This window comes from Halobacillus sp. ABR2_026 (assembly GCF_056158545.1).
Genome location: NZ_JBSWTM010000001.1, coordinates 806864 through 864534 on the forward strand (window position 1 = coordinate 806864; position 57671 = coordinate 864534).

General features: G+C 43.4%; 61 protein-coding genes and 1 pseudogene (2 of these 62 running past the window's edge). 37 read left to right on the top strand and 25 right to left on the bottom strand.

Features of this window, described 5'->3' with window-relative positions:
* The 3 genes from ACXADE_RS04060 to ACXADE_RS04070 all read left to right on the top strand — a co-directional run.
* Positions 1–967: the 3' portion of a quinone oxidoreductase family protein gene (locus ACXADE_RS04060; protein ID WP_474979233.1), read on the top strand. 8 nt of this gene lie to the left of the window's left edge; only the last 967 of its 975 coding nucleotides appear in the window; its start codon lies off the left edge, out of view; its stop codon occupies positions 965–967.
* 102 nt (positions 968–1069) lie between these two features.
* Positions 1070–1627 (top strand): GNAT family N-acetyltransferase, encoded by a 558-nt coding sequence (locus ACXADE_RS04065; RefSeq protein ID WP_474979234.1) that lies wholly within the window; start codon positions 1070–1072, stop codon positions 1625–1627.
* Positions 1624–2439, top strand: coding sequence for a protein phosphatase 2C domain-containing protein (locus ACXADE_RS04070; RefSeq protein ID WP_474979235.1), 816 nt, complete (start codon positions 1624–1626; stop codon positions 2437–2439). The genes ACXADE_RS04065 and ACXADE_RS04070 overlap by 4 nt, the downstream gene beginning before the upstream one ends.
* Before the next feature lie 34 nt (positions 2440–2473).
* Here the strand turns inward: ACXADE_RS04070 and ACXADE_RS04075 are convergent, their stop codons facing one another.
* The 5 genes from ACXADE_RS04075 to pxpB form a co-directional block, all read right to left on the bottom strand.
* Positions 2474–3136 (bottom strand): O-methyltransferase, encoded by a 663-nt coding sequence (locus ACXADE_RS04075; RefSeq protein ID WP_474979236.1) that lies wholly within the window; start codon positions 3134–3136, stop codon positions 2474–2476.
* Between the two features lie 199 nt (positions 3137–3335).
* Positions 3336–4526: an NRAMP family divalent metal transporter gene (locus ACXADE_RS04080; RefSeq protein ID WP_474979237.1), complete on the bottom strand. Its 1191-nt coding sequence runs from the start codon at positions 4524–4526 to the stop codon at positions 3336–3338.
* A gap of 49 nt (positions 4527–4575) precedes the next feature.
* Positions 4576–5349 carry a LamB/YcsF family protein gene (locus tag ACXADE_RS04085; protein WP_474979238.1) on the bottom strand — a complete coding sequence of 258 codons (774 nt, stop codon included), beginning with the start codon at positions 5347–5349 and terminating at the stop codon, positions 4576–4578.
* A gap of 12 nt (positions 5350–5361) precedes the next feature.
* Positions 5362–6363, bottom strand: coding sequence for a 5-oxoprolinase subunit C family protein (locus ACXADE_RS04090; RefSeq protein ID WP_474979239.1), 1002 nt, complete (start codon positions 6361–6363; stop codon positions 5362–5364).
* Positions 6360–7073 (bottom strand): 5-oxoprolinase subunit PxpB, encoded by a 714-nt coding sequence (gene pxpB, locus ACXADE_RS04095; protein WP_474979240.1) that lies wholly within the window; start codon positions 7071–7073, stop codon positions 6360–6362. Before pxpB ends, ACXADE_RS04090 begins: the two co-directional genes overlap by 4 nt.
* A gap of 217 nt (positions 7074–7290) precedes the next feature.
* On the opposite strand from pxpB, the gene ACXADE_RS04100 reads away from it, so the two are divergent.
* The 3 genes from ACXADE_RS04100 to ACXADE_RS04110 all read left to right on the top strand — a co-directional run bounded on the left by ACXADE_RS04100 (position 7291) and on the right by ACXADE_RS04110 (position 8357).
* The gene (locus ACXADE_RS04100; protein ID WP_474979241.1) at positions 7291–7752 is read left to right on the top strand and encodes a DUF2188 domain-containing protein; all 462 of its coding nucleotides are present in this window, start codon (positions 7291–7293) and stop codon (positions 7750–7752) included.
* Between the two features lie 69 nt (positions 7753–7821).
* A complete protein-coding gene (locus ACXADE_RS04105) occupies positions 7822–8034 on the top strand; it encodes a DUF2188 domain-containing protein (protein ID WP_474979242.1) in 213 nt (70 codons plus the stop codon).
* Between the two features lie 128 nt (positions 8035–8162).
* Positions 8163–8357 (top strand): YwbE family protein, encoded by a 195-nt coding sequence (locus ACXADE_RS04110; RefSeq protein WP_474979243.1) that lies wholly within the window; start codon positions 8163–8165, stop codon positions 8355–8357.
* 60 nt (positions 8358–8417) lie between these two features.
* Here the strand turns inward: ACXADE_RS04110 and ACXADE_RS04115 are convergent, their stop codons facing one another.
* From ACXADE_RS04115 to ACXADE_RS04135, 5 genes are all read right to left on the bottom strand, one after another.
* Positions 8418–8828: a hypothetical protein gene (locus ACXADE_RS04115; RefSeq protein ID WP_474979244.1), complete on the bottom strand. Its 411-nt coding sequence runs from the start codon at positions 8826–8828 to the stop codon at positions 8418–8420.
* A gap of 423 nt (positions 8829–9251) precedes the next feature.
* Positions 9252–10244: an acrylyl-CoA reductase family protein gene (locus ACXADE_RS04120; RefSeq protein ID WP_474979245.1), complete on the bottom strand. Its 993-nt coding sequence runs from the start codon at positions 10242–10244 to the stop codon at positions 9252–9254.
* 21 nt (positions 10245–10265) lie between these two features.
* Positions 10266–10457 (bottom strand): hypothetical protein, encoded by a 192-nt coding sequence (locus ACXADE_RS04125; RefSeq protein WP_474979246.1) that lies wholly within the window; start codon positions 10455–10457, stop codon positions 10266–10268.
* Between the two features lie 109 nt (positions 10458–10566).
* Entirely contained in the window at positions 10567–11208 is a 642-nt protein-coding gene (locus tag ACXADE_RS04130; protein WP_474979247.1) for a hypothetical protein, read from the bottom strand.
* A gap of 650 nt (positions 11209–11858) precedes the next feature.
* Entirely contained in the window at positions 11859–12101 is a 243-nt protein-coding gene (locus ACXADE_RS04135) for a hypothetical protein (protein WP_474979248.1), read from the bottom strand.
* Between the two features lie 236 nt (positions 12102–12337).
* Between ACXADE_RS04135 and ACXADE_RS04140 the strand changes: the two genes are divergently transcribed.
* Positions 12338–12814 carry a M15 family metallopeptidase gene (locus ACXADE_RS04140; RefSeq protein ID WP_474979249.1) on the top strand — a complete coding sequence of 159 codons (477 nt, stop codon included), beginning with the start codon at positions 12338–12340 and terminating at the stop codon, positions 12812–12814.
* Between the two features lie 29 nt (positions 12815–12843).
* Here the strand turns inward: ACXADE_RS04140 and ACXADE_RS04145 are convergent, their stop codons facing one another.
* The 4 genes from ACXADE_RS04145 to mreBH all read right to left on the bottom strand — a co-directional run bounded on the left by ACXADE_RS04145 (position 12844) and on the right by mreBH (position 15769).
* The gene (locus ACXADE_RS04145; RefSeq protein ID WP_474979250.1) at positions 12844–13764 is read right to left on the bottom strand and encodes a ketopantoate reductase family protein; all 921 of its coding nucleotides are present in this window, start codon (positions 13762–13764) and stop codon (positions 12844–12846) included.
* A 27-nt stretch (positions 13765–13791) separates the two neighbouring features.
* Positions 13792–14157, bottom strand: a complete 366-nt coding sequence (locus ACXADE_RS04150) for a DUF1428 family protein (RefSeq protein WP_474979251.1) — start codon at positions 14155–14157, stop codon at positions 13792–13794.
* A gap of 25 nt (positions 14158–14182) precedes the next feature.
* Complete coding sequence (locus ACXADE_RS04155; protein ID WP_474979252.1) at positions 14183–14488, bottom strand: hypothetical protein; 306 nt, start codon at positions 14486–14488, stop codon at positions 14183–14185.
* A gap of 273 nt (positions 14489–14761) precedes the next feature.
* A complete protein-coding gene (mreBH, locus tag ACXADE_RS04160) occupies positions 14762–15769 on the bottom strand; it encodes a rod-share determining protein MreBH (RefSeq protein ID WP_474979253.1) in 1008 nt (335 codons plus the stop codon).
* 163 nt (positions 15770–15932) lie between these two features.
* Here mreBH and ACXADE_RS04165 point away from each other — a divergent pair, with 163 nt between their 5' ends.
* The 4 genes from ACXADE_RS04165 to ACXADE_RS04180 all read left to right on the top strand — a co-directional run bounded on the left by ACXADE_RS04165 (position 15933) and on the right by ACXADE_RS04180 (position 18489).
* Entirely contained in the window at positions 15933–16676 is a 744-nt protein-coding gene (locus ACXADE_RS04165) for a YkgJ family cysteine cluster protein (RefSeq protein WP_474979254.1), read from the top strand.
* Positions 16666–17316, top strand: coding sequence for an MOSC domain-containing protein (locus ACXADE_RS04170; protein ID WP_474979255.1), 651 nt, complete (start codon positions 16666–16668; stop codon positions 17314–17316). Before ACXADE_RS04165 ends, ACXADE_RS04170 begins: the two co-directional genes overlap by 11 nt.
* Positions 17317–17368: 52 nt before the next feature.
* Positions 17369–17740, top strand: coding sequence for a DnaJ family domain-containing protein (locus tag ACXADE_RS04175; RefSeq protein ID WP_474979256.1), 372 nt, complete (start codon positions 17369–17371; stop codon positions 17738–17740).
* Positions 17741–17823: 83 nt separating this feature from the next.
* Complete coding sequence (locus tag ACXADE_RS04180) at positions 17824–18489, top strand: SOS response-associated peptidase (RefSeq protein ID WP_474979257.1); 666 nt, start codon at positions 17824–17826, stop codon at positions 18487–18489.
* Between the two features lie 989 nt (positions 18490–19478).
* Here the strand turns inward: ACXADE_RS04180 and ACXADE_RS04185 are convergent.
* Positions 19479–20870: an alanine/glycine:cation symporter family protein gene (locus tag ACXADE_RS04185; RefSeq protein ID WP_474979258.1), complete on the bottom strand. Its 1392-nt coding sequence runs from the start codon at positions 20868–20870 to the stop codon at positions 19479–19481.
* 219 nt (positions 20871–21089) lie between these two features.
* Here ACXADE_RS04185 and ACXADE_RS04190 point away from each other — a divergent pair, with 219 nt between their 5' ends.
* From ACXADE_RS04190 to ACXADE_RS04205, 4 genes and pseudogenes are all read left to right on the top strand, one after another.
* Positions 21090–21557, top strand: a complete 468-nt coding sequence (locus tag ACXADE_RS04190; protein WP_474979259.1) for a low molecular weight protein-tyrosine-phosphatase — start codon at positions 21090–21092, stop codon at positions 21555–21557.
* A gap of 11 nt (positions 21558–21568) precedes the next feature.
* Positions 21569–21898: a YtxH domain-containing protein gene (locus tag ACXADE_RS04195; protein ID WP_474979260.1), complete on the top strand. Its 330-nt coding sequence runs from the start codon at positions 21569–21571 to the stop codon at positions 21896–21898.
* Positions 21899–21920: 22 nt separating this feature from the next.
* Positions 21921–22751 (top strand): YihY/virulence factor BrkB family protein, encoded by an 831-nt coding sequence (locus tag ACXADE_RS04200; RefSeq protein WP_474979261.1) that lies wholly within the window; start codon positions 21921–21923, stop codon positions 22749–22751.
* 101 nt (positions 22752–22852) lie between these two features.
* Positions 22853–24016 (top strand): annotated as a pseudogene (locus ACXADE_RS04205) (IS3 family transposase).
* A 106-nt stretch (positions 24017–24122) separates the two neighbouring features.
* Here the strand turns inward: ACXADE_RS04205 and ACXADE_RS04210 are convergent.
* Positions 24123–26033, bottom strand: a complete 1911-nt coding sequence (locus ACXADE_RS04210) for a heavy metal translocating P-type ATPase (RefSeq protein ID WP_474979262.1) — start codon at positions 26031–26033, stop codon at positions 24123–24125.
* Between the two features lie 234 nt (positions 26034–26267).
* Here ACXADE_RS04210 and ACXADE_RS04215 point away from each other — a divergent pair, with 234 nt between their 5' ends.
* Together ACXADE_RS04215 and ACXADE_RS04220 are read left to right on the top strand one after the other, a co-directional pair.
* A complete protein-coding gene (locus ACXADE_RS04215; RefSeq protein ID WP_474979263.1) occupies positions 26268–27149 on the top strand; it encodes a transporter substrate-binding domain-containing protein in 882 nt (293 codons plus the stop codon).
* An 11-nt stretch (positions 27150–27160) separates the two neighbouring features.
* Positions 27161–27853: an amino acid ABC transporter permease gene (locus tag ACXADE_RS04220; protein WP_474979264.1), complete on the top strand. Its 693-nt coding sequence runs from the start codon at positions 27161–27163 to the stop codon at positions 27851–27853.
* Positions 27854–28778: 925 nt separating this feature from the next.
* Here ACXADE_RS04220 and ACXADE_RS04225 read toward each other — a convergent pair.
* Positions 28779–29948 carry an MFS transporter gene (locus ACXADE_RS04225; RefSeq protein ID WP_474979265.1) on the bottom strand — a complete coding sequence of 390 codons (1170 nt, stop codon included), beginning with the start codon at positions 29946–29948 and terminating at the stop codon, positions 28779–28781.
* Positions 29949–30101: 153 nt separating this feature from the next.
* Between ACXADE_RS04225 and ACXADE_RS04230 the strand changes: the two genes are divergently transcribed.
* The 3 genes from ACXADE_RS04230 to ACXADE_RS04240 all read left to right on the top strand — a co-directional run bounded on the left by ACXADE_RS04230 (position 30102) and on the right by ACXADE_RS04240 (position 32125).
* Positions 30102–30494 (top strand): OsmC family protein, encoded by a 393-nt coding sequence (locus tag ACXADE_RS04230; RefSeq protein ID WP_474979266.1) that lies wholly within the window; start codon positions 30102–30104, stop codon positions 30492–30494.
* Positions 30495–30658: 164 nt separating this feature from the next.
* The gene (locus ACXADE_RS04235) at positions 30659–31270 is read left to right on the top strand and encodes a YczE/YyaS/YitT family protein (protein WP_474979267.1); all 612 of its coding nucleotides are present in this window, start codon (positions 30659–30661) and stop codon (positions 31268–31270) included.
* 60 nt (positions 31271–31330) lie between these two features.
* Positions 31331–32125: a YfkD family protein gene (locus ACXADE_RS04240; RefSeq protein ID WP_474979268.1), complete on the top strand. Its 795-nt coding sequence runs from the start codon at positions 31331–31333 to the stop codon at positions 32123–32125.
* Here ACXADE_RS04240 and ACXADE_RS04245 read toward each other — a convergent pair.
* Complete coding sequence (locus ACXADE_RS04245) at positions 32095–32973, bottom strand: mechanosensitive ion channel family protein (protein ID WP_474979269.1); 879 nt, start codon at positions 32971–32973, stop codon at positions 32095–32097. The two genes, ACXADE_RS04240 and ACXADE_RS04245, sit on opposite strands and share 31 nt — an antisense overlap.
* Positions 32974–33113: 140 nt before the next feature.
* Between ACXADE_RS04245 and ACXADE_RS04250 the strand changes: the two genes are divergently transcribed.
* The 7 genes from ACXADE_RS04250 to ACXADE_RS04280 all read left to right on the top strand — a co-directional run bounded on the left by ACXADE_RS04250 (position 33114) and on the right by ACXADE_RS04280 (position 40599).
* The gene (locus ACXADE_RS04250) at positions 33114–33263 is read left to right on the top strand and encodes an SE1561 family protein (protein ID WP_474979270.1); all 150 of its coding nucleotides are present in this window, start codon (positions 33114–33116) and stop codon (positions 33261–33263) included.
* Positions 33264–33374: 111 nt separating this feature from the next.
* A complete protein-coding gene (locus tag ACXADE_RS04255) occupies positions 33375–34682 on the top strand; it encodes a Na+/H+ antiporter family protein (protein ID WP_474979271.1) in 1308 nt (435 codons plus the stop codon).
* Between the two features lie 84 nt (positions 34683–34766).
* Positions 34767–35546: a delta-lactam-biosynthetic de-N-acetylase gene (gene pdaA, locus ACXADE_RS04260; RefSeq protein WP_474979272.1), complete on the top strand. Its 780-nt coding sequence runs from the start codon at positions 34767–34769 to the stop codon at positions 35544–35546.
* Positions 35547–35753: 207 nt separating this feature from the next.
* On the top strand, positions 35754–36623 hold the full coding sequence (locus ACXADE_RS04265; protein ID WP_474979273.1) for a DNA-3-methyladenine glycosylase family protein: 870 nt from the start codon (positions 35754–35756) through the stop codon (positions 36621–36623).
* Between the two features lie 163 nt (positions 36624–36786).
* Positions 36787–38652, top strand: a complete 1866-nt coding sequence (locus ACXADE_RS04270; protein WP_474979274.1) for an ATP-binding protein — start codon at positions 36787–36789, stop codon at positions 38650–38652.
* 378 nt (positions 38653–39030) lie between these two features.
* Positions 39031–39879: a YitT family protein gene (locus ACXADE_RS04275; protein WP_474979275.1), complete on the top strand. Its 849-nt coding sequence runs from the start codon at positions 39031–39033 to the stop codon at positions 39877–39879.
* Positions 39880–39918: 39 nt separating this feature from the next.
* Positions 39919–40599, top strand: a complete 681-nt coding sequence (locus ACXADE_RS04280) for a GntR family transcriptional regulator (RefSeq protein ID WP_474979276.1) — start codon at positions 39919–39921, stop codon at positions 40597–40599.
* Positions 40600–40623: 24 nt separating this feature from the next.
* Here ACXADE_RS04280 and ACXADE_RS04285 read toward each other — a convergent pair whose 3' ends face one another.
* Positions 40624–40830: a hypothetical protein gene (locus ACXADE_RS04285; RefSeq protein WP_474979277.1), complete on the bottom strand. Its 207-nt coding sequence runs from the start codon at positions 40828–40830 to the stop codon at positions 40624–40626.
* Positions 40831–41031: 201 nt separating this feature from the next.
* Here ACXADE_RS04285 and mbcS point away from each other — a divergent pair, with 201 nt between their 5' ends.
* The 3 genes from mbcS (at position 41032) to ACXADE_RS04300 (ending at position 43838) form a co-directional block, all read left to right on the top strand.
* Entirely contained in the window at positions 41032–42606 is a 1575-nt protein-coding gene (mbcS, locus tag ACXADE_RS04290; protein WP_474979278.1) for an acyl-CoA synthetase MbcS, read from the top strand.
* An 80-nt stretch (positions 42607–42686) separates the two neighbouring features.
* On the top strand, positions 42687–43118 hold the full coding sequence (locus ACXADE_RS04295) for a GNAT family N-acetyltransferase (protein ID WP_474979279.1): 432 nt from the start codon (positions 42687–42689) through the stop codon (positions 43116–43118).
* A gap of 57 nt (positions 43119–43175) precedes the next feature.
* On the top strand, positions 43176–43838 hold the full coding sequence (locus ACXADE_RS04300; RefSeq protein WP_474979280.1) for a reverse transcriptase-like protein: 663 nt from the start codon (positions 43176–43178) through the stop codon (positions 43836–43838).
* Positions 43839–43957: 119 nt separating this feature from the next.
* Here the strand turns inward: ACXADE_RS04300 and ACXADE_RS04305 are convergent, their stop codons facing one another.
* Both ACXADE_RS04305 and purU read right to left on the bottom strand, forming a co-directional pair.
* Positions 43958–44452: a L,D-transpeptidase family protein gene (locus ACXADE_RS04305; protein ID WP_474979281.1), complete on the bottom strand. Its 495-nt coding sequence runs from the start codon at positions 44450–44452 to the stop codon at positions 43958–43960.
* Between the two features lie 105 nt (positions 44453–44557).
* Positions 44558–45454: a formyltetrahydrofolate deformylase gene (gene purU / locus ACXADE_RS04310; RefSeq protein ID WP_474979282.1), complete on the bottom strand. Its 897-nt coding sequence runs from the start codon at positions 45452–45454 to the stop codon at positions 44558–44560.
* A 141-nt stretch (positions 45455–45595) separates the two neighbouring features.
* Between purU and ACXADE_RS04315 the strand changes: the two genes are divergently transcribed.
* The 3 genes from ACXADE_RS04315 to ACXADE_RS04325 all read left to right on the top strand — a co-directional run bounded on the left by ACXADE_RS04315 (position 45596) and on the right by ACXADE_RS04325 (position 48199).
* A complete protein-coding gene (locus ACXADE_RS04315) occupies positions 45596–47023 on the top strand; it encodes an aldehyde dehydrogenase family protein (protein ID WP_474979283.1) in 1428 nt (475 codons plus the stop codon).
* Positions 47024–47336: 313 nt separating this feature from the next.
* A complete protein-coding gene (locus tag ACXADE_RS04320) occupies positions 47337–47759 on the top strand; it encodes a hypothetical protein (RefSeq protein ID WP_474979284.1) in 423 nt (140 codons plus the stop codon).
* A 185-nt stretch (positions 47760–47944) separates the two neighbouring features.
* Positions 47945–48199: a hypothetical protein gene (locus ACXADE_RS04325; RefSeq protein WP_474979285.1), complete on the top strand. Its 255-nt coding sequence runs from the start codon at positions 47945–47947 to the stop codon at positions 48197–48199.
* 3 nt (positions 48200–48202) lie between these two features.
* On the opposite strand, the gene ACXADE_RS04330 is transcribed toward ACXADE_RS04325, so the two are convergent.
* The gene (locus ACXADE_RS04330; protein WP_474979286.1) at positions 48203–48475 is read right to left on the bottom strand and encodes a hypothetical protein; all 273 of its coding nucleotides are present in this window, start codon (positions 48473–48475) and stop codon (positions 48203–48205) included.
* Between the two features lie 250 nt (positions 48476–48725).
* Between ACXADE_RS04330 and ACXADE_RS04335 the strand changes: the two genes are divergently transcribed.
* Entirely contained in the window at positions 48726–50351 is a 1626-nt protein-coding gene (locus ACXADE_RS04335; RefSeq protein WP_474979287.1) for a BCCT family transporter, read from the top strand.
* A gap of 51 nt (positions 50352–50402) precedes the next feature.
* Here ACXADE_RS04335 and ACXADE_RS04340 read toward each other — a convergent pair whose 3' ends face one another.
* Both ACXADE_RS04340 and ACXADE_RS04345 read right to left on the bottom strand, forming a co-directional pair.
* Positions 50403–51101, bottom strand: a complete 699-nt coding sequence (locus ACXADE_RS04340) for a DUF5694 domain-containing protein (protein ID WP_474979288.1) — start codon at positions 51099–51101, stop codon at positions 50403–50405.
* 23 nt (positions 51102–51124) lie between these two features.
* The gene (locus ACXADE_RS04345; protein WP_474979289.1) at positions 51125–52078 is read right to left on the bottom strand and encodes a TIGR03571 family LLM class oxidoreductase; all 954 of its coding nucleotides are present in this window, start codon (positions 52076–52078) and stop codon (positions 51125–51127) included.
* Positions 52079–52653: 575 nt separating this feature from the next.
* Here ACXADE_RS04345 and ACXADE_RS04350 point away from each other — a divergent pair.
* The gene (locus tag ACXADE_RS04350) at positions 52654–54411 is read left to right on the top strand and encodes a M3 family oligoendopeptidase (RefSeq protein ID WP_474979290.1); all 1758 of its coding nucleotides are present in this window, start codon (positions 52654–52656) and stop codon (positions 54409–54411) included.
* 89 nt (positions 54412–54500) lie between these two features.
* Positions 54501–54800 carry a 4a-hydroxytetrahydrobiopterin dehydratase gene (locus tag ACXADE_RS04355; protein WP_474979291.1) on the top strand — a complete coding sequence of 100 codons (300 nt, stop codon included), beginning with the start codon at positions 54501–54503 and terminating at the stop codon, positions 54798–54800.
* 72 nt (positions 54801–54872) lie between these two features.
* Here ACXADE_RS04355 and ACXADE_RS04360 read toward each other — a convergent pair whose 3' ends face one another.
* Entirely contained in the window at positions 54873–55811 is a 939-nt protein-coding gene (locus ACXADE_RS04360) for an RluA family pseudouridine synthase (RefSeq protein WP_474979292.1), read from the bottom strand.
* 312 nt (positions 55812–56123) lie between these two features.
* On the opposite strand from ACXADE_RS04360, the gene typA reads away from it, so the two are divergent.
* Positions 56124–57671, top strand: partial view of a translational GTPase TypA gene (gene typA, locus ACXADE_RS04365; RefSeq protein ID WP_474979293.1) — the 5' portion only. 294 nt of this gene lie beyond the right edge of the window; the window shows 1548 of its 1842 coding nt (coding positions 1–1548); the start codon lies at positions 56124–56126; the stop codon falls past the right edge of the window.

A 57671-nucleotide genomic window follows, 5' to 3' on the forward strand; every position in this document is an offset into this window, starting at 1 on the left:
CATTCAATTCGAAGACTACGGAGGTCCCGAGGTGCTGCACCAGGTGGAGATCGATGTCCCGACGCTTGAGGAGGGTGAGGTCCTGGTTAAGGTTCAAGCCATCGGTGTAAACTATGCGGATACCGCAAGACGAGAAGGAGCGTATGTCGTTCCTACCCCACTTCCATTTGTTCCAGGTGCCGAAGTAGCAGGAGTCATAGAGGAAACAGGGCCAGGAGCCAGTCGTTTCCATAAAGGCGACCGTGTAGTTACCCTTATTGGTTCAGGCGGCTATGCGGAATATGTGAAAACAAAAGAGAAGACCTTGATTCCCATACCAAATGAAATGACTGATGAGACGGCCGTCGCTCTGCCTTTGCAAGGGCTTACCGCTTATCATATTCTATTGACAATGGGGCGCATGCGGGTAGGGGAAACGGTACTTGTTCACGCTGCAGCAGGTGGCGTAGGGTCTCTTGCTGTCCAACTTGCCAGGAAATTTGGTGCTGGACGAGTGATTGCCACGGCCAGCACGGATGAAAAGTTGACTTACGCTTTGGGTCTAGGTGCAGATCACGCGGTTAATTATACGAATACAGAGTGGTGGGACGAAGTGCTCTCCCTTACTGGTGGTAACGGGGTGGATATCGCTCTTGAAATGGTCGGCGGAAGCATTTTTCAGGAGACAGTGAAATGTATGAGTCCCTTCGGTAGAATCGTGGTATATGGTGCAGCGAGCGGAGAACCTGCGCATCTGTATCCCGCTGGTCTCATGAATAGGAATTTATCTGTCATCGGTTTCTTCCTGCCTCAAGTGATGAAAAAAAAGAAACTCTTTCAAGAGAGTTTAAATCAATTGTTGGAAATGGCAGTGACAGGTGAACTGAAGATGACCATCGGAGGCGTATTTCCATTGAGTGAAGCTTCCCATGTCCATGAGAGCCTACAGGGGAGAAAAACCAAAGGGAAACTCATTCTAAAGCCATAAATGATGAAAAGACGACAGACATGTACTGTCGTCTTTTTTATGCAGGAAGAAGCGTGGATTGTGTCGAATACATGGACCACAGAAGGAAAAGGGGGAAGAAATATGTTTGCGTACAAAGTTGATGAAGAACTATCATTAAAAATGATTGATCATCGTGATGCACAAGAATTGTTTGAATTATCGGATCATTCCAGAGAACATATCCGGACTTGGCTGCCGTGGATCGATGTTACGAACGAAGTCGAAGATACTAGAAATTACATAAAAATGAGTCTGCAGCGATATGCAGAGAACAACGGTCTGACGATTCTCATCCTCTTTAATGGAAGGATTGCAGGGGTGGTGGACTTTCATGAAATCGATGAAAAAAACAAAGTGACAAGCATTGGGTACTGGATGGGGGTAGAGCATAAAGGGAAAGGGCTTCTTACCCGTGCCTGTCGCGTCCTATTTCAATACGCCTTCGATACCCTTGGAATGAACCGCATCGAAATACGCGCAGCTTCAAAAAATATTAAAAGCCGGGGAGTTCCCGAGCGTCTTGGGTTTAAGCAGGAAGGCACGATTCGTCAGGCAGCTCTTCTTTATGGGGAGTATACAGATCATGTCGTCTATGGGATGTTAAAAGAAGACTGGAAGGATATAGGAGGCAGCCTGTGAAAAATATTATGGTTACTCATCTCCAAGAGAAAAGTCCGGTGAAAAAAGAATGTGAAGATGCATTTGTTCTAAATGATGCAGCCTGTATATATGGGGTGTTGGATGGAGCAACACCTCTCGTCTGTTTTCAAGATGAAGATGGACATAATGGAGCTTATCTGGCTGCGCAAATCTTCAAAGAGCGTTTGGAACGCATGGAAAAGGAAGAAAATCTGGTTGAAGTAGTGAGCGAAGCGAACGTTTTACTGAAAGAAAAGATGGACGACTATTCTATACGGACAGACCTTGGTGAGGAACGATGGTCCACATGTTTGGCAGCTGTGGAGATCACAGAGAACTGGATTTATTTCGTTCAACTTGGAGACTGTATGATTCTTTCTGGAGATGCAGAGGGGAACTGTATGGTGGTTACGAAAGATTCGGTAAAAGGAATTAGCTTAAGGGCTGAACGGAAACGGGGAGAAGATCGGAAAAGGGGAAGGGATCTTCCTCCTGAGAGATACTTTGATATACGTCTGAACAGACTTCGCTACAACAGGCGTTTAGCGAATATGGAAGAAGGCTACACCGTTGCAAACGGGATGCCGGAAGTAATGGATCATCTTGACTACGGGGCGTTCAAGCGAGAGGGAGGACAGAAGTTACTGATTCTCTCGGATGGTCTTTTTCATCCGGACCTTACCCTTGAAGAGACCTATTATCAAATTGAGGAGGTGGGTCTTGCCCCTTATATCGAAGAGTTGACAAATCACCTCCAGCATCAAGGGGGGCACATCGATGATAGGACTGCGATATGGATTGAACTAGAATAGAGGATTCCTGAAAAAGGAACCCTCTATTTTTTGTTCATTTTACGAGAGCCAACACGAAACCATCGTAGCCTTTACTTCCGACCGTTTGAAAAGCAGTGGCATCGAGATTGGGATGAGTGTTCAACAAATCAAACATTTCTCTGATTCCCTGAACGCTCTTATCATCACTTTCCTTATCCAATACTTTTCCATCTCTGACGACATTATCAACAAGAATCGCTGTACCTGGCTGGGAGAGTTTCAATACTTCCTCGATATAGCGGCTATTGTTGTTTTTATCAGCATCAACAAAAATAAAGTCAAAAGGTTCCCGTTCAGAGAGCGTGGGCAGCGTATCCAAAGCAGGTCCTACGATCACTTCCACTCGATTTTCGAATCCTGTTTCTTTAAGATTACGACTGGCTACTTCCGCGTGTTTCGGGTTGAATTCGAGGGTGGTGACTTTCCCATGACCTGGCAGTGCTTTTGCCATCCAGATTGTACTGTAGCCTCCTAGTGTGCCGATTTCCAGAACATTTGCTGCGGCTTTCATTTTTATAAAGAAGTGAAGCAATTTCCCTTGTAATGGAGAAACATCAATTGCGGGTAGACCTGCTTGTTCGTTTTCTTTATGCACCTGCTTCATGAGGGAGTCTTCGGGTAATAACCGGTCGATGAAATATTGATCTACGTGTTTCCATGTATCGTGCTCATTCAAAATGATCACTCCTTATTTATCGTTAGGTTCAGTGTAAGACTCATTCAGGAAAAAAACGAGAGAAAAGGGTTTGTCTTGTAACGATGGGTGTGGCGTAGGTCCAATTCATATCCTGGACAACTTCTCACAAGTCCTATGAATATGAAGCATGATTCGATTCAAAGAAAAAGAGCTCAGTAGAACTGAGCTCTCAGAGGGGTTAACTGAACAGTTGCGGAATGCCTTGAATGAGCGACATCGCCCCCATGAAGGACATGGCAATTACGATAAGAACACCGAATATAGTCAGCCAAAGAGGGTGTTTATAATCTCCGACGATTCGCTGCTTGTATGCAGCCACAAGCATAACGCCAAGAGCTATCGGAAGGATCAATCCATTCAATGAACCGACAAGGATCAAGACTTTGACGGGTTTACCTACGGAAACAAAAACAGTCGTGGAAAGGACGATGAACCCGACGATGAACCACTTATGATATTTGTTGATCGTTTTACTGAATGTTCGAATGAAAGATACGGATGTATAGGCAGCCCCTACGACAGACGTTACGGCTGCAGCCCACATGATGACACCAAATATCTTATATCCGATGTTTCCAGCGGCTGCCTGGAATACGGAGGCTGGCGGGTTTTCAGGGTTCAACGTGAAGCCGGAAGCGACGACGCCTAAAGATGCCAGGAATAGGAAAATACGCATAATCGAGGCGATTCCTATGGCGGAAACTGAGCTTTTCGTTACCTGAGGAAGAGCTTTCTTCCCTTTTACCCCTGCATCTAAGAGGCGGTGTCCACCCGCAAAGGTGATATAACCGCCAACGGTTCCACCGACAAGTGTGATAATGGCAAGAAAATCAATCGTGTCCGGGACAAATGTCTTGGAAATGGCCTCTCCGACAGGGGGTTGGGCAGAAAACATGACGAAGATCGTCAAGGCAATCATAACGAACCCTGCAATTTGTGCAAACCGGTCCATGACTTTACCAGCCTCACGCACGAGGAAGACAGCAACAGCGACAATACCGCTGAATAAAGCTCCCATTTCCGGGGAAATGCCGAAAAGGACATTCGTGCCAAGTCCTGCTCCGGCAATGTTTCCAATGTTAAACGCTAATCCACCAGCGACGATGAGGACAGATAAAAAGACTCCAAGTCCTGGGAGTAAGCTGTTGGCGATGTCTTGAGCAGGCTTTTCTGAAACGGCTATGATTCGCCATATGTTCAGCTGAGCTCCAATATCAATGATGATCGATATAAGGATGACAAAGCCAAAACTTGCAGCAAGTTGTTCCGTAAAATGAGTCGTTTGTGTCAGGAAGCCAGGGCCGATAGCAGATGTTGCCATAAGGAACGCGGCTCCTAACAGGAGACTTCTCGTAGATTGTTCTTTCATAGGGGGATCTCCTTTGCATTAAATAGTAGGTTGGTATACGCAGCTTCCATTACTTCGTGAGAAATTGACCAATGGATTGAAGTTTGATTTCTGAATCTTTCAGAGCTTCTGTAATATAGCGTGCGAATTCTATGGCACTTGCTCCATCTCCATGGATACAAATGGTTTGAGCCTCGATGTCAATATCAGAGTGATCGACTGTCCGAACTTTGTTCTCTTTGATCATACGGATGACTTGATCGACGGCCTGCGTATGGTCCGTAATAAGAGCATTCGCTTCTCGACGTGAAGTGAGGGTTCCATCCGGCTGATAGGTACGATCAGAAAACACTTCACTTGCTGTCTTGAGACCTTTTTCTCGGCCTGCTTTTACTAGTTCGCTACCTGCGAGCCCGAAAAGGACGAGTTCAGGATCTACATCGTAGACGGCCCGGGCAATCGCTGCTGATAACTGTGGATCTTTTGCTGCCATGTTAAAGAGGGCGCCGTGAGGCTTAACATGCTGCAAGTTTCCGCCTTCTGTATCCACAAAACCTTTAAGAGCACCGATTTGGTAAACGACCATATCATATGCTTCCTCTTCAGAAATATCCATCGGTCTCCTGCCGAACCCTGATAGGTCCGGCAGACCGGGATGAGCACCGATCCCAACGTTATGCTCCAAAGCCATAGCCACGGTCTTTCTCATGATCGTTGGATCGCCTGCATGATAACCGCACGCGATATTCGCTGATGTTACATATTTTAATATCTCTTCATCACGGCCAATAGTATATCGGCCGAAACTTTCACCCATGTCACAATTCAAATCCACAATATGCATATATTCTCCTCCTTAATGAAGCTTGGATATTATTCCTCTCTCTAACTGCTTCAAATTTCTTTCTTCTTCCAGAAGCAGCTGTTGGGCTTTTTCATGTGTAATGAGGGAGAACCTCATAGAATCTCCGGGACGCATCTGTGCAATTTTTGGCAGATCGACGGAAGCTACTTGGGCGATTTTCGGGTAGCCGCCCGTCGTTTGATGGTCAGCCAAAAGTACGATTGGATTGCCATCTGGAGGTACTTGAACTGTACCGAACATGACGGCTTCTGAGATGATATCTTTTTTCACTTTAAGGCTTAACGATGAGCCATTTAAACGGTAGCCCATACGGTCGGATTTAGAATCGATTTGAAACCCGTCTTTAAAAAAGAGTTCTTTGCTTTCCTCTGTGAAAAGATCGATTTCTCTGCCTGGTATCACTCGAATTGGGTGTTCGTCAGTGATGTACTCTGTGAATTCAGGGGCGACAAACCAAGGGAAGGCTGTAAAAGGCTGAGCCTTCTTCAATGGTGGCAGCTGTTCGTTCAAACGTTCGGAACGTAAACTCATGTTCCCTCGCTCTAGGCGGTCACCTTTTTCCATTGTCCGCCCTTCAAAACCCCCGATGTTGGCCCTGAGATAAGTGGAAGAACTGCCCATCACTTGTTTCACTTTAAAGCCCCCTGATATGGAAAGGTAGCTTCTGAATCCTTGTTTTGGCTGACCGAAGCGGAGCTCACTTCCTTTTTTTATGTATACAGGTTTCCACATTGAAACGCTTTCACCATCGATAATTGGAGTAAGGTTACCTCCACATAAGGCGATGAGTGCATCTTCTTCAAATTCCAGCACCGGCCCCATAAGTGTAATTTCCAACGTAGCCTCGTTTTCTGAATTACCTACGAGAAGATTTGCAATTCGGTGAGCTTTCAAATCCATAGCTCCGCTCACGATGACCCCGTCTTTTTGGTAACCATACCGGCCTGTATCCTGAAGAGTCGTCATCAATCCTGATTTCAATACGGAAATCATTTGCCCTCCTCCTTTAATCTTTCATATTCCGTTTCATTAATGCGTGTAAAACGAATCCGGTCTCCAGCTTGAAGGAGGGAAGGATGCTCTCTCCGAGGATTAAACAGGGCAGAAGGAGTTCTTCCAATCAATTGCCAACCACCGGGTGTTTCAATAGGGTATACGCCTGTCTGTTCACCGGCAATCCCTACGGAACCTGCTGGTATGGAAAGCCTCGGCTCATCACGCCGTGGAGCAGCTATTTTTTTATCCATGCCACCAATATAAGGAAATCCTGGAGCGAAACCAATCATATAAACCAGGTAGTTTCCATTGAGATGGGCCTCAATCACTTCTTCTTCACTCAAGTGATTATGGGAAGCTACAAATGCAAGATCAGGTCCTAAATCTCCCCCATAACAGACCGGGAGCTCAATAGTCCTTGTTTCTGATTCATAAGAGGAGGATTGAGAAAGAAGATTCTGCACCTCATCCCGGGCCCAATCAAACGGGAGCGTGGTTTGGTCATTTAGTTGCTTTGCTATGTAAAAAGGGTCGTAGAGAATAGTCAGTGTAGAAAATGCCGGGATGTATTCAATCATCCACGCGGGTTGTATTTCATCCAGCCTGGCAGCTGTTTGACGTACTAGTTGATTTGTCTTTTCATCAATAGATTCTCCGAAATCTATGATTAGGGACTGATCACCTAGAGGATGAATGCTCGTGTTCAAGTGAAAACCTCCTATGTAGTTTATTGTAGTAGGGATGGAAGGGCGGTGATCTTGTGGTCAGAAATTATCAAACCATGTCACTTTTTCTAACTTGTTAATGTGAATATCGTATCTTATTTTTCCTCGATTTTCAATTCGACGAAGGTCCCCCATTGGTTTAATGGTTTTCAAAGCAAGGGAATAATAAACGTATAATAAAATAAGGAGAGTGTTCGAAATGCCATGGGATACAGAGGATTACCCAAGTTCCTTTAAGAATATGGAAACCCCGGTCCGAAAAAAAGCGATTGACATTGCGAATGCGATGATTGATGAGGGCTATAAAGAGGAGCAGGCTATTCCGATCGCTACCGAGCAGGCGAAAGAATGGTATGAAAATGCAGATGAAAAAGAAATCAATCGTGTGAAACAGATGAGTGATCAAAACTTGAAAACAAGAGACGATGAAGATCAGAAAGGGGAGAGCCGGCCGGAATTGTTGGAAAAGGGCGAGCATGTAGTCGTCCATGAAGATGGCTGGGCTGTAAAAGCAGAAGATGCAAAACAACCGTCAGACGTATTCGAAAACAAGCAGGAAGCCGTAGAGAGGGCCAAAGAAATTGCCACTAACAAGGGGACTCCAGTAGTCATTCATAGAAAAGATGGAAGTATCCAACAAAAAATGTCAATGGATGGTTAATCTTAGGTTTACTCCTTTTCTGAACGGGATATATAGCTTATATACTAAATATTCAAGGAGGAATTCAAAGTGGCTGATAGTAGAAATCAAGCGGAACATGTAGTTTCTCATGAAGAGGGTTGGGCCGTACAGGCAGAAGGAGCAGACCAGCCGACCAAAGTTTATGAAAATAAACAGGAGGCTATCGATCGCGCGAAAGAAATTGCACAGAACAAAGGGACATCCGCAGTGATTCATACAAAAGAAGGTAAGATCCAAAATCAATATGATTACAGTAGCTAATACTTAAAAAGCACTCTGCAAAGGGTGCTTTTTTACGTTCGTTTTCAGGTCATCTGATAGGGAGTTTGTTCAAGGGAACGGTTTGTGTGATAGAATACGTAATAGACTGAATGTGGAGGTTCCAACTGATGAATGGACAAAAACGAAATGATATAAAAGTCGGCGCGGAAGTCGATATTGTTCTGAAGAAAGATCAGCGGACGGGTGCCCTGACCACCGGGAAAGTGAAAGATATTCTCACCAAATCACCGAATCATCCGCACGGAATAAAGGTACGCCTGGAGGATGGTCAGGTTGGCCGTGTGAAACATATTCATACCTGAAAACCAACGTAATCCTAACGAAAGCCCATGCAGAGCATGGGCTTTTTTGGTGGCAGATGTCTATTCTTTCAAGTTCCTAGCTTTGATTTTTTGTTGGAAATCTCTATAAGGCATTTCAATAGTGAAAAAGGGACCGTCTTCATCTTCAGTGACGGCAAGGATTCTATAATCCGTTCCAAAAATTTGCTGCATGGCATAATCTCCATTAGCAAAGGATTGACCATCGATGGAAAAACCCGATCTTCGGAAAGTTTCCAAATCCTCTTCTGAAAACGCTTTCTTTTCCTGTAATTGGATGATTGGGCGGATTAATGCTTCTCCATCTGGTTCATCAAGAATCTCATAGCTGATTTCAACCTTTACACTTTCCCGTACGTCTTCAAGCATATCAAATACAGCATCTTTAAATTCGGCTAAATCCAAAAGGAAACGGACATCTTCCGGTTCAAAACGGTTTAAGTAATGGGGCATGAAGCAGGTCTCCTTCCGGTCTTCTAACGATTATATTACCATGTTTAAAGTTTATGGACCTATGTAAATTGGAAAAGCGAGGAAGACTGTTGTCTCCCTCGCTTTATAGTCTTTCGGAAAATATCAAGTTTTACCAACTTGTGATTTCCACAAGTATGATGGTTTTTCCATGTTATTGCCGCGGTTAAAAATTCCACATGGTAGTTTTTGGCAACTTAAACGACGCAATCCCTACCTCTATTGCATCCTTACAGCTCCGAAGCTGATCCAGTGTGATTAAGTTGTATCAAAACGTAGCAGAATGCCAGTCTCATACTAATCACTCTTTTCTTTTCCGAGTTACCTTCTTAAGAAGGCACTATTAGAGTAGTATAACCCCTAATTCATCACATGTCAATAGTGTGCGTTTTGAAAGACTACCAATTACATAAGTTTGACGATAGAACGACCACGTGTATGACCTTTGAGGATTTGTTCAAGGGTCTCATTCACTTCAGTCAATGAATGGACCACTTTGATACGGTCAAAGGTTTCTTTAATTTTTAAATCATTAGCCATTCGATGCCAGACTTTTTTCCGCTGATCCATTGGGCATTGGACAGAATCAATACCAATAAGACTGATACCCCTTAATATGAAAGGATAAACCTCAGTAGGGATTTTGGTTCCACCTGTTAATCCACTGACGGCAGCGGCGCCGCCATATTGCAGTTGACTTAGCAGGGAAGCGAGAGGTTCGCCTCCAACAGGATCGATCGCAGCCGCCCACTTTTGGCTCCTCAATGGTCGCAGAGTGCCATCGAAGACATCCTCACGCGTGAGGACTTTTGAAGCGCCGATATCCTTTAAATAGGAGGAATGATCAGGGCTGCCCGTACTAGCTTCGACAATGTATCCTCGTTTGGCGAGCATAGCTACTGCCATGCTGCCGACTCCACCGGAAGCCCCAGTCACAAGCACAGGACCTTTGTCCGGAGTGAGGCCATTCACTTCTAAACGGTGGAGGGACAGTGCTGCAGTAAAGCCGGCAGTACCGTAAATCATCGCTTCTTCCGTAGTCAGCCCTTCAGGTAGATGAACGATCCATTCCGCCGGTATACTTGCATATTCGCTAAATCCGCCATGATGATTCACACCAATGTCATAACTTGTAGCTAAAACAGCATCGCCTTTTTTGAATCTTGCATCGGAGGATCGAACCACTTCACCAGATAAATCAATTCCTGGAATGAGGGGGTAATTTTCTACAAGGGGATTATCCGGCTGGGCGACCATCCCATCTTTGTAGTTGATGCTGGAATAGTGAACGTTTATTAAAACATCACTGGAAGGAAGGTCCGCAAAAGAAACATCTTGAACCGAACCGTTTACTTCTTTTTCTGTCTGGTCAATTTTATAAGCTTTAAACGTTGCCAATCTTACACCTCACTAACGTAATCAAGGACGAAGATCTTCGTCATAATCTTCTTCTGTTACAGAATCCTGCTTTGATTTTCTTCCTTTTTCCTGTTCCCGTTCTTCTTTTTTTACTTCTTCATCGGGAATTCCGTCCATCAAGTTTTCTTTTTTAAGTTTTTCTTTGAAGCTTTGGTCTTTCTCAGATAATTTATTCCGCTTCTGGTCGCTCATTATTCCACCTCCAGAAAATGGTTGTTTCGGGTATGATACCTTTTTAGAAGTGTCATTAAACGTTTGACCTTAGGATGAAATTTAAAAAAGCCGCCCGAGGACGGCGGCTTCATTTCTCAATGAATTTATTTTTAATTGATTGAATGACCGGAGTTTGGAGGAAATAATCAATGGTGGTGCTTATAATCAGGCCATGAATGATCACACCCAAAATTGTGAAAATGACGATAATAATATGACCGGCCATCGTTTCTGGTTCAAATCCTGATCGCCCGAAGAAAGTCAGGGATAGGATGGCGCTGACCCATGCGTCTCCGTAACTTTCCAATTCCTTTTCTACTAAGGTCAAGGGGATGATTAAAAGGAAGATCAGGAGGAAGGTGGCCCCGGATACGGTTAAAAGATGCTGCCTTTTCAGGAAGCGAATGAATGGCATGGTGTAATATTTTGTGATGGACTTTAATCTTAAAAGGTGCAGAATCCTTGCAAATCTTGCAAATTGAAACACGGCATCGAGTGGGATGGCAGCAATGACTATGAATGGGTGTCTTTTTATAAACCCCCATTTGCTGTCGGCTCTATATAAACGATAAAGAAAGTCGAGGAAGAAGATGGACCATGTTGTCCAAACGATCAGACTATTATATCCAGTTTGCTGCCAAATGGTTGCGACAGATAGAGCAGCTAAGCCGATCATTATTAATTCATAGAAAGTTTTACTGGATTTTCTAGAGCGTAGTCCCATCGTCATGCCTCTCTTCCTGATTATGTCGAATCCTCTTTTATTATATCATTCTATATCAAAGAGGACATACGCTATAATCAGCATTCTGCTTGAGGTAACGAATCTGCTAAAGTTTGTTGTGGATATGTATTACTTCTGCTATATAACTTCATCATAACCCAGGTGGCAAAGTCTCATAGACTCAGGAACTTTCGGATTCTGTACCACTTCTTTGATATTAGAATTTTCTTAGGTTTAACAAATCCATCCCTGAATTGATAAAGGTCTCCGTTCTCTTCCTGCACTCCCAGAACTTCAGATTTTACTTGTTGTTTGACATATTTTCGGAATGGGAAGGGTTTGTATTTTATCGGATGGTAAAAGTTCCTGGTGTAGAGAAGGGGGTACTCGTAAAGTGGTCCCTTCATATACCAGGGTGAGCCGGTTCGAAAGTCGTCTGGCGTCACAAGGGCACTTGTTTTTTTGAAAAGGACGACACTGGATCTGTTAAGGACTTCTGCGACAAACTGGGAGCAGAAGTAACTGGATTTCATGTGGATGGGCTGGTTCGCAGGCACCCCTAATAATCCTAAGTAATTGTAGAAGTAAGTTCTATAGTTTTTTGCGAAGGCTTTTAAGAAGGCGTTCTATTTTCTGATATTCTCTCCTGGTCACTTTTAATTCATATACCGCGCAGGTAGCAAACGGGTACCAGCTGAATGGTACCTTCGATCAAGTCTTCCTGTACGAAACCACCCCAAAAAAGGATTGGTCGGGCGACGCCTTCCAAAACTGTACAATCGCTTCATATTTTTATCAAGGGATAGAGAGGCATGGTTATAAGGGGCGGTGGTGACTGCTTTTATAGCTTGATTCGTAATTGTACCTGTATTGGATAGCAGCAAATAGACGGATTTCATAGAACTCCCCCAAATGGATGTTTCTGTAAATATACTATATGAAACTATGAAAAGAAACGGTTGATATTTCTCGCTCTCGTCGAATGTGGTATTCTCAAATTAATCAAATAACGAATGAAAGGGAGTAACAAGTGCGCAATCGATCAAATTTTAAGGGTTTTCTCTTTTTTGGAGGCGTAGTTGCTCTGTTGATTTTCTATGTAATACCACAAGTAGAAAAGGAGCTTCCCCAAGGGGTGTTCTACAAAGAAGATGTTCCTTTACCTACAAACCTTCACCCTACGGTGGAAGAACGAAAAGAAAAGTTGGTAGAATCAGTGGAAGAGGCCGGAATCAACATCGTCATCACAGAAGGGCATCGTTCCGTGGAAAGGCAGGACAAGCTTTATGAACAAGGCCGTTCTGTTGAAGGTGAAATAGTTACGCACGCCAAAGGTGGAGAGTCTTACCATAATTATGGATTAGCTATAGATTTCGCTCTTGAACTTGAAGATGGCCGCATTATCTGGGATACCGGATATGACGGTAACGGCAACGGAAAAGCTGATTGGATAGAGATTGTCGACCAGGCGAAAGCGCTCGGGTTCGAATGGGGAGGCGACTGGGATAACTTCAAGGACTATCCTCATTTGCAGATGGATTTTGGCTTATCAATAAGAGAACTGAAAAGAGGGGAACGTCCGCAAGTCGATGAATATGCCGATGAAGATTGAAAAAGGTGCTCCGCCTGGGAGCACCTTTTTTATTGATTATATTCTTCGTAAGGTTTGATCATCGCATGAATGGTTTCAATATAAGGCATGCTGAGTCCGACTTCATTACCTAAGCGCAAGGCTCCTCCATGCAGATGTTCAACTTCTAATGGAAGCCCCTTGCGTCGATCTTGATGCATAGAGGAAGTCATCTCTGGATCGAAGCCACGTAAGCGTTCAAAGGCTTGGTTTACTTGTTCCTCACTCAAAGCAATATGGCGTGCGTTCGCCAAAGCTTTCATCTCCTGGAGAATGCGCTCGGCTATACGGAAGGTTTGAGGGTAACTCCTAACTTCACCAATTGGCTGATTGACAGCGGTCGTGATTCCTGAAAAAGCGGTAATGAACATATATTTCTTCCACATGTCCTCGAGAATGTTTGGACTTAATGTCCCGCTTATGTTCGCTTGATTACAGGCGAGTGCCAGTTCCTCACAAATGGATTGCTGGGATGTATGAAGAGGTCCGAATACAAGGTCATGAAAGGGGCTCGTGTGAACAACATGCCCATTTTCATCGAGGGTTGCGATGATGTAAGACAATCCGCCAATCACTGCCTCTTCTCCTAATTCTTTCTGAAGGATGCTGATGTGCTCCATTCCATTAAGCACAGGATAGACTTTGGCCCCTTTATTCACTAAAGCTTTCAACCAATCCAAGGTACCGTGCAGGTGATAGCCTTTCACGGCGAGAAAAACAAGGTCCGGGTTTTCTATTTCATCCGGGCTCTTTGCGATTACCGGATCTGAAATTTCGTAATCTCCCATTTTACTATGTAACTTCAAGCCCTTCTTCTCCAGCTGTTCTGCTCTTCCCTCACGGACGAGGTTAATGACTTCATGGCCGGCCTCCTGCCATCGTGCTCCAAAATATGCTCCCAGTGCTCCTGCACCTAAGACTACAATTTTCATATTTTAACACCTCCGAAGAATTTACTTTCAGCTTTTGGCTACATTTTCAGTTGTAAAGCTTGAGGTTATCACTTTGGTCGTTTCTACAAGATCTTTAATATGGTTGTTCAAATATTGGATGATATCATCGAACCCCGCAGTTTTCATGATTTCATAATAGTGGTCTTCACTGTTAAAGATCGATTGACCAAGCATCAGCTCTTCATCCTCTTCAATGTCAATGACGTTTAAAAAGCCCATAGATCCCTGACTGCCTGTTAACTTATTGGAAAAATAGATGTTGTGATCGAGAGCACCGTGAGATTTCAGTAAGTCGCCTGATTTCCTGGTCATATCTATGAATTCTTCCAACTTGTCTTTATTGACTCGAAAAAGACAGATGATCGTAAACATTCGCATTCCCCCTGCATAAATCTTCTTAAAATCTTTGGTCTACTTTTGATGAACGTCCCGCATCGATGAGGAGAACGATAGCTGTGACGGTGTGCATGATCCACCCGACAATGGGAATGGCACCGATGGCACTCGTGATCATACCAAGTACACTCCCAGCGTAGGATTGATCCCCTTTTGCTGAGACGATGAGAGTGATCAAATGGAAAACGAACATGAACAATAGCGGCATCCAGCCATTACTGAATATGAACGCTCCCCCTGCGATTGGGATGGCGAGGAATGCTTCACATCCACCTGTTAACCATTTGAGTATTGTGGATAGTTTCATTAAAATCTGCTCCTTATCAAGTAATCTGCCCGCGTGCGAGAGCGGTAGGTCAGGCTTATCCTCACATTCCACACTATAGGTGGTTTTGAAACATTTTAACAGAATCAAAAATCGTTCTCTACTCTTATGCGTTAATTCGACATGAGGGACTCCATTTCCTTTCTTCCTCAAGGAAATGGAGTCAGTCTTCATCTCATAATGCCTGATAAACAAAACAACCCCCGGGAGACCGGAGGTTGTGAATGGTTACGTGTATGCTGCATCCAGCTTTTATTATTTACTAGCTTTCTGTAACTTCTGGATCATTTTAAGGCTGCGCCCCGTTCCGATGGCTACGGATTCTAATGGGCTCGGTGCCATGTGAACAGGTACAGAGATTTCCTCGGACAGCCATTCCTGCATGCCGTTCAAGAGGGATCCGCCTCCAGTCAGGATGACTCCATGATCGACAATATCCCCGCTCAATTCCGGTGGGCATTCTTCGAGAGTTGCGCGGATGGTTTCAAGCAATTGTTCAAGGGACTCTTTCAAAGCTCCTTGAATCTCCGTAGATTTCAATTCAATCGTTTTAGGGAGACCTGTGACCATATCGCGTCCTCTTACTTCCATCGTTTCTTCGGGATGGTCGATGAGTGCATAGCCTATTTCCATTTTAATCTGCTCGGCTGTACGCTCCCCGATCAAGACGTTATAAGCTTTCCTGACGTGTTGAATGATTTCTTCATCCATTACGTCTCCTCCTGTACGGATGGACTTACAGGAAACTACACCTCCAAAAGAAATAATGGCGACTTCACTCGTTCCACCACCAATATCTACAACAACATTTGCTATGGGTTCGTCAACTGGGAGATCGGCACCAATTGCTGCTGCAATCGGTTCTTCGATCAAGTGCACATTTTTGGCACCGTAACTTTTTACAGCATTATGAATCGCTCGTCGTTCAACAGATGTGGAGCCGGAAGGAGTACAAATGACAACCGTTGGTTTGCGCATCGATATGCCTGATTTTTTCGCTACCTTTTTCAACAATTCTTTTAACATTTGCGCGGTCATATCATAGTCAGCGATGACACCATCTCTTAATGGGCGGACAGGGATGATATTTCTTGGGGTCTTTCCGACCATTTCTTTTGCTTCTTTTCCTACGGCGACTACGTTCTTAGTCTCTGTATTGTAGGCCACTACAGATGGTTCGTTAAGTAAAATACCTTTTGATTTTGAATAGATCAATATATTTGCAGTACCAAGATCGATACCGATTTCTGCATTTGATAACATTTAGACGTACCTCCAAAGATGACAATTATTCTATTTATAGATCTTCTCTTATCATAGGTTTTTTCTGGGGGTTGAACAACAGGAAATTCGTGGTCATACAGAGTGGTGTCAGTAGTCATTTCCCATGTATAATGGGACTAAGGATTGAAAGAGGAGTTTTATAATGAGTTATTTGAAACATGAAGAAATTATCAAAAGATGTGAAAAAATAAACCAATCGTACGAAATTGACCCATCTTTTTTTGATGAGATTGTAGACGATTTATTGGATAGTGAACAAACAACTGAGTCAGTCATCTTGAATGGTTTTCAACGGCTGCTGTCAGAAGTGGATCATGAAATTAGCCGGATGGAGGAATTCACCTCTATGAAGCCGAATTGTTTTATGGGGTGTGCCTTTTGTTGTTATTTTCCCATTGTCATTACGAAAATGGAAGCAAAAATGTTCTTTCGGTCTATTGAACATTTCCCGGAAGAACGGAAGAAAGCCATTTACTCTCATTGGGAGAGCTATTACGAAAAGAATCAGGAAAAACTGAACGCCGCCGTGGCTATGGATTATGAAGCACCAGAGACGAAGCTTGAATATAAGAAAATGAATCTCCCATGCCCGATGCTGGATCCGGAGACCCAGTTGTGTATGGCTTATGAAGTACGGCCAATCCCGTGCCGAACGTATTTGAATTACAGCGATCCACAAGTGTGTGCAGACAATCATATGCCGAAAGAACCATTTAGTTATGAATTTCTTTATCAGTTTTACTTCGGAGGGATTAATGAGCTGATCCAAGCTCTGTATGAAAATGGGGAAGAGGTATTTGTCGATTATCCCATGGATGCTTGGAGCTATGACTATCTTCCTGCATGGATCGATCAATGGCGAAAGGGGACTTTACTTGAAATATAAACTTCTATCTTTGAATGTCGGTAAGCCTGAAACCTATGAAACCGTTAGAGGCGAATTGAAAAGCGCTTTCCGGAAAACCCCCGTGCACAATGGCCTCCATTTGAACGCCTTGAATTTTGAAGGAGACGAACAAGCGGATAAAAAGAACCACGGCGGAAGTGATAAAGCAGTTTGTCTCTATCCTGCCCAGCACTACAGGCACTGGGAAGCTCATTATGGACAGGAATTTTCTTTTCCTTCCTTTGGGGAGAACCTTACCGTAGAAGGTGTAGATGAACGTAAGGTGAGAATCGGGGATATCTTTCAGCTTGGAGACGCTCAACTTCAAGTATCTGAGCCAAGGAAACCCTGTTATATCATTGCCAGGACACATGGAATTGAAGATTTTCCTGCTCGAGTCATGGAAAAAGGGTTTTCAGGCTTTTATTTAAGAGTCTTACGCGAGGGAAAAATAACACCAGGCGATTATATGACCCTGATTGAAGCTCATCCCGGCGAGGTTACGGTCGATGATGTAAATAACGTCCTTTATCACGAGCGGAAACAGGTGGATAAAATCGAGAGAATCCTCACCATCGAACCGTTAGCTTCAGGATTAAGAAAGTCTTTACAGGCTCAGTTGGATAAATGGAAGTCATGAACATGTATCAGGTAAAGCTTTCCTAATTGAATAAGAATCGGAGGATTGAGAGATGGACTATGGACATTTGATTGAAGAAAAGATCAAACAATCGATGGAAAAAGGAGATTTCGATAACCTGCCAGGGAGAGGAAAGCCGCTGCCTAAGGATGAATTCGCCCACCTCCCGCCAGAGGTGAGGAATAGCTATCGCATCTTAAAAAATGTCAATATGCTTCCGGAAGAGATGGTCTTAAAAAAAGAAATCGTGGAACTTGAAGAACTGCTCGCTGAAATTACGGATCCACAGTTATCCTCCCACTATAAAAAAGAATGGAAAGAGAAAAAGCTTCGGTTTGACATGATGATGGAAAAAAGGAAACTCAAAGAGTCAGGAGTTTTCAAACAATATCGAAGAAAAATTGACCGGCGCTTCGGATTTTAATCCGTGTCGGTCTTTTGTCTAATTTCATAGGGGACACGGCAAACTAAAAGAAACGGCCCTGTAATCAAAAAGGAGGTAAGGGAATGTGCGGAAGATACACACTTTTGGCAGAGGAAGCAGAAATACTTAAGGAGTATGGAATTGAAAAACCCATCGATGGATATGAACCAAGATATAACATTGCCCCGGGGCAGAGAGTTCTTGCTGTCATTCATGATGGAAAACAAAAACGAGCCGGCTTCATGAAATGGGGGTTGGTACCGTCGTGGTCCAAAGATCCGAAAGTCGGTTACAAAATGATAAATGCCCGAAGCGAAACCGCTCATGAGAAGCCCAGCTATAAAAAACTAATGAGCCAGAAGCGCTGTCTGATTATTGCAGATAGCTTTTACGAGTGGCAAAAGAATGAATCAGGCAAACAACCAATAAGAATACAGCCTGAGGATCGATCTCTTTTTGCATTTGCCGGGCTATGGGATCAGTGGGAAGGGGAGGAAGAATCCCTGTTTACTTGCACGATTCTAACGCAGGAAGCGAACGAGTATATGTTACCCATTCATCACCGGATGCCCGTCATTCTGCCTGAAGAGAAGGAGGACGACTGGATTGAGCCTGTCAAATGGTCCTCATCTGATGCTAAGGGCTTCATCGAGCAGTTGACCATGGATGACCTTTGCTCTTATGAAGTCAGTGAATATGTCAATTCAGCTAAAAATGAAGGGCCGGATTGTATCACGCCGATTGCTTGAGGACTCAGGTGTCAACATGGAAAAACCTCTTAGAATCGCTGGGCATTGCAGAGGTAATCGCGTATGAACTTTTTCCACGGGGATTGTGGGAAAAGATTCATAATGAAAAGGCTCTGTTAAAGTTCAGTGTTGATATTGGCAGCAACGGATGGAAGTGACCATAAATGATAGGATGGTAAAAGGGGATTTATTCCAAGTGTCGAAACCATTAGATGATCTCCTTTCACGATCCAACCATTGAATCTTGTTGGAGTATAATTTCGAAACGGAGTCTTTAGCTAAATGGCAGGATTCTTGAAGACTTGATTTCGAGATGTTTTTTGAGTGGATGGGGCTGCGTGGAATAGCTCGCTTTCCGCGGGAGCGCGGTGAGCCTCTTCGGACTACGTCCTGCGGGGTCTCACCAAGCACTCTCTTCCCGCAGGAGTCTCGCCATTCCCCTCCGCCCCTTTGTCATGGCAGATTCTCTAAATCACTACTGGAACAATCAGCTTGAATGACTGAGGAAAGTAGATCATATAACCTCACCACAGCAGGCATTCAGAATTTATAAGCTTGATACAGAGCACTTTATGCCTGCCTTAAAATGGGGAAGAGGGAACAATTTCTCTAGGTATAGGGGTCGTTTCTCTTTACTATGAAAGGGGTGGTTGGGAAGCTGCGAGACTCCCGCGGGAATGGATTGGCTGGCGAGACCCCACAGGACGAAGTCCGAGGAGGCTTGCCGCCATCCCCGCAGGAAAGCGAGTGGCTTCCCAGCCGCCCCTAACGCTCAACCAGGCAATGAACCCCCAGAACATCTCGAAGCTGAGTCTTCAAGAAAAGGGATCTTTAGTTGAATAAGCCAAATATAAAAAAATGAGCTTCCATAAAATTGGAAGTTCATTTTTTTTAGTAATAGCAATACTAAACTTTAAAAAAGCCAATGAAAAAAAGAGGGGGCAGTCCATGATGGACTACTCCCTCTTTTTGGTCCGCTATTGATGAAATCACCCAGCTTGTCGTTGTTCCCGCTCTTGTTGTTTTTCTTTTTTGGCGACTTTCAGGAACTTGTTCGTTTCGGAAGCTACGACTCCTGATAAGAGTAAGAGACCGATCAAGTTCGGGAAGGCCATTAAACCATTCATGACATCAGCAAAGACCCAAACGGTGCTAAGCTGTGAGACAGCTCCAACTAGAACGAAGGCTACGAATACAATCTTGTAGATCCCGATGAATCGTTGGTTCGTTAAGTATCCGAAACACTTTTCCCCGTAATAGGACCAACCGACGATTGTAGAAAAGGCGAAAAAGACAAGCCCGATGGTTACTATATAGGCGCCTGCATCCCCAAGGAAGATTTGGAATGAAGTAGAAGTCAAATCTGCTCCATCCAGTCCACCCTGGTACTGTCCTGCCATTACGATTGTTAGCCCGGTCATAGTACAAACAATGATGGTATCAATGAAAACCTGTGTCATAGAAACGAGAGCCTGACGACCGGCGTAATCCGTTCGTGCGGCTGCCGCAGCTATTGGGGCAGATCCGAGCCCTGCTTCGTTGGAGAATACTCCACGTGCTACTCCATAACGAATGACGGTACCGAGCAACCCACCTCCAAGGGCGCTTGCCGTAAAGGCGTCGTTAAAAATCGTTCCAAAGGCTGGAATGATCAGGTTGTAATTGAGGATAAGAATGATTAATGCCCCAATGACGTAGAAAACAGCCATGATCGGAACAAAAAAGGCTGTCACTTTACCGATGCTCTTAATGCCGCCAAGTAAAACAAGCCCGGCAAGAAGCGTCAGTAGAATGCCGGTCACCCAGGGCGAAACATTGAATGTCCCTTCCATAACATCCGATACGGAATTGGACTGTACCATGTTACCAATCCCGAATGCAGCGACAGCGCCGAAGATGGCGAATAAGAATCCAAGGGGCTTTCCTAGCCATTTCATGCTTAGCCCTCTTGATAAGTAATACATCGGTCCCCCGGACATTTCTCCATTTTTTCCTTCGATTCGGTATTTTACAGCAAGAACGGCTTCTGCGTATTTAGTAGCCATTCCGAACACTGCCGTCACCCACATCCAGAAAACAGCCCCAGGACCACCTAAAACAACTGCTGTAGCAACCCCGGCGATATTTCCGGTACCGATTGTGGCTGCCAGAGCAGTCGTCAGGGCCTGGTAATGTGAGATATCCCCTTTTTCTTTCTCCTTCTTCGCTTTGCTTGGCTTGAAAGCAAGTTTGAGCGCGTAAGGGAGCGTTTTAAATTGAAGAAAGCCTAGACGAAGGGTTAAATAAACCCCGGTTCCCACTAAAAGAATCAAGAGGACGGGTCCCCAGACGATTCCACTTAGCTCACTTAAAAAACTGTGTAGTGCACTACCCTCTCCCATTATCTTCCCCCTATCGATATATGTAGTATTTGTTCATATGTTAAATATTCCGAAAATTTAAAACAAATGTCAAGGTGCTTTTCATACAAAAATGAAAAAAGCGGTTGAATTCGACAGGGAATGGGAAGATAATTGTGTGACTTGTCCTTTTTTGGCAGGATTTTCACGGCTTTCATAGAAAATAAAAAAAGAGAAATACTATATTGGAGGAACGAAGTTATGATTCGTGTATTGTTTGTCTGTCTGGGAAACATATGCCGTTCTCCTATGGCAGAAGCTGTTTTTAAAGATTTATTGATAAAAGAAGGGCTGGATAAACAGATTTCCGCAGATTCTGCAGGAATCGGCCATTGGCATATCGGAGCAGATCCCCACGAAGGCACGAGAGGAATTTTAGATGAGAAAAATATATCCTATCAGGGAATGAGAGCCAGGCAGGTGAAAGAATCCGACTGGGATGACTTTCATTATTTGATTGCCATGGATGATAAAAACATCCAGGACTTGAAGGGTATTCGGGAGAAAAATGATGTTACAGTTGCCAAATTGCTGGATTATGTACCCGATTTGAACGAAAACGAAGTACCCGATCCCTATTTCACAGGAAATTTTGAATATGTATACGACCTCGTGCACGAAGGCTGTACGAAACTCTTAGAGCAAATAAAAAACGATCATGATTTATGAGGAGGATGTTTATGGGACAGAGTAAACTTTGGAAAGGTGTACTAATCGGAGCTGTAGCGGGAGGAGTAGCCGCGCTATTGGACAAAGAAACCCGACAATATGTGGGAGATCGCTCACGAGCTACGAGTTCGAAGTGTCAAGGCTATATAAAACATCCTTCAGAGGCTATTCACTCCATCAGGATGAACTATGAAGCATTCTCTTCCCAAGTGAATAAGAGAGTGGAAGAACTTCTGGAATTATTAGAGAAGGCGGAGAGTATGCTGAATAAGGTAGGGGAAATCAATCAAGAAGTGAAAGAGCAGCTGAGAGCTGTCGACGATTCAAAAGAAGCTTCTTGATTCCAAGAGGTGAGGGAGTATCGTGAAGATCATCAAGAACTTTGGCAAAGAGTTGGTTACTCGCTTCGGCGAAGATGATGTCGGAGGGATGGCTGCTCAACTGTCATATTTTTTTCTGCTATCTTTGTTTCCTTTTATGATATTCCTGCTTACATTGCTTGGGTATTTACATATTGACGAGGAACGAGTGCTTGCTTTCGTCAGTACCTATGCCCCCCCTGAAACATTTGACTTGATTACGGAGAATGTGTCGTCTTTGTTAAGCAGTGAAAATGGAAGTCTACTATCAATAGGTTTGTTAGGAACTTTGTGGGCGGCTTCCAACGGTGTAAATGCCATTATGAGGGCGTTCAATCGTGCCCATAGTGTAAGTGAAAACCGTTCCTTTTTCGTGTCCAGGATGATAGCCATTGTTCTTACCGTTGCTATGGTTTTCGTCATAGGAATTGCCTTTTTGCTTCCTGTTCTTGGTCATACGATCGGTGTCCAGCTCTTTTCAGTCTTTGGACTTTCCGAGAACTTCTTGACGTTGTGGAATGGGATGAGATGGGTCATTTCATCCATCATTTTTTATATTGTATTGTCCTTTTTATATGTGACGGCTCCAAATAAGCGATTGAAGTATCGAGATACTGTACCTGGAGCATTGTTCGCTACTTTTGGCTGGCAGCTTGTTTCGCTCTTGTTTTCCTTCTATGTCAGCAGCCTTGGAAATTTCTCGGCAACCTACGGCAGTTTAGGGACGGTCATCGTTCTTATGATCTGGTTGTACCTCTCTGGGATTGTCATCATCCTTGGAGGCGAAATCAACGCCATGAGCCATCATCGCCGGACAGAAGAAACTTGGGGATGAGGAAAAAAGCCAGGGTCTCATTTAGAGTGACCTAATAAAATGAGACTTAATAAAACACCTTCAAAGTTGTAATACTACTTACACTTGGAGGTGTTTTTCTTATGGGTAAAAAAATTCATTATCCAAAAGAAGTTAAGAAGAAAGTTGTTCAATTAAAGTTAGAGGGAAACCATTCAAACCAGGAGTTGATGGATATGTTTGGAATTAAGAATAAGTCTCAAATTAAAACTTGGATGAAATGGTTTAGAAACGGGGAGAACCACCGTTTCGCTCAACCTATAGGAAAACAATATTCGAATGGGTTAGGTCCGAAAGATGAGAATGAAGTTACGTTGTTGAAGAAGAAAGTTGCTTATTATGAAATGAGAGAGGAATTGTTGGGAAAATATCAGGAAATCGAAAGGAAGTGGTTCCAGAAGTATTCATCCAAGTCGTAGAAGCTTTTAAGCATAAGTACAAGATCAAAGCTATTTGCGAGTGTTTCGGTGTAGCTAAAGCCACCTATTATCGTTGGCGGGGAAAGGAATGGGGACCAACGGTGTTAGAGAAAAAGATCATTGAGACTTGTGAAGGTTTAAAGTTTCGAATAGGTCACCGTATGGTCCGAGATCTTTTACGTAAAGAACATCAAATAAAGGTGAATCGAAACACGGTTCAAAGAATTATGCAGAAATATCATGTTCAATGTCGTGTGAAACCGAAGAGACAGTCTTATATTGCCGGGGAAAGCAAGATTGTTGTACCCAATTATTTAGAACGAAATTTTGATGCTACTAAACCTAATGAAAAGTGGGTGACAGATATTACCTACCTTCCTTCCTTATGGAGAGAAGATGTTATATTTATCAACGATTATGGACTTGTACAATAATGAAATTCTCGCTTATTCCATTAGTGACAATCAAGAGAAATCATTAGTATTGGATACGTTGAAGAAAGCTTGCGAAGGACGTGGTGTGTATGAAGTGATCCTTCATAGTGATCAAGGGTCACAGTACACGTCTTATGAATTTCAGGAAGAGACTAAAAAAAGAGGCATTATCACAAGCATGTCCCGGCGGGGAAACTGCTTTGATAATGCCGTCATCGAATCCTTCCACTCCATATTAAAATCGGAAGAATTCAACCCTCTAGATCGAGGGAAGTTAGATAACCATACAGTACGTGAAAAAGTAGAAACGTACATGTATTACTACAATTATTGTCGACCATTTAAAAAACTAAACTGCCAAACTCCAATTGAATTCAGAGTAATGGCAGCCTAGGTGTTTTATTGAGTCTTATTTAACTGTGTCACTCCAATTTGAGACCCTGGCTTTTATACATCGTCCCCTTCAAGTGTTACCTAATCGAAATCCATGTTTAAGTCGTTCATTTCAATAAACGAAGCCCGTTCAGTATGACCAGAATTGTGCTTCCTTCATGACCGATAACGCCAAGAGGAAGGTCTAACACTTGTAGGAAATTACTAATGATTAGCAGCATGATGATGGTCACCGAAAACATTACGTTTTGTTTGATGATTTTGTTCATCTTTCCAGATATTTTAACGGCTTCTCCAAGCTTGGGAAGGTCGTTCTTCATGAGTACGACATCCGCTGTTTCCAACGCTACGTCTGTACCTTCTCCCATGGCCACACCTACATCAGATTCAGCAAGGGCGGGGGCATCATTGATTCCATCCCCGACCATGCCTACGTGAGAGAAGTGTTCTTTTAAGGTCCGGATTTCTTCCAGCTTTTGATTGGGCAAGCATTCAGCAATGAAATTGTCCATCCCCACTTCTTCAGCAATCGCTTCAGCTGTCCGGGGATTGTCACCTGTCAACATAATGGTGTACACACCTTGGGCTTTCAAGTTTGAAATGGCCTGTTTCGCTTCTTCCCTGACTGTATCCTTCAAAGCGAACAGAGCAACTATCTGCTCATCTTTTGCAGCGAAAATTACAGTTTTTCCTTGGGAGGATAGGCGTTCAACTGCATGGTCTTTATAAGAGATAGCCGCCTCATTTCCCACAAAGTCAGCTTTACCGATTTTCCAGTTCTCATGATTATAGATACCACTTACGCCTCTCCCGCTGTGATCTTTTACGTTTTCAACGGGGAGAACTGTTGTATTGCGTTCTACTGCGTAACGTACAATGGCTTGAGCAAGAGGGTGGTTGGACTCACTTTCGATGGAGGAGACAGCAGACAGGATAGATATTTCCATGTCTTCTTCCAAAGGGATGAAATCCGTGACTTCGGGTTCTCCTTTCGTGAGCGTTCCGGTCTTATCAAAGGCGACCGCTTTCAAGTGAGATAAATGTTCCAGATGGACGCCTCCTTTGAAAAGGATGCCGCTTCTTGCCCCTTTAGATATAGCGGATAAAGTTGCCGGCATGATAGAAGCGACTAGCGCACAAGGCGAAGCGACGACTAGCAGGATCATTGCTCGGTAAATGGTTTCCATCCAGGACCAGCCCAATACGAAATGAGGAAGGAATAACATAAGTCCGACAACTGCCAAGACGATTTTTACATAGGTACTTTCAAACCTCTCGATAAACAATTGCGAAGGGGATTTTTCGCTTTGTGCATTTTGGACCATCGTGATGATCTTTTGAAAAAGGGTCTCACTCGATGGTTTAGTGACGGATACGACAAGACTTCCATCAATATTCATCGTCCCCGCAAAAACTTCTCCAGCTTCACGTTTCGTTACAGGAAGGGATTCTCCGGTAATCGCACTTTCGTTGATCGTCGAAGTTCCTTTAACAATGGATCCATCGGCAGGAACACGCTCACCCGGTTTGATTAAGATATGATCCCCGATTTGAAGAGTTTTTACAGGGACCCATTCATAACCCGCATTGGTTATAAGAAAAGCCTCTTCCGGCTGCAAGCTCATCAAAGCAGAGATTTCTTTATGACTTTTGTTCATCGTGTAAGTTTCCAAAGCTCCACTAAGTGCAAAGATGAAAATGAGGACAGCGCCTTCCGTCCAGTATCCAATCGAAGCGGATCCGATCGCAGCTAAAATCATTAATAACTCCACATTGAGTGAGCGATCTTCAACCGTCTCTACCAGGCCTTCTTTTGCTTTGGCAAAACCACCAATCAGGAAGGCGGCCAAATATAAACCAACATAAACAGAAGGGCCCCAGTGGTGCTCACCATACCATGCCAACAGGATAAGACATCCACTTAATATTGCAGCCGCCAGTTCCGCATGTTCCTTTAACGAAGTGAACAGTGGTAATTTTTGCCGTCCTGAGAATGTTAATGTGTGGGATTTGTTCATTTTATTTTCAACTCCTTGTTCTAATTGAGAATGAAAGTCATTATAAATGGATGAATGGTTTTTCAGATTAAAATAATTTTAATTTAATATATGTTATTATCATATCATTAAAGGGTGATAATACAAGTGAAAATGATGAATTGGTTGAAAATTAATCAAGGCAGTTGATATTACAGGTGTCAAGTTGCTATATTAGACAGGTGCAATAAACATATGGAAGGTGGAAACAGAGAAATGCGCAAAGGTCTTTTATTTATACTTATACTAATGCTTGCTGCGTTTCTGGCAGCTTGTGGTTCAAGTGAGGAAGGCGAGAGTAGTTCAGACAGCCAGGAAAGTGAAGAGGCTGCAGATGGAAAATGGAGTGAAATCCAGGAAAAAGGCGAAATTGTAGTCGGTACTTCGGGTACGCTTTTCCCTGCGTCTTATTATCCTGAAGGTTCTGATGAAATGACTGGATATGATGTTGAGATCATGAGAGAAGTGGCGGATCGTCTTGGTCTGGAATTGAAATTTGAAGAATATGGTGTGGATGGTCTACTATCTGCCATTAACAGTGGTCGTATCGATGCCGTGATCAATGACATGGAAGTGACGAAAGATCGCCAGGAACAGTTCACATTCAGTGAGCCATATAAATATTCTTATTCCACGATGATTGTCCGTGAGTCTGATCTATCCGGAATTGAAAAGCTGGAAGACTTGGAAGGAAAAACCCACGGCGGTGGAGCAACGACCGTATTCTCCCAAATTGCCGAACACTTTGGGGCAGAAACGAAAACATACGGTAATGTGACTAATGATGTTTACTTGAGAGATGTTGAAAATGGAAATACAGACTTCATCATTAACGATTATTATTTACAGTCCCTTGCATTGAAGGCGCTGTCTGATATTGAAGTTCAGCTACACCCTGATTTGAAATTCCATCCTACGAACTCCGCCATCGTCATGCCGAAAGATGCGTCGGTTATGAAGAAGGAAATCGACGCAGTTCTCCAGGAGATGCGCGAGGACGGCACTTTGACAAAGCTTTCGGAGGAATTCTTTGGTGGTAAAGATGCTTCCGAAAAACCAGAAGCGGATATCCGTGAACTTGAAGGACTGGACCTGTAAGGAGCTCCCTTATGTTAGGTATTGAAATAAACGAAATTCAAATCGAAAAGCTTTTTAACGCGGAACGTGCCTGGTCGAATCTTCCTTTTATCCTTGAAGGTGTGCCGATGACATTATTGGTGGCTTTGATCGGTATGTTGGTCGGTCTTATTCTGGGTTTTTTCCTCGCGTTGGCGCGGGGGTCGGAACGCGTCTGGCTTAGATGGCCCGCACGCTTTTACATTTCATTTATGCGGGGAACGCCTATCCTTGTTTACTTATTCGTTTTGTATTTCGGTCTTCCTGTCGTAGGGATAAAAATGCCGGCAACGGTTGCAGCGATCATTGGCTTCGGGACTAACAGTGCGGCCTATATTGCAGAAATCAACCGTGCTTCCCTGAACAGTGTCCCCGGCGGTCAGTGGGAATCTTCCAGGGCGCTTGGGTTTACGTACTGGCAGACCATCAGAAGAATCATTATGCCACAGGCAACGAGAATTGCTATTCCGCCGCTTGGCAATGTCTTTCTTGATTTGCTTAAAGCAACTTCATTAGCAGCAATGATCTCTGTGCCTGAGATTTTGAATAAAGCACAAATTGCAGCAGGCCGTACGGTAGATTCAATGACGATGTATATTACAGCTGCATTGGTCTATTGGCCACTTACCATGATATTTTCTGCACTTCAAGACTATTTGGAGAAGCGTCACAACCGATATTTATAAAGGGCTCTGTTAAAGTTTAGGGTTGATATTACTGCCAAAAAAGGAACTTCCAATTTTTTGGAAGTTCCTTTTTTATATTTGGCTTATTCAACGAAAGCTCCTTTTCTTGAAGACTTTATTTCGAGATGTTCCAGGGGTTCATTGCCTGGTTGAGCGTCAGGGGTGGCTGGGAAGCCACTCGCTTTCCTGTGGGGGAGTGGCGAGCTTCCTCGGGCTTATCGCCCTGCGGGATCTCGCCGATCTCCTTTCTCCCACGGGAGTCTCGCAGCTTCCCACCCCCTCATTCCAAGAGGGTGTAAACGAACCCCTTTACAAAAGTTGAATGGTCTTCCATTACCCCGGTTGTTGTAAGCATAAAACGCTATGGATCAAGCTTTCCGGGTTCGAGCACCTCGGTTTGGGCGTATGAACCTTATCATCTCACCAACTAGAATAGCGGATGGTTCATGAAGGGGTTTCGAGACACTGATATAGCTAAGGGGCGGAGGGGGATGGCGAGACTCCTGCGGGAAGAGAGTGCTTGGTGAGACCCCGCAGGACGTAGTCCGAGGAGGCTCACCGCGCTCCCGCGGAAAGCGAGTCATTCCCCGCAGCCCCTATCCACAACACAAAATTCTCGAAATCAAGTCTTCAAGAATCCTGCCCTATAGCGAAAGACTCCGTTTCGAAATAATAATCCAACAAGATTCAATGGTTACATCCTGAAAGGAGATCATCTTAAGGTTTTGGCATTTGGGGATAAATTCCTCTCAATCCGTTGAAGCAAATATCAACACTGAACTTTAACAGAGCCTTTGGTTTATCTTCTCTTGGTAAGACTGTGCTAAAAGTGTAGCATCGATCATTCCAGAAGAAGAGAGGAATCTTCAATAATGTAAGGTCTCTTTTCTTTATTCATTTTGCTGGAAAAATCACCATCTGTTCGTCATGACTGTTGTGCCTCAGTGTGTGGGTCTTTTTTATACCAGGTCGCTGCAAAAACGATGATCAATAGCGTAACGATGACGTAAAAGAAAGACAGGTCCGGCCATAGATCAAGAAAGAAACCTGAAAGAAAAGGCCCGAGAATACTACCAATACTGAAGGCCATCCCACATAAAATATTGCCGGCTGGGAGAAGTTCCTTTGGAAGCAGGTCTGTCATAAATGAAATTCCTAATGAAAATAAAGAGCCTACGAATAATCCTCCTATGGCAAAGGTTACAAACAGAGCAATCATCGAGCTTTCAAATAACGCAGAGCCGGTAAAAGCAGCAATCCCTCCAGCTACTACGATCATAATCACTTTTTTCCTTCCGATTCGATCACTCCACGTCCCCAATGGAATTTGTGAGAAGAGACTCGCTGCAGCAAAACATGGAATAATCAAGGATATTACGTTCACATTATGTCCGATTCTCATCCCGTATACCGGGAAAATGCCGTGCAGAGTTGCTTCTAAAAACCCATAGGCGAGAGGTGGGAGAAAAGCGACCCATCCTGTTCGTATGGCCTTCCCAAACCTTTTAATTGAACTGGTTCCATAGGCTGTGGTATGTTCTTTTTCAGGTATTTCATTTCTGACCCGAATCATGAATAACCACACGGCTAAACTTAAGAGAGAAGAAATGATGAATGGGACATGGATACCGAAAGACAGCAAGTTGGTCATCAGCGGTCCTATCGTGAATCCAACACTGAAAAATAAGCCATAGTAAGCAATGCTTCGACCACGGTTATGTTGGTCTGCCGTCGCAGTAATCCAGGTTTGGGTTCCGAAATGCAGGATCTGATCGCCGATGCCGATGGTGACTCTTAGCATAAACCAGAACCATAGCGCCTGCCAGAAGGGGAATAATGCCAGCGATACAATGACAAGGGCTCCGCCAGCCATGACCATAGGCTTATATCCTAATCGTTGTAATGGTTTTTCCATGAACGGAGAGGACAGTAATATCCCTATATAAAGACCCGTGGCATGCAGTCCATTGACAGAAGAAGAAATTCCGTTTTGTTCAAGGATCACAGCTATTAATGGAAGCAGCATCCCTTGTGAAAATCCGGAAATGGTTACGAGACCTATTAAAATCCAAAATCTTGTTTGTTTGGAAACCACTAGCGATCGCCCCCTTTTTTTCATACTTCCTTATCGTATAAGAAGACGACAGGAGGGGACAAGTATTCTTTCTGGTGCAGAAGGTTATTTCCTTACTGAAAACGGTTATTATAAGACTAAGGGCGCAGCAAATTGTCAAAGGAGTGAAAGAACATGGACTTTTATTTGAAAGAAAATGGTGTGCGTACATCGTTTGAATATGGTCAAATGAATATTTCAGGCGATGAAACGTTTGGTTTCCGTCCCTATCAGCTTATGGTTGCTTCCATTGCAGGTTGCAGTATAGGGGTTTTCAGGAAAATCCTTGATAAGCAGCGTACCGAATATGAGGACATCAAAGTCACAGCAGAAGTCGAGCGCAACCCTGACGAAGCGAATCGCATCGAAAAAGTGTACCTCCATTATGTCATCAAAGGATATCACTTGAATCAGGACAAATTATTGAAGAACTTGGACATTTCACAAAAGAATTGTTCAATGGTGCAATCGGTGAAAAATAGTATCGAAGTAGAAGAAACGCTTGAGTGCATACAATTAAGCAAGTAAAATGAAAGAGCCTTATCCTGAAAATGGATGAGCGCTCTTTTTTTATGTCTTATGTATACCTTTACATCTCCAGGATGAACGGATATTGAGCAGGGTGAGTATGAAGATGGTTGTGCCTTCACCACACTACCTGGAGCAGTATGAAGGAAGAGGAGAGGGTTGAAATGAGGAATATCAGCATTAAAGCATTTTTTTATCTTATGGGTTTAATTATCATTTCTCTTGGAATTACTCTGACCATAAAATCGAACCTTGGAGCAGGAGCGTGGGATGCACTCAATGTTGGACTGACAGAAACCATCGGCTTCACGGTGGGAAGCTGGGTCATTTTGATCGGAGCTCTGCTTATTGTCACAAACGCTTGGATTGCTAAAGAAAAACCGGATATTTTCGCCGTAATCACGATCTTTGTCATCGGTAAATTCATTGATTTCTGGATGTTGTCTGTATTTGACACATTTGGTCTCGATTCCTTCTGGCTTCAACTTGGGTTGTTGATCGGGGGGATTGCGGTCATCGCTTTTGGTGTCTCGTTATATTTACAACCCCAATTCTCCTTGAACCCAGTGGATGGATTCATGATCGCCCTTCAAAAAAGGTTTGGTTTCAGTCTTCGGACAGCCAAGACGCTGACAGAAGTCTTCGCTCTTGTCTTAGCCCTCTTGTTAGGGGGGCCAATTGGAATTGGTACTGTCATCATCATCGTACTGATCGGACCATTCATCCAATTTTTTGATGGAAAAGCAAACCATGTTATGAATAAGATGCTGTCGTAATTTTGTGTATACTGTGGGCCATCTTTCACAAAATATAAAAAAAGAAAGGTGGCCCATAATGTGAAGATAAATAGGTTAGGACTGATCATATTTATTGGGATTTTCATGGTCGTTAGTGCTGGGTCCATATCCGCTGAAAATAAAAAGGCTGAGAAAGAAAGCACGATTCCGAATCATGTGCTGAACATATCCAAAGACAACACATACCCGAACTCCACAGACGATCAAGAACTGCTGGAGGCTGAGGAAATAACGAAAGAATTGATGGAAGAGACGGATGTTCGTCTGACGAACCCGCAATTGATTGAGATGTTGAATGAAACATCTTTGAAACCATCTCCGTTTGCCATTGGTTATCGAGGAGAGATTTTTCTTGGAAGATGGCCCCTGGCCTATGACTCAAAAGAAACAAATATCAACTGGGAATATCAGGAGATCAATACGAACGAGTACAGCAACCACGGGGGAAAACAAACGGAGAAATTGAGTTATGAACAGAAAGAGGAAAAGCAGATCAAAGGTGGCTTGACCTCAAGGATCAGTCACAGTGATCAGATGATGAAACTCATCCTTCTGGAAGCTCAAAAGAATACGAAACTGCCGTTATCTTTTAACACAGTCATTGGGAAAGGAACGAAACAGAAAAACTCTTACGGAGTTCCTACAAATAAAGTAGGCATTCTCCATGCCTATGCTCCAGCTGTCAACGAAAAAGGAGAAGTGACCTTCGGAGATGTTTACATTCAGCTTAAAGGTTCCAAAAAAACGTTGAATGTAAAAAATATCACGAGACAGGGAATCGGGGCATGGATCCCGATTCAAGATCACGTGAGCTTTTCATTTGAAGTGAAATAGGATTTCTCATTAGAAGCTGAATTCAATTCTACGCGCTGTTCTGACATGAAGATGTTTTGTTCAAACAACTCTTCAGCAAGAATGAGGCGCGTTTTTTTTGCTGCTGTCCAGTAGACTAAATCATTGACGACACCTACAACTGTATATTCATACCCGCGGTGCTCATGGTTCAAGGAGGACATGCCGTAGACTTGGAAAGGCTCATATGGATCATCTTTCAAGTCTTTCTTCAAATACTCGTGTAATTCCTTATTCAGCCGCTCACAAGCTTTTTCTAACACTTGATAAACCTGTTTCGGGTCTTGATGGAAACTGGTGGTCACTTTTTCAATCACCCGCATGTACTCGAAATTGTAATTTTCGATCGTGTTGATTTGTCCATTGCTGATCGTTAATAACTTTCCACTCCACTGGCGTACTTTCAAGAACCTGAGGCCGATGTCTTCTACTGTTCCGTGAAACGTGTTGTTGACAGTAATGAAATCGCCCTTATGAAGCTGCTTCTCATAGAGAAGGAAAATCCCTGCAAAGAAATCCTTAATCAGGCTTTGGGCCCCAAAACCGACAATGATTCCGATAACGCCAGCCCCGGCTAATAATTTTTCAATCTCTGTGAACTCATCAAGAACGACCAGAATAAATCCGATAACGGCTGAGTAGCTGATGATGGAATTCAACATCGATTCGAGCGTATTTTCTTTTCGTTCTTCAATAAAATCCGTTTTCTTAAAAAAGGTATGAATGACTTTTCGAAGAATGAGGACAATTACAAAGAGAACCGCCGCTACAATCAGTAGTCGTATGACGGGGTTTTGTTCGAGATATTCATTGAATTCGGCTAGTGTCATGATTACTTCCTCCTAAATGTTCTCTTGAGCATTATACCATTGTGCTGGGGGGGATTCCTTCTCTATGGACAGTGCCGGTGACTTGTACTATGATGAACGTGGTCAAAATGTAAGAGTATGAAGAAGAGAGGTGCGGAACAATGGCACAGCAAGAACGTATGGAAGATTTGAAAGCACGCCTGGCTGAATTTATGGGCCGTATTGAAAATTTAGATCCGGAAGAAACATCTGTTGAAGATATCGATCGTCTTATTTCCATGTTGGAAGACCTTGAAAAAAACATGAAGTAAACGGTTATCGTCAGAATTGACTCTCATTTCATTTGAGGGTTGATTTTTTTACATTCGTGCTTTATCATGATAAATCGTTAATGTATGAAAAGAGTGAGAGGAGAATGTTTTATGGCATGGGCAGTCGTTGTCTCTGTCCTTGTAATGACGATTTTAAGTTTATTACGAGTGAACGTCATTATCGCCATTCTTGCCGCTGGATTGACGGCAGGACTTATGAACGGTGAAACTTTTGTCAGTTCATTGGACCTGCTTGTAGGCGGTATGGGTGAACAGGCCAGTGTGGCCCTTAGTTATATATTATTAGGCGCATTTGCAGTAGCGATCAGCTATTCCGGGGTCACTTCTTTGCTGATTAATTACCTTCTGCGTGTTCTTAAGAATAAACGTACGATGATGGTACTTGTCATCGCTTTTGTGGCGAGCTTATCCCAAAATTTAATTCCCGTGCACATCGCTTTTATTCCTATTTTAATTCCACCTTTGTTAAAATTGTTCGATGAAATGAAATTGGACCGCCGCGCTGTGGCGGCAGCTTTGACATTCGGATTAAAAGCTCCTTATGTCATGCTCCCGTTAGGGTTCGGTTATATCTTCCATGAAACGATCCAATCATCTATGAGCAGCAGTGGCATCGAGCTTGGGATCGGGTCGATTGCACGTTCTTTAATTATTCCCGGTTCAGGAATGATTGTCGGCCTTTTGATTGCCGTATTCATTACGTACCGGAAGAAGCGTGAACTTCCAGCATCGGCGACAGAAGGTCAAGGGTTTGATATGGAGAAGGTTCAGACGACTTCGTTTAACCTCCAGCACCTATGGACGATTATTGCGATCGTTGTGACATTGGTTATTCAGGCATTCTGGCAGAACCTGATTCTTGCTGCTTTAGCAGGCATTATTTTGATGTTCATTTTCCGTGTTGTTCCTTATCATAAAGGGGACAAAGTCGTGAACGATGGAATCGGGATGATGGGATTCATTGCCTTTGTCATGCTTGTGGCTGCAGGGTATGCGAACGTGCTGACAGAAACGGACTCTGTTTCCGCTCTTGTTGAAGTCAGTTCAAATTATCTGGGGGATAACCAGGCCCTGATTGCATTCTTATTATTGCTTGTCGGTTTAATCGTAACGATGGGGATCGGCTCCTCTTTTGCAACGATTCCTATACTGGCCGCTTTATTTGTACCAATTTGTCTGGCCTCCGGTTTTTCACCTATGGCTACCGCTGCGTTGATCGGTACCGCAGGAGCTTTAGGCGATGCAGGTTCTCCTGCTTCTGACAGTACGCTTGGGCCGACTTCCGGATTAAATGCAGATGGAAGGCATAATCACATATGGGATACTTGCGTGCCGACCTTTTTGCACTTCAACATTCCGTTGTTCATTTTCGGATGGGCCGCTTCTTTGTTTCTTTAAAAGTCATGTGGGGAATTTTCCCACATGACTTTTTTTATATTCGCGGACGGACCACACATACTAAGAAAAAAGTGAGTGGTGCTTATGTGGAAACGGGCAATAGCTGCATTCGTCGCAGTTCTTCTACTGGCTGTGCCGGTGCAGGCGTCAGCAGAAGGCTGGGGATATAGTAAAAAGAAGGACGGTTCCGTTCCGGATGTCGGTCGTTATAAGAATATGATTGAAACCTATGATGGTTTTTATGTAGATCCATCAGGGGATCCTGTCGTTTATTTAACCTTCGACAATGGTTATGAGCAGGGATATACAGGAGATGTACTGGACATTTTGAAAGAAAAAAATGTCCCGGCAACATTTTTTGTGACGGGTCATTACATTGAGAGTGCCCCTGAATTGTTGAAGCGCATGGCAAAAGAAGGGCATTTGATCGGAAACCACTCCTGGAGTCATCCAGACTTTACAAAAGTATCAAAAGAAACCATGAAACGTGAGCTTGAAAAAGTGGATCAGGCTGTCCAAGACTTAACAGGACAGGACGTGATGTCATTTGTGCGTCCTCCACGCGGGACGTTTAATGCACAGACTTTAAAATGGGCGAAGGAATTCGGTTATACCCATGCTTTCTGGTCTCTTGCGTTTGTAGATTGGGAAACGAATAACCAGAGAGGCTGGCAGTATGCATATGAAAGTGTGATCGGCCAAATTCACCCAGGCGCCGTTATTCTCCTCCACACGGTCTCTCAGGACAATGCGGAAGCGTTGGACCAGTTGATTGACGAGCTTAGAAAAAGAGGGTACCGCTTTGGCAGCTTGAATGATCTGATGGTCAAACAGATGATTCCCGAACAGATATGGGGATTGTGAAACGGCAACCACCACACATTTGTGGTGGTTTTTTGTTTATCTTTTTACGGAAAATTGAAAAGGTGCCTGGTGGACATATCAGTGGAATTGTAGAAGAATGTTTAAAAAGGATAGAAGATGGAAATGAGTAAAAGAAGTCATTAGGGCATAGTTCCCATTCTCCAGAAAAAATAAACAAATCGTCCGACAAAAGGGAGGAAATACGGCTTGTGGAAAGAAAAGTTTAAAGCAAATACTTTTTATGATTTTGATTATACCCTACTCCGATGGTCGTTTGATCCTCTCACCCGCCTGGATAGGGAAGAACGCTGGGTTGATGTTCCAGTGAAACTGGGTGGAGCCCATCACATCGTCCGCGTTCAGGGTCTTGGCACAACCGCTGCACCTTCATTCGAAGTGTCGAGTGACAGTGATGAAGATAAAGAACGGCTGCTCGCATACATCCATGATTTATTTCAATGGAATACAGATATAGAAAAAGTGCATGAGCATTTCCTGGATACGAACTTAAAAGACTTATATCAAGCTCATCCAGGAACTCCAATTGTTAAAGACTTTCATCTTTATGACTGCCTCATGAAAGTCATCATTCATCAGCAATTGAATATGAAGTTTGCCTATACATTGAGTACACGTTTCGTAGAGAAGCTGGGAACCAAAAAGGATGGGGTATGGTTTTACCCGGATCCCGTGACGGTCGCCGAGACATCCTACGACACGCTTAGAGAACTGCAGTTCAGTCAACGGAAAGCTGAATATGTCATCGATACCTCCCGGCTGATTGTCGAAGGAGAATTGCAATTGGAAGACCTATCACAAAAATCTGATGAGGAAATTATGAAGCGGTTGGTGAAGGTGAGGGGAATCGGACCCTGGACAGCGGAGAACTGGATGATGTTCGGTGTTGGTCGACCGAACCTCTTCCCAAAAGCGGACATTGGAATCCAAAACGCCTTGAAGCAGTATTTCGAAATGGAAACCAAACCTTCTTATCAGCAAATGGAAGAGTGGAGCCAGGATTGGGAGCCTTATTTAAGTTATGCTTCTTTAACTTTATGGAGGAGTATTGAAGGGTAATAAACAGAAATCGTCATAAACTTGTCTCCCGTCTCATATTTTGTAGAGGATACAAAAATAGTGGATGAAATAATTTGAAAATATTCAAAATTGTTTTTAGTTGCGTTATAATGGAAAACGTACTGGAAAATACTGAACGGCTAAAAGGAAAGAGGTCTTAATATTGGTTATTAGAGAGAGGTATTCTGACCAAGTGCATAGCAGCGAAATTTTGGATGTTCTAAGTTTGAATGGTACACCTGCATGTTTACTGGATTTGCGTCTTCAGTCGGTTACGCTAAATCAGGAGATGCAAGGAACACTTCAACTTCAGGAGTCGGACATGTCATTCTCTCAATGGATCCGAAGTTTTGGCCATACCGGGCAGGAACGTCTTCAACAAGTATTGCACCAGCTGCTGACAGAAGGCCTGCGGGAATCTTCTGTCCAGCTGACTGATACTTACAAGCATAAATACCAATGCAAGCTGGCGCATTTAACGAATGGTCAAATTGCTTTTTCCTTGAAAAGCATGAAAGCTATCTGGAGAGGCCCTGCTCCAGCTTCTCTCTCTTCAAACAAGCAAAAAGAGACTGGATTACCATTGAACCGGTCCGTAGGATATCATAATCAGCGGAGTATGATTCAGATGTTTGGAGCTGAATCCTCCCATTTGCAAAAGAGAATGATGTATCTTGTAGACAAGTTCCCTCATGGTCTAGCCTTGATCAATCATAACTGGGAAGTCACCTATGCAAACCCCAAGATGGAAGAAATGACGAAAGTTCCTTTCTACCAAAATTACTTTAAGAAATTATGGGAAATATTCCCTGTAGAAGACCATTATCGATTTTTCCAACACTATTTAAGAGCGATGGAAACTCAGGAAACTGTCGAGTTTGAAGGTTTCTTGAAACAGACAGATACGGTTGTCCATGTTACGGTGCACCCTACCGAAATGGGAATTACCGTCTTCCTGCAGGATATTACCGAATATAAAAACCAATTGAAAGCATTAAGGGCTTCTGAGGAGAGATTTGCCCTGCTTGCCAACAATATTAAAGATGTCTTTTGGATCAGCGAGCCGAACTTTCAAGAACTCCATTATGTAAGCCCTGCTTTTCAGGAGATGTTCGGCATCTCCAGGCAGGAAGCTTTCCTGCATCCGCAACGGTTACTGGATCAAGTTCACGAATCCGATCGCGCTTCGTTTAGGGCTGCTTTCGGTGAGATGGTAAAAAAGGAAAGCGAAATCGAATATCGTCTCCTTGCCCCTGATCAAAAAATGAAATGGATCCGTACGAAAGGCTTTCCTGTGACCTATTATGGTAATTCATATGTACTCGGTATTCATGAAGATGTGACCGAATATAAAGAAATGCTGGAGTTCAAAGAAAAATCCCAACAGCTGTCTACGATCACTCAAATGTCAGCAGGAATTGCTCACGAGATAAAAAACCCGCTGACAGCTATCAAAGGCTTTCTGCAGATTGGTGCGGCTAATCCTGAGCTTCGCGATAACTATCAGGAAATCATCCTGGATGAGGTTAATCGGATTGAAGCGATTGTTCAGGACTTCATGATGCTTTCCAAACCGAAGTCATCCATTCAACTTGAACAGGTGGACCCTGAACAGCTGGTCTCGTACGTACTGAGACTTCTTGAGCCGGAAGCCAATGAAAAACAGATTTATCTCCTCTTGGACTGCGACCCGATTCAAGGGACTTTTGAAACGGAACCTAAGCGGTTGAATCAAATTCTGATCAACCTTGTAAAGAATGCGATTGACGCTGTGGATGTTGGTGGAGAGGTCCGTGTAAGTATCCAAATGGCCAGTGATAACCTAACGCTTTCCGTTAGGGATAATGGGCCGGGATTGACCCCCCAGGAACTCGCGAAGATTGGAGAGCCTTTCTTTACAACGAAAGAAAAAGGGACCGGTTTAGGTGTGATGGTCACGAAAAAAATCGTCTCCGACTTAAATGGTAAAATCGCTTATGAAAGTCAAAAAGGAACAGGGACAACAGTGACCGTTACTCTTCCGAAATAAAAAACATCACCCAGCTGGGTGATGTTTTTTATTTTGATCTATTTTCTAATCAACCTTCCATCGATCCCACAAAGGAAAGATCTCCTCTCCCTAAATAGATACTTTTACAGGAACAGAGCCTTCGACAAAAAGGTACGAACGGAATCCGTGTCTTTCTTTTTCTTCTTCCCGTGACATCATTCAACAAATAAGGGGGGATCATCTTGATGTTCGGGGCTATTTTTTGAAAATTCTAGGTTCAATCGCTTACAAAAAATAAAATATTTTTTTACGTAAAAAGCTGTTTACAAACCCTCTTATGGGCTCTATAATCCCGATTGTACTACAATTTTCGTTCGACAAATTCTTACGTATTTTCACATAAAAGGAGGCTTTCTGATGCTTAAAAAAGTATGGTCTTTTCTATTGATGAACCTGGGTGCGCTCGGAGTAGCCATCAATGTCCATTTTTTCCTATCACCAAACGATCTTGCCACAGGAGGAGTGAGTGGTGCCTCGATCGTATTGAATAAAATCATGCCTGATCTTTCATTAGGAATGATCATGATTATCCTGAACGTCATCCTCTTTATCGTCGGTTTCATATTCTTAGGTTTTCAATTCGGTCTCAAGACTATTTATGCAAGTTTCGCGTTATCGTTTATGGTCTGGGGGCTGGAAGCATACTTCCCAATGCAGGAAGCATTGAGCAACGACCTTCTGATCCAATTGATCATTGGACAGATTATTGCAGCATCAGGAATGGCTCTCGTATTCCACCAGGGGGCATCTACTGGAGGAACAGACATCCTTGCGATGATTTTGAATAAATTCTTTTCGATCGAAGTCGGAAAAGGGGTTCTCTTTTCAGATATTGCCATTGCTACTTCCTCCATTTTCCTATTTGGACCAACCGTAGGGATGTACGCCTTTTTCGGTGTCATCTTGAACGGTCTCGTTATTGACTATATGCTTCAGCAATTTGAAGACAATAAAGAAATTGTCATCATCAGCAGAGAAAGTGAGCAGGTGCGTTATTTCATCGTGAATCAGCTCGGACGTGGCGCGACTATCCATCAGGCTAAAGGTGCGTTTAATCAGGAAAACAAAGAAGTCATTACAACGATTTTAAGTCGTAAAGATTATACACGTTTGAAAAAGTATATGACGGCTGTAGACGAACAAGCTTTTATTACCGTCCATTCGATGAATGAAATTCTCGGCGAAAACTTTAAACGCTTAGCATAAAGGTGGGATATTATCCAGTACCGTACGTTTAGAGATTCCTTGAAAGAACGACAATCAAGAACGGATGACGTCTACGATTATTTGAAAAACAACATTCTGTTTCGTCATTTACCCCCAGGGACACAGCTTGTTGAAAACATGATCGGAAAAGAGCTGAACGTATCCCGTACCCCGATTCGTAATGCCATGAAGAAGCTCGAACAGGAGGGGTTAGTCAACATTTATTCCAACCGCGGAGCATTTGTTGTGGAGCCTACACCTGAAGAAATAAGACAGGCTTTTGATATGAGGCGGCATCTGGAGAAAATGACGCTGGAACAAATCTATGACCAAATGGAAGCTGATGACTTTGTCCAGTTGGAAGAATGGACCGAACATGAAAGAAAGACTTATGAAACGCGGAATATTCTTGAATACTTGGATGTGAATAAGCAGTTTCATATGACGCTTGCTTTGAAAACGAAGCATTCATTTTTGATCGATTTCACCGAACGTATACTGAATCAAATCAATGTCTACCTCATGTTATATGATGTCTTTGTTGATGAGGATTTATATGAAGAACAACGTTTCAAGGAACATGAACTCCTGATTGATGCGTTAAGGAATGAAGATTTGCCCCGTCTTCTTGAACTGATTGATCAGCATATGGAGAAAAGCTGGAACAGCATGTCTTTCTCCGAAGAGAACAATTGGATAGACAAGAAAAAGAGCCTTTGATCCGGTGAGATGACTCAGCGGGGTTCAGAGGCTCTTTTTCTTTTGATAACGGACGGTAATCAGAAAGTGTCGTAGATTAATGACGACGAAGGTAATGATGGATGCCAGCGTATAATTGAAATTTTTCGTCACTAAGGAAAAGGATGAAAAAACGAGCACCATAAGGGTGGATACAAGAAGCAATGAATAATTGTTAGGCTTGAGAGACTTGCGTGCTGGACGTGCTTCCACTGCTGATCACTCCCTGAATTACGATTACAAGTATTATATGAAAAGTTTAAATTGTTTGTCAATTTAAGTGTATGTGCCTGGAAGTGAGGCATGATGATTTTTCATTTATCACTTATGATTCATTATTTGAAATATTAAGAAAAATTGCTATAATGGAATGGACAAACTGAACAGTCGCTCATCAAAAAGGAGGCAGCCGCTATGAAAAGAGAAGAATTGATTGCACCTGAGAGGTATAACGTCGTTTCTGAAATGGAGAAATACGTATCTGATTCAGGAAGAAAAGCATTGTTGTGGTTGAACGAGCTAGGGGAGAAAAGAGAAGTTACATATGATGTATTAATGAAAAATGCGAATAAAATTGGAAACGCTTTCCTTGAACAGGGACTGAAGCAGGGAGATAAAGTTTTGGTCATGATCCCTCGCCTGATTGAAGCTTATCAAGTCTACATTGCGGCTCTCAAAGTCGGGCTCGTTGTGATTCCAAGTTCAGAGATGCTCCGGACGAAAGATCTGCAGTACCGAATCACACACGGGGAAGTGAGCGGGGTGGTGAGCTATTACCCGTATACTGATCAATTCCACGATGTACGGGAATTTAAAGAACTGATCACGTTTTCTGTAGGCGGAGCCAAAGAAGGGTGGAGAGATCTTGATGCTTTGATGGATGACCAGAGCGAGCGGCTCTCTCCTGCAGATACCTCCCGGGAAGATATGGCCTTTCTTTCTTATACATCAGGCACGACTGGTAATCCGAAAGGGGTCGTTCATACGCATGGATGGGGATATGCCCATTTGAAAACGGCTGCTTATAAATGGCTGGCGATCCAAGATGAAGATACCGTCTGGGCGACAGCTGGACCGGGCTGGCAAAAGTGGATTTGGAGTCCTTTCTTATCCGTTCTTGGTACAGGAGCCCAGGGGTTGATCTATCAAGGGAAGTTCGATCCTAAAAAATACTTGAGTTTGATGGATGAACACGATGTGAATGTTCTTTGCTGTACACCGACCGAATATCGATTGATGGCTAAAGTCGACAATCTGAAGGATTATAAACTGGCAGGACTTCACAGTGCGGTATCGGCAGGTGAACCACTGAACCGTGAAGTTATCGATACCTTCCAAAAGCACTACGATGTAACCGTGAGGGATGGGTATGGGCAGACGGAAAATACGCTGCTTGTTGGTATTATGAAAGATATGGAGGTCCGTCCTGGATCGATGGGACGCCCTACGCCGGGAAACCAAGTGGAAATCATTGATGAAATGGGGACTCCTGTAGCTGCTGGGGAAGTAGGAGATATTGCCGTTCATCTGGATACCCCTGCTTTATTTAAAGAGTACTATAAAGATCCTGAACGGACAAAGATGGCCCGTAGAGGCAATTATTATGTCACAGGGGATCAGGCGAAAATGGATGAGGATGGTTACTTCTGGTTTGAAGGAAGAAGCGATGATATTATCATCAGCTCCGGTTATACAATCGGCCCATTTGAAGTAGAAGACGCGCTTGTTAAGCACGAGGCTGTACAGGAATGTGCCGTGGTCGCAAGTCCAGATGAAGTACGTGGAAATGTAGTGAAAGCTTATATCGTTCTGCAAAATGGGTATGAAGAGACAGATGAATTGATTTCTCAACTGCAGACACATGTTAAGGATTTGACAGCCCCTTATAAATATCCACGGAAAGTGGAATTCATAAGGGAGCTCCCGAAGACGACTTCCGGAAAAATCCGCAGAGTAGAACTTCGCCAAAAAGAAAATGTCTTGAAATAAGTAACATTCACACCTGGAGGTCGAGAAAGACTTCCAGGTTTTGTTATGATGTAAAGGGAATTACAGGAAGGGGGATTGCAATGATCCGAGCAGCAAGGATTGAGGATGGAGGAGAGCTGGTGCCTTTGATGGCTGACCTCGGCTATCCTTCCAGTGAAAGGCAAATCCAAAACCGTCTGCAAAGAATTTTGTCCCATGATCATTATCAAACGTACGTCTATGAAACGAATGAAGGTTTGTGTGGAATGATCGGGATGACCTTCAACGATGCGTACCACACAGATGATCCACACATCCGGGTAATAGCTTTTGTTGTGGCAGCATCGGAGCAGGGGAAAGGTATAGGGAAAAAACTCATGAAAGAAGCTGAAAGCTGGGCTTTTCGTAAAGGGGCCAAAACCGTTGTATTGAACAGTGGAAACAGAGAAGACCGAAAAGCGGCTCATCACATTTATCATTCTCTTGGTTTTGAGGGAAGAGCCACCGGTTTTTATAAACGTATGGATGAATAATAATAGAATTCGGCCATAATAAAGGAAAACAGGGAGTTTTTGAAAGGAGGTATAGATATGAAAGTCAGATTGGAAGTTACATATAAAACCCCGAAAAAGACAGAGGCTTTCTTTCGATCCGAAGAAATGACGATCGGTCAGGCGCTCTTGATCACAGAAGATCTTGAAAAGACAGGACGAGCTAAAGCGATTACTTTCGTAGATGAATATGACACGACGTGGAAGCGGAAGGATTTACAAAAATACATGAATGACATTCAAACAGAACCTCATGATCTTACCGTCTATTTTGACGGTGGATTTGAAAAAACTACACGTGAAGCAGGTCTTGGCTGTGTTTTGTATTACAGTCAGGATGGGAAGAACATGCGTCTGAGAAGGAATGCGCGTGTGGATGAACTGAGTTCGAACAACGAGGCAGAATATGCCGCATTACATTTGGCGGTTCAAGAATTGAAATTTATGGGTGTCAACCATATGCCTGTTCGGTTTGTTGGTGACTCTCAAGTTGTCATCAACCAGATGAATGATGAATGGCCGACGATGGAAGAGTCGTTGAATGAGTGGGCCGATCGGATTGAGGAACAGTTGAACAGGATGGGAATCACTCCAACCTTTGAAGTAGTTTCAAGAAAAGGCAATGGAGAAGCAGACAGACTCGCCTCCCAAGCACTGAAAGGTGTGGAAGTAACCAGTCATGCAGAAATAAATAAAAAGTAAAAGGCGGTGGAGTGCTCCCACCGCCTTTTACTTTTTGGTTTGTTATGATGCTTTCCCTCTTGTCCTTCCATGAAGCTAACGAACGTACGATCATCAGCGACTTTCATAGAAGTCCTTCATCATGGGTGGATCGTGACAGGTGTTCCTACAGGAATCGTTTGCGCCAGCTCTTCTACATCCTTGTTGTACATGCGTATACACCCTTTAGATACAGCTTGACCTATGGACGAAGGATTATTTGTGCCATGAATGCCATAATGTTGTTTAGATAAACTCATCCACATGGTTCCATAGGGTCCTCCTGGATCTGGCGCCTTGTTAATGATGAAAAAGTCGCCGACTGGAGTGGCTGAAAGCATGCGCCCAACAGCAATCGGGTATTCTTTTTGCAAAGAATTATCCTTGTACAACCGCAGCTTTCGCTCAGATGTTGATACATCCAACCGATAAGGGATCGTAGAGGGATTGGGAAAGCCGGGTATATTGATTTGCTGGCCCGGATAAATCATATTCGGGTTTGGAAGTTGATTGGCTGCGAGGATGCCATTCAATGGCGTGCGGTAATCTCGTGAAATTTGGCCGAGCGTTTCCCCTTGCTTCACAATATGGATCATGCCCGTCTCCCCTTTTTCGTTCGCTTCTAACAGCTTATGTAGAAAGTACAGGAGACTTGACCATGGATATAGGAAAAGCTTGTAGAAAAGAGACATTTCTCTTTTCTACAAGACGATCGTTTTATTTTCATGAACAATGACGCGGTCCTCAAGCGCCCATTTGACAGCTCTATTTAGAACACTACGTTCTATTAACCGCCCTTTTTTCTTCAAATCATTGACACTGTTCCGATGGTCCACTCTTATGACATCCTGCTCGATGATCGGCCCTTCATCGAGGTCATCAGTTACATAGTGGGAAGTAGCCCCGATCAATTTCACGCCGCGCTTATAAGCCCGTTTATGTGGATTGGCTCCAATGAATGCCGGCAGGAACGAATGGTGAATGTTAATGATTTTAGATGGATGACTCTCCACAAATTTAGGAGTCAAGATCTGCATATACCTCGCCAGGATGATTAAATCGATGTCATATTCTTCGAGCAGCTCCAACTGTCGATTTTCTACCTCTTCTCGGATATCCTTATTCGCCGGAATGTAATAGAAAGGAATACCGAAGGATTCGACGATTTCTCTAGCCGATTCGTGATTACTGATAACGAGCGGAATATCTGTTACGAGATCGCCGCTCTCCCATTCATATAGAAGCTCACGTAAGCAGTGAAGTTCTTTTGAAACGAATATAGCTGTCCTTTTCAGTTCATGGAGAAAAGTCATCCGCCATGTCATCTGAAAATGATCGGCGAGGGTATGGAAATTGGACTTCAGCAGGTCTTCCTTCGATTTCATATTGTCTGCTGCGAAAACGATCCGTAAAAAGAAGGTACCGTCCTCATGATCGGTAGTAAATTGATTGGATTCCACAATGTTAGCCCCATGCTCATACAGAAACTTCGAGATGCTGGAAACGATCCCTGGTTTATCTGGACAACTGACGAGCAGGCGTGCTTTATCTTCATTTCTGGTTAAGTAATGCTGAATCTGCTGGTTGGTCGAACTCATCAATACTCATCCTCCTTTTTGTTCTCCCCATTATAGTGGAGAGACTGTCATTTGGAAAGTCGATATGTTTTAAATGATAGGGATTCGGTTACATTCACCATGTAGCTAGTAAAAATTTTCTTTCCAAAAGGAGAATTAACCATGCGTAACCATCTAAAGCATTATATAAACGGTGAATGGGTAGAATCTACAGGGAATGAAACAGAAGACGTGATCAACCCGGCCACAGAAGAAGTGATCGGTACAATTAGTCTTGGGACTAAAGAAGATTTAGATAAAGCCGTCCAGGCCGCACGCGAAGCTTTTCCATCTTTCTCTAAAACATCGAAAGAAGAAAGGATTCAGATGCTTGAGGATATAGCGGCTGAATACGAAAATCGCAAAGAAGAGATCATTGAAACGATCACTGCAGAATTGGGCTCCCCCAAATCCATATCAGAAAATATACATTACATGATGGGGTACAATCATTTTTCCCAGGCAGCGGAATCATTGAGGAACTTTTCATTTATTGAAGATCGTGGGGGGCACACGGTGATGAAAGATTCGGTAGGGGTGAGTGGATTAATTACTCCGTGGAATTTCCCGACGAATCAAATTTCAACGAAAATTGCCAGTGCCTTTGCAGCAGGTAGTCCGGTTGTATCAAAACCAGCGGAATTGACACCATTTGCAGCCATTATCCTGACTGAAATCTTCGATAAAGTCGGTGTACCAAAAGGTGTCTTTAACCTTGTGAATGGATCAGGTTCAGTCATTGGTGACGGCATCAGCTCCCACCCTGATATCGACTTTGTTTCCTTTACGGGTTCTGGCGCTGTCGGATCCAAAATCATGCAGAATGCGTCGGAACGAATTGCTAATGTAGCTCTGGAACTTGGGGGTAAATCACCACTCGTTGTGCTGGATGACGCAGACGTTGAAGATGCAGCCAGAGCAGCTGTCAGCCATATTGCGACGAACAGCGGGCAAGTTTGTTCAGCAGCAACGAGAGTACTGGTTCCATCTTCCATGAAAGAATCCTTCGAAAAGGCTGTCCAAAAAGTACTCCCTGAGTTTCCTGTAGGTGATCCTCAAGGGGATAACCATATCGGTCCACTAGTCTCTAAAAAACAATGGGATACCGTTCAATCTTATATTGAAAAAGGACAGGAAGAAGGAGCACGCCTGCTAGTAGGAGGAACAGGCAAGCCTGAAGGACTGGAAAAAGGCTACTATGCGAAACCTACGGTATTTACAGATGTGGATAATAACATGGTAATTGCTCAAGAGGAAATCTTCGGTCCTGTCACATGCTTGATTACCTATGACACCATTGAAGAAGCTATAGAAATTTCCAACGATACGAAGTATGGTCTTGCTGGTTATGTATTTGGAAATGATGAACAGACGCTTGCGAAAGTGGCTTCAAGCATCCGCGCAGGGCGTGTGAAAATTAATGGAGCAGAAGCAGATTTTGCAGCCCCATTTGGTGGGTTCAAACAGTCCGGGATCGGAAGAGAATGGGGCGATTATGGTATTGAAGAATACTTGGAAGTTAAAACAATTCTGGGTTATCCAAAACAATAAACCCTGCAGAAAAGAGGCGGAATTCATTTCCGCCTCTTTTTATTTGCCCATTCGATCCATTGTAATAGTTATTTATTTTGAGAAATAGTTGAAGAAGCCTATTTTTCCATTATGGTATATGCAGGCGTCTGCCGGGGAATGACTCGCTTTTCGTGAGAGCCTCCCGCGGAGAGAAAGAATCCAGGGGAGAACTCAGGAAACGATACTTCTTATTTTAGGAAAAGGAAAGATTTTGGAAATAAATGAAACTTCCGCTGCTTTCTATCGTATTAAAGGTGTAAGATCTGCATGGAACTATTGAAGAGGTGAACCAATGGGAAAAAAACTTATCATTGTTTCTGGAATGATCCTTGTCATCCTTTGTGCATACATATATGTTGATCAACGGTATTTTTATAATCCTGTAGCCTTTACACAAGATGATATTACTCCATATCATTGGAGTGACTACGAAAGGCCGGTTACCCTTACATATTACGATTTGAAAAAACAAAGGGAAGCCCATAACGTGGAGCAGGAGAAAGTGGTCCGCTCTTTTCTGACGGAAATGAAAAACAGCCCGGAGATTCAAAATGACGGGATGGTAGCGGAAGTGAGAGGAGCGATGAAGCTCTCATGTGAGGGAAAGATACTCCTTGAAGTGTATTTCTACGAAGATTATTGGAAAGTCCTGCGGGATACGGAAACGGTTTATAGAATGACCCATGAATTGAAAGAGATCATTGACACCCTGTAACCAGTTGGATTTGAATCCAGCTGGTTTTATTATGGGCAGACATTCACGATGATGTTCTCTGCAATCTTTTTAAAGAGGAGGGGGATGTCAGAAAGTGTGCACGTTTTGTACTTTTCCTTATGGAACAGGTTGTAATATACTTGGAAAAGGTAAAGATAAAAGAGGGTTTGAAGGAGGTTTATCCTATGAGTAAATGGTTCACTCATATTTTTAATATCATCGTCGGCATTCTTATTGTAGCCGAAGGTGCTGTTTATATATTTATGAACAACAAAGACGGAGATCTGCATTTGCGCAGCATCGTGATGACATTTCTGCTTCTGCTTGCCTGGGCGATGTCGTACCGAAAACAACTGACGAGTGAAAATCCTAGTGCTTGGTTGATTGTAACGATCATTATCCTGATTCCTATGATCCTCCCGTGGCTTTTCTTCATTTGATGCTCATAAAAGCCATCTGAAAAGCCCGGAACCTCCGAATATTAAAGCACCGATAAGGTAGATGTATCCAAACACCGGGTGCTTATCATCCTCACTATCCGTTTCTACCCCACCTGCAAATGCTAAAAATAGTACCCCGATGATATACATTGTTCGTTCAACGCCTGAAAAAGGGGAGGTCTTGAACGAAAGCCACACTTCAATCGGAATGGCTGTAAACAATGGGAAGTACAAAGAGTTGAAGTGAGTTTCCCACTTTTTCTTTTGTTCGCTCATAATGCCCCTCCAATCTGAATATTTCTCTTTATACTGTCCTGATTTTGTCTTCTTTTGTCAAACAAAGACGATAGGTGTGTTTTTTTTTAACTAGATAGGGTATAGAACTTACACCCCCATTTGCCTTCTGTGTATACACTTGTTACAATAGTGCTCGTGTTTTTCTCCGGTACATAACTTCGCAACTTTGCATGAATTGCCTCTCACAGAACAAACTAATTATTGAAGAATTGGAAAGGATGTATGTCATTTGAAAACAAGATTAATCGATTGGCCGACGTTTATTGGTGCTCTCGTATTGCTTCTCGGTGTTACGATCCCGCTGATCGTCTTTCCGGAGGCTGGTAAAGAAGTCGTGTCTCAAGCGAATACATTTATGACGGAAAACTTTGGTGTCCTTTATATGATTTTAGGTTTTGTCATTTTTGTTTTCCTTGTGTATGTTGCTTTTAGTAAGAACGGTTCGATCAAACTTGGAGATGAAGGGGAAAAGCCTGAGTTTAATACTTTCTCCTGGGCAGCGATGTTGTTTGCTGCCGGTATCGGTTCCAGTATCCTTTACTGGGCGGTTATCGAGTGGGCGTATTATTATCAAGGACCTCCCTTCGGTATAGAACCTGAATCCAAAGAGGCAATCCAATGGGCTTCTGCTTATGGAATGTTCCACTGGGGTCCAATTGCGTGGGCGATTTATACGCTTCCGGCACTCCCGATCGCCTATTTCTATTACGTGCGGAAGAAACCGGTGCTAAAAGTTAGTGAAGCTGTACGCCCGGTATTGGGAGATTCTGTTGATGGTCCTCTCGGTAACATCATTGATGTATTATTCATGTTTGGTCTTTTAGGTGGAGCAGGTACAACCCTTGCTCTCGGTACGCCGATGATTGCTGAAGGGATAAATAGCCTGACTGGAATTCCAGCGAATTTAGGTATGAAAACTGTTATTATGCTATTATGTACACTGATTTTTGCCATCAGTTCCTATTCAGGACTGAAACGGGGAATCAAAGTTCTGAGTGACGTCAACTTATGGCTTTCGATTTTCCTGCTTGCCTTCATCTTCATCTTCGGTCCAACTCGTTTCATTAGTGAAACGACATTCAACGGACTGGGAATTCTGGCTGACAACTTCTTTAAAATGGCCACATGGATGGAGCCATTTGGGAACTTAGGTCAGTTTGAGAAAACGAGCTTTCCAGAATACTGGACCATTTTCTACTGGGCTTGGTGGCTTGTTTATGCACCATTCGTAGGTCTTTTCGTTGCCCGTATTTCCAGAGGACGTACCATCCGTCAGATGGTACTTGGAACAATGGTTTACGGTACGCTTGGCTGTGTTCTGTTCTTCGGAATCATGGGGAACTTCGGATTGTACATGCAGTTGACAGGTCAGTTCGATGCCATTGCATTCATGGATGCTAACGGAGCACCCGCAACCATCGTTGCGATCATCAACCAGCTACCGCTAGCGAAATTCATGGTATTGATTTTCACCGTGCTTGCGATTATTTTCCTTGCGACGACATTTGATTCCTCTTCTTACATTCTCGCTTCTGTTGTACAGAAGAATGTAGAAGGAGAACCTTTACGCTGGAACCGTTTGTTCTGGGCATTTGCTTTGTGTTTGATGCCGCTTGCCCTGATGTTCCTCGGAGGTTTGGATACACTACAAACCGCCAGTATTGTAGGTGGTTTCCCGCTCATTATTATCATGTTCCTGCTGGCATGGTCCTTCATGAAAGCGTCCAATACGGATATCAGGGAATCTGATGACTATGAACCGAGTACCATTCACATCAAACGTTGGAAGAAACGTAAGAAGAAGAAGAAGCGCTCTGCTCTTGAAGCACTTGAAGATAAAAAAGATCAAGAATAATGTAAAAAGAGGTTTCCCCGGTCATCCATCGGGAAAACCTCTTTTTTTTATTCATTGAAAATAGTCTCCTGCTTTCTTTAGGACATAGTCTCCGCTGTCTGCGAGAAACTGTTCAAGCAGACGAAGATGATCCCCGCCAATAAGTACGAGAATACGGTCATGGTCTTCAATCAACCGTGAAATATTGGCGGAGATTGCTAAGTCTCTATGATGCCACTGTTTCAACCATTGAACACCTACTTGGTGCTGCCTGTCGCCAACACGGGACAGTTTCATATAGATTCTTTGTAGCTCTTGGAGGTATCTTGGATCGTTTACATAATGGAGCATACTTTTGATCGAATCGTGGCTTTCCATCTGTTTGAGGTTGCTTTGGATTTGCATCATTTCATTGAATAAATCCGGCTGATGCTCTTTCGCCCACTCGAACACTTGGTTCAAGGGCGGGGTAGACATATCTACGACTTCATCAATGGGATGGATCCGTGATAAATCGAGGCCATCCGCAAGACGGAAAGCGATTTGTTCTACTTCGTCATACGTAGGGTGAAGCTTGTTGTTTCTGTATAATTGATATTTCCGGTCCAGCTCTTCTTCGATCAGGTAGGGTTTTTCTACAGCGATTTTTGTTGGTTTGAATGTTTCCAGTGAGTGGACGATTTCTTTGATCTCTTCCTGCTGGTCATTCACCATATCCGGATACATGGACATATGGAACATGCCCACAAGCAAGATCTCCGGCTTGTTCATAATAAACTCTCTCCTTTCGAAGGTTACCGGTGAGAAGTGAATAAGGGCAGAACCTCTTCCCCGAGTTCTTGAACTACTTCTTTCACCGGTCTCTCATTTTTTGATAAACCGAACATCAAATGATTAACTCCAATGGAACGGTATTCTTCGATTAATTTAACTAGACCTTTCCTACCAACTTTATAACCAGCAGGTATTTTTTCGGAAGGAGCGTCCGGGTCTTCTTGAAGCTGCAGAGGAAGGGGCATTAAAAAGGGTTTGAAGGCATCTTTCCCATGATAATGCTTCACTTTTTTTCTGTACTCGGCAATGGTTTCTTTCTGCTGTTCCGGCCGCTGAGGATAGAACATCCAACCATCCCCATGTTCAGCTACCCAGTCTAAAGATTGCTGGCAATAGCCGGTCATAAATGTTGGGATCTTTTTAGCCGGCTTGGGGACAATGTTCGACCGGTTTAATGTACCGAAGGAGGACGAGAGGGTGGGAAACTCTTTGTAAATCGCTTCCCTGAAAACATGAAAAGCTTCACGGAACCATTCACTTCTCTCCATAATGGGGATGTTAAGTCCTTCGAAATCTTTTCTCCGATCTCCGGATGATATTCCGAACATCAGACGTTCTGGGAAAAGTTTTTCAATGCTTGCGATTTCTTTTGCCGTTCGTATAGGGTGACGGAGCGGCATGACTAAAGCGGCTGTTCCGAGATTAATCCTTTCCGTATGGGAAGCTAAATAGGTCAGGTATATCAGACTGTCGAAAATCTGCCCGGTTGCGGGATCTTCAAACGTAAGGTCTTCCAACAAGACGTCCTGAAACCAAAGACAATGGAAGTTAAATTCTTCGGCCATCTGTGCCATTTGCACTTGGTAATCCATTGTCGGGGGGGATTTATCGTAATTTTCAATAGGTACAGTCAATCCGAAAGTGATCTGATTTGGCTGTACCATCTCCTGATACCCTTGGTGGTTTTGGAACATGAAAAAACCTCCTTCACATAAAAATGGTTCTTTCATTATATTAAGAATCCTTAAAGAAAACTAATCATAAAAGGGGCATCGTATGCAAAGATTTCCGACTGGTGTCTGTAAGTATACCATTCGTTTCGGTGGGTCCTAAGCCTATTCTAATCTTCGGATCAACGGAAGGGACAGGACCATTAAAAAAGCCCCCATCTGATGGGAGCTTTCATTAGAGTTCATTATAGAATATATATCGTCAAATAAAGAAGGGTTGTCAGAATAGCAGATCCTCCTGCCACACTTGCAATTTCCGCTGCATCGTATTCAATTCTCTTTCTCATCTTTATCTTCCCCTTTCTAATGAATGGTCATAAAAACAGGGCGGTCGGGTTTAAAAACATTCTACTAATAAAGACGATTGAATAGTCAGAAAGGTTTCATTAATATTACAATATCATATCAAAATGATTTCAACCAAATGTGACAATAAACGATCATAAGAGAAATTTGGAAGATTCTGATATAATGGAAAGGGTGTCTTAGTAAATAGATTTGACATATGAAAGTGGGGGAATTCATTGGGAGTGTATCAAATGACCTGGGATCTGGATTCTATTTTTCCAGGGGGAAGTGAATCGGAAGAGCTTAAGGAATATGTGAAGAAAACAGAAGGGATGTTGAGTGATTTAGAAAATTCGCTTCAAACGTTCAGCGCGCCTAAGAATACAGACCAAACGGAAGAACTTCATGGAATCGTGGAAATCGTGCAAAAAACGACGAAGCGATTAAGTGAATTTGGTGCTTTTGTCAGCTGTTTGAATGCTCAGGATGTTCATGACAAAAAAGCCGGGATGTGGCAGTCGAAAAGAAGTGAATTAGGAGCAAGGCTTGGAAATGCTTTGACAGAGATGGATCAGATTCTAGTGCAGGTGGATGACGATGTTTGGAAGTCACTTTTGAATCAAAAGCCTTTTCAGGCCCTTTCCTTCGTGTTAGATGAAAGACGTGCGCTGGCTAAAGATAAATTAGAAGTTGGCAAAGAATCGTTGATCAATGATTTAGGCGTCGATGGATATCATGCATGGGGGCAGATGTATGATGCACTTGTCGCCAAGTTAACGGTGGAGCTGGATGGGGAAGAGTTGTCTGTAGGACAGGCTTCTAATCGTCTGGATGATTCACAACGATCCGTGAGAAAAGAAGCTTTTGATAAACTCCAGGATACTTGGGGAGAGGCTTCAGATTTGTTTGTAGAAACGTTGAATCATCTGGCAGGCTTCCGTTTACAGACCTACAAACATCGGAAGTGGGATAATGTTTTGAAAGAACCCCTTGACTACAACAGAATGAGTGAAAAAACGTTAGATGCGATGTGGGAGACGATTACGGAATATAAACACCATTACGTTCCATACATGAAGAAGAAGGCTGAGAAGTTAGGGCTGGACCGCTTGAGCTTTTATGATGTAGAGGCGCCGCTTGGAGATACCAATCAGCACAAGACTTTCCAGGAAGGTGCGGAATTCATCATTCATCATTTCCGGAAGTTCAGCCCAAAGATGGCTGAATTCGCTGAGATGGCGTTTGAAAAGAATTGGATTGAAGCAGAAGATCGCCCAGGGAAGCAGCCAGGAGGATTCTGTACAAGTTTTCCTGACAGCGGAGAAACAAGAATCTTTATGACGTATTCCGGAAGTCCGTCCAGTGTCGCTACTCTCGCCCATGAGCTTGGTCATGCCTATCATCAGCATGTCATGGATGAACTTCCGGTATTGAATCAAGGCTATGCCATGAACGTTGCTGAAACGGCATCGACGTTTGCAGAAATGATTGTTGCGGATGCAGCGGTGAAAGAAGCGGCTAATGAAGCAGAGAAGCTTGTTCTGTTAGAAGATAAAGTGCAGCGAAGTGTTGCATTTTTCATGAACATTCACGCGAGGTTCCTGTTTGAAACGCGATTTTATGAAGAAAGAAGACATGGCATCGTTTCTAAAGACAGGCTGGATCGTCTAATGAAAGAAGCACAGGAAGAAGCGTATGTTCAGACATTGGAGGAGTACGATCCGACGTTTTGGGCATCCAAGCTTCATTTCCATATTACAGATGTCCCTTTCTATAATTTTCCGTATACATTTGGGTATTTGTTCAGTATGGGCATTTACGCAAAAGCTCTTCAAGTTGGTCCTGAGTTTGAGGGTCAATATATCGCTTTACTTCAGGATACAGGAAAGATGACGGTAGAGGAACTTGCGGACAAGCATTTAGGTGTTGATTTAGAAGAGAAGGAATTCTGGGTCCATGCGGTGGAATTGTGTCTTTCCGACTTGAAGTCTTTCATGGAACTTGTTTAATAGAAAGATCATCGTAACTCAATCGAAGGAATGACCTGATTATTGTTAATTGAGTGTAGCAAAACCTAATATAAAGGAGGAATCGAGCAATGGAAGAAAAGCTGATTCCGGAAGAAGAAAAGGAACGACGCGTCTCCCAGTTGGATGGTTGGAAGCTTACCGATGAAAAGTTCATCGTAAAACGATACAGATTCCGTGAATTTTTGACAGGGGTTCAATTTGTCAATCATATTGCGGAATATTCAGAGGATATCCAGCATCATCCTTTTATAAGCATTGATTACAAGATGGTTACCCTCAAGCTGACTTCATGGAATGCGAAAGGGCTCACAGAACTTGATCTTTCCTGTGCAGAAAGATATGACGAACTCTATGACGCCATCAAATAAAGCTATGTCCACTGAATCGTAAGGTGGATGATGAGAAAAGACCGCTCTTATGAAGGGCGGTCTTTTCGTGATTTACATGAATGGTTGTTCTAAGGATTTGACCTGCTCCTCAGTGAATAAAGGAGAATGGTCTCCCGGCATCGCCAGGCATTGGATTTCTGCCTCTGTGAAAGGGTGAACCAATGTAAGGCGGGCGGCATGCAGGGCTTGTTTGTAGTCCATACTTCCTTTTCCGCCGTACATTTCGTCTCCAATGAGAGGATGGCCAATATGACTCAAATGGACGCGGATTTGATGGGTTCTGCCTGTTTGAAGTTGTAACTTTACGAGCGTAGCATCATGAGCGGGGGCGTACGACAGGACTTCATAGTGGGTTTCTGCCTGCTGGCCGCCTTGCGAAACTCTTCGTCTTACGGGGTGGTGCCGATCTTTTCCAATTGGTTTTTCTATTTTCCCACGCTTAGGCTTCAATTTTCCATGAACCCATGCCAAGTAAGTCCTTTTGATTTTACGTTCCTGCAGTTCTTTTCCAAGCATAGCAACTGCAAGATCGTGCTTTGCAAAAAGAATCGCTCCCGATGTGTCACGGTCGAGGCGGTGAACATATTTAGGAGTAGCCTCAATCCCATTCATTTGGAAGTAAAAAGCAGCCCCGTTCACAAGCGTGTCATGTTCATGAGGCGTATTCGGGTGAGTGAATACGCCGGCTGGCTTGTTAATGACAAGCAGATGATCATCTTCGTAAATGACGTCAATATCCATATATGTCGGCGTCACTTCAAGAGGTTGTGGGCGGAAAAGACGGATCCGCAAAACATCTCCAGAAGTGACTTTCGCTGTTTTCCAGTGTGGATTCTCATTATTTAAGGTTACTTCTCTATTGGAACGGAAACTGTGCATCAACTTTCGCGGTACATTCCATTCCTTTTTCAGGATCTTCTCAATCGTCATTCCGTCCCATTTTTCAGGAATGATGACTTCAAACCATTCTCCCATTCGTTTCGTTTTCATTTCTACACCTAATTTCCTCGATTACTGAATACCCGGCCGGAGAATCGCGCATATTGGTACCAGGTACGAACTGTCCTTTATTTTACTCCTTCCTGTACCCGTTACGCAATCATCTCTACCGTGTACCGGATACACCAGGGAATAAATGGGGGGGGGGCAGGTTTGGAGAACGGGTGTAGATTTCTACACTAAGACTGGGAGGAAAATCTGGAAGGTGATGTTAACTGTATGTAAATCAGGTATCTACCTCATTAGAACTATGTTATAATAGAAGGGTTGAATAATTTGTAATACGAAAGAGGTGTGTGCTTCATGCAACACAGAGACGATATTCGTAATATAGCGATCATCGCACACGTTGACCACGGAAAAACAACACTGGTTGACCAAATGCTGCACTATTCCGGGACTTTCCGTGATAACGAGCATGTCGATGAGCGCGCCATGGACTCTAATGATTTGGAAAAAGAACGCGGCATTACCATTTTGGCTAAAAATACCGCGATCAATTATAACGATACACGTATCAATATTTTAGATACACCGGGTCACGCAGATTTCGGTGGAGAAGTAGAACGTATCCTTAAAATGGTTGATGGTGTTCTTCTCGTTGTCGACGCCTATGAAGGTTGTATGCCCCAAACGCGTTTCGTACTGAAAAAAGCGTTGGACCAAAAACTGACTCCTGTCGTCGTCCTGAACAAAATCGACCGTCCAAATGCAAGACCAAACGAAGTGATTGATGAAGTTCTTGATTTGTTCATCGAGCTCGGAGCGGATGATGAACAGTTGGAATTCCCAGTCGTTTATGCTTCTGCATTGAACGGTACGTCAGGGGATGAGCCGGAAGACCAACAGGATACCATGGATCCGATCTTCAAACTGATCATGAACAACATCCCAGCACCTGTAGATACGAAAGAAGAGCCTCTTCAATACCAGGTGACACTGCTTGATTATAACGATTATTTGGGAAGAATCGGAATCGGTCGTGTGTTCAATGGTTCCATTAAAGTGGGCCAGCAGGTTTCCTTAATGAAAAAAGATGGTTCTGTGAAAAACTTCCGCGTATCGAAACTCTTCGGGTTCATCGGTTTGAAACGTGTAGAGATTGAAGAAGCAAAAGCGGGGGACATCATCGCTCTTGCGGGAATGGAAGATATCAACGTAGGTGAAACAGTTTGTAATCCTGACCATCAAGAGGCGATGGAGATTCCAAGAATCGACGAACCGACTCTTCAAATGACTTTCCTTGTAAACAACAGTCCTTTTGCTGGACGTGAAGGAAAGTATGTGACAGCTCGCCAAATTGAAGAGCGTCTTATGACTCAATTGGAAACAGATGTAAGTCTGCGCGTAGACCCTACGGACTCTCCGGATGCTTTCACTGTTTCAGGACGTGGAGAACTCCATCTGTCCATTCTTGTAGAAAATATGCGTCGTGAAGGCTATGAACTGCAGTTATCCAAGCCAAAAGTTATTTTGAAAGAAGTAGATGGCGTGACTTGTGAACCTGTTGAACGCGTTCAGATCGATACACCGGAAGAGTACCAGGGTGCTGTCATGGAATCCATTGGCTATCGTAAAGGTGAAATGCAGGACATGGTGAACGATGGAAATGGCCAAGTTCGTCTTGAATTTCTTGTTCCATCCCGTGGGTTGATCGGTTATTCTACAGAATTCATGACTCAGACGCGTGGGTATGGAATCCTTAACCATACGTTTGACGGTTATGCACCATTGACAAAAGGTCAAGTGGGCGGCCGTCGTGAAGGAGTCCTTGTATCACTTGATAAAGGAAAAGCCTCTACGTATGGTATTATGAACCTGGAAGACCGCGGAACGATTTTCGTAGAGCCA

Coding starts and splice junctions, on each gene's coding strand:
- ACXADE_RS04180 (WP_474979257.1), top strand. CDS start 17,824: ATGTGCGGAAGATACACACTTTTGGCAGAGGAAGCAGAAATACTTAAG.
- ACXADE_RS04090 (WP_474979239.1), bottom strand. CDS start 6,363: ATGATTTCCGTATTGAAATCAGGATTGATGACGACTCTTCAGGATACA.
- ACXADE_RS04350 (WP_474979290.1), top strand. CDS start 52,654: ATGACCTGGGATCTGGATTCTATTTTTCCAGGGGGAAGTGAATCGGAA.
- ACXADE_RS04325 (WP_474979285.1), top strand. CDS start 47,945: ATGAGTAAATGGTTCACTCATATTTTTAATATCATCGTCGGCATTCTT.
- mreBH (WP_474979253.1), bottom strand. CDS start 15,769: ATGTTATCAAATGCAGAAATCGGTATCGATCTTGGTACTGCAAATATA.
- ACXADE_RS04195 (WP_474979260.1), top strand. CDS start 21,569: ATGGGACAGAGTAAACTTTGGAAAGGTGTACTAATCGGAGCTGTAGCG.
- ACXADE_RS04250 (WP_474979270.1), top strand. CDS start 33,114: ATGGCACAGCAAGAACGTATGGAAGATTTGAAAGCACGCCTGGCTGAA.
- ACXADE_RS04330 (WP_474979286.1), bottom strand. CDS start 48,475: ATGAGCGAACAAAAGAAAAAGTGGGAAACTCACTTCAACTCTTTGTAC.
- ACXADE_RS04165 (WP_474979254.1), top strand. CDS start 15,933: ATGAGTTATTTGAAACATGAAGAAATTATCAAAAGATGTGAAAAAATA.
- pdaA (WP_474979272.1), top strand. CDS start 34,767: ATGTGGAAACGGGCAATAGCTGCATTCGTCGCAGTTCTTCTACTGGCT.
- ACXADE_RS04135 (WP_474979248.1), bottom strand. CDS start 12,101: ATGAAATCCGTCTATTTGCTGCTATCCAATACAGGTACAATTACGAAT.
- ACXADE_RS04320 (WP_474979284.1), top strand. CDS start 47,337: ATGGGAAAAAAACTTATCATTGTTTCTGGAATGATCCTTGTCATCCTT.
- ACXADE_RS04080 (WP_474979237.1), bottom strand. CDS start 4,526: ATGAAAGAACAATCTACGAGAAGTCTCCTGTTAGGAGCCGCGTTCCTT.
- ACXADE_RS04150 (WP_474979251.1), bottom strand. CDS start 14,157: ATGTTTACGATCATCTGTCTTTTTCGAGTCAATAAAGACAAGTTGGAA.
- ACXADE_RS04295 (WP_474979279.1), top strand. CDS start 42,687: ATGATCCGAGCAGCAAGGATTGAGGATGGAGGAGAGCTGGTGCCTTTG.
- ACXADE_RS04065 (WP_474979234.1), top strand. CDS start 1,070: ATGTTTGCGTACAAAGTTGATGAAGAACTATCATTAAAAATGATTGAT.
- ACXADE_RS04175 (WP_474979256.1), top strand. CDS start 17,369: ATGGACTATGGACATTTGATTGAAGAAAAGATCAAACAATCGATGGAA.
- ACXADE_RS04360 (WP_474979292.1), bottom strand. CDS start 55,811: ATGAAAACGAAACGAATGGGAGAATGGTTTGAAGTCATCATTCCTGAA.
- ACXADE_RS04085 (WP_474979238.1), bottom strand. CDS start 5,349: ATGCATATTGTGGATTTGAATTGTGACATGGGTGAAAGTTTCGGCCGA.
- mbcS (WP_474979278.1), top strand. CDS start 41,032: ATGAAAAGAGAAGAATTGATTGCACCTGAGAGGTATAACGTCGTTTCT.
- ACXADE_RS04215 (WP_474979263.1), top strand. CDS start 26,268: ATGCGCAAAGGTCTTTTATTTATACTTATACTAATGCTTGCTGCGTTT.
- ACXADE_RS04220 (WP_474979264.1), top strand. CDS start 27,161: ATGTTAGGTATTGAAATAAACGAAATTCAAATCGAAAAGCTTTTTAAC.
- ACXADE_RS04100 (WP_474979241.1), top strand. CDS start 7,291: ATGCCATGGGATACAGAGGATTACCCAAGTTCCTTTAAGAATATGGAA.
- ACXADE_RS04315 (WP_474979283.1), top strand. CDS start 45,596: ATGCGTAACCATCTAAAGCATTATATAAACGGTGAATGGGTAGAATCT.
- ACXADE_RS04110 (WP_474979243.1), top strand. CDS start 8,163: ATGAATGGACAAAAACGAAATGATATAAAAGTCGGCGCGGAAGTCGAT.
- ACXADE_RS04245 (WP_474979269.1), bottom strand. CDS start 32,973: ATGACACTAGCCGAATTCAATGAATATCTCGAACAAAACCCCGTCATA.
- ACXADE_RS04305 (WP_474979281.1), bottom strand. CDS start 44,452: ATGATCCATATTGTGAAGCAAGGGGAAACGCTCGGCCAAATTTCACGA.
- ACXADE_RS04210 (WP_474979262.1), bottom strand. CDS start 26,033: ATGAACAAATCCCACACATTAACATTCTCAGGACGGCAAAAATTACCA.
- ACXADE_RS04275 (WP_474979275.1), top strand. CDS start 39,031: ATGCTTAAAAAAGTATGGTCTTTTCTATTGATGAACCTGGGTGCGCTC.
- ACXADE_RS04255 (WP_474979271.1), top strand. CDS start 33,375: ATGGCATGGGCAGTCGTTGTCTCTGTCCTTGTAATGACGATTTTAAGT.
- ACXADE_RS04300 (WP_474979280.1), top strand. CDS start 43,176: ATGAAAGTCAGATTGGAAGTTACATATAAAACCCCGAAAAAGACAGAG.
- ACXADE_RS04190 (WP_474979259.1), top strand. CDS start 21,090: ATGATTCGTGTATTGTTTGTCTGTCTGGGAAACATATGCCGTTCTCCT.
- ACXADE_RS04155 (WP_474979252.1), bottom strand. CDS start 14,488: ATGAAACTATCCACAATACTCAAATGGTTAACAGGTGGATGTGAAGCA.
- ACXADE_RS04355 (WP_474979291.1), top strand. CDS start 54,501: ATGGAAGAAAAGCTGATTCCGGAAGAAGAAAAGGAACGACGCGTCTCC.
- ACXADE_RS04230 (WP_474979266.1), top strand. CDS start 30,102: ATGGACTTTTATTTGAAAGAAAATGGTGTGCGTACATCGTTTGAATAT.
- ACXADE_RS04345 (WP_474979289.1), bottom strand. CDS start 52,078: ATGTTCCAAAACCACCAAGGGTATCAGGAGATGGTACAGCCAAATCAG.
- ACXADE_RS04185 (WP_474979258.1), bottom strand. CDS start 20,870: ATGGGAGAGGGTAGTGCACTACACAGTTTTTTAAGTGAGCTAAGTGGA.
- ACXADE_RS04145 (WP_474979250.1), bottom strand. CDS start 13,764: ATGAAAATTGTAGTCTTAGGTGCAGGAGCACTGGGAGCATATTTTGGA.
- ACXADE_RS04125 (WP_474979246.1), bottom strand. CDS start 10,457: ATGAGCGACCAGAAGCGGAATAAATTATCTGAGAAAGACCAAAGCTTC.
- ACXADE_RS04340 (WP_474979288.1), bottom strand. CDS start 51,101: ATGAACAAGCCGGAGATCTTGCTTGTGGGCATGTTCCATATGTCCATG.
- purU (WP_474979282.1), bottom strand. CDS start 45,454: ATGAGTTCGACCAACCAGCAGATTCAGCATTACTTAACCAGAAATGAA.
- ACXADE_RS04130 (WP_474979247.1), bottom strand. CDS start 11,208: ATGACGATGGGACTACGCTCTAGAAAATCCAGTAAAACTTTCTATGAA.
- ACXADE_RS04235 (WP_474979267.1), top strand. CDS start 30,659: ATGAGGAATATCAGCATTAAAGCATTTTTTTATCTTATGGGTTTAATT.
- ACXADE_RS04115 (WP_474979244.1), bottom strand. CDS start 8,828: ATGCCCCATTACTTAAACCGTTTTGAACCGGAAGATGTCCGTTTCCTT.